General features: G+C 54.5%; 54 protein-coding genes (1 of these 54 cut by a window edge). 26 read left to right on the top strand and 28 right to left on the bottom strand.

The features are described from left to right. Positions 1 to 648: the 3' portion of a D-xylose utilization transcriptional activator XylR gene (xylR, locus tag M8013_RS06490; RefSeq protein WP_271266983.1), read on the top strand. Its footprint begins 531 nt before the window's first position; only the last 648 of its 1,179 coding nucleotides appear in the window; its start codon lies beyond the left edge, outside the window; the stop codon is at positions 646 to 648. A gap of 56 nt (positions 649 to 704) precedes the next feature. Here xylR and M8013_RS06485 read toward each other — a convergent pair whose 3' ends face one another. Then, positions 705 to 1,532 (bottom strand): protein bax, encoded by an 828-nt coding sequence (locus M8013_RS06485; RefSeq protein ID WP_271266982.1) that lies wholly within the window; start codon positions 1,530 to 1,532, stop codon positions 705 to 707. A gap of 313 nt (positions 1,533 to 1,845) precedes the next feature. Here M8013_RS06485 and M8013_RS06480 point away from each other — a divergent pair, with 313 nt between their 5' ends. Together M8013_RS06480 and avtA are read left to right on the top strand one after the other, a co-directional pair. Further along, positions 1,846 to 3,876, top strand: coding sequence for an alpha-amylase (locus tag M8013_RS06480; protein ID WP_271266981.1), 2,031 nt, complete (start codon positions 1,846 to 1,848; stop codon positions 3,874 to 3,876). 185 nt (positions 3,877 to 4,061) lie between these two features. After that, the gene (gene avtA, locus M8013_RS06475) at positions 4,062 to 5,318 is read left to right on the top strand and encodes a valine--pyruvate transaminase (protein WP_271266980.1); all 1,257 of its coding nucleotides are present in this window, start codon (positions 4,062 to 4,064) and stop codon (positions 5,316 to 5,318) included. Positions 5,319 to 5,322: 4 nt separating this feature from the next. Here the strand turns inward: avtA and M8013_RS06470 are convergent, their stop codons facing one another. Together M8013_RS06470 and M8013_RS06465 are read right to left on the bottom strand one after the other, a co-directional pair. Beyond that, a complete protein-coding gene (locus M8013_RS06470) occupies positions 5,323 to 5,793 on the bottom strand; it encodes a 4Fe-4S dicluster domain-containing protein (protein ID WP_271266979.1) in 471 nt (156 codons plus the stop codon). A 124-nt stretch (positions 5,794 to 5,917) separates the two neighbouring features. Next, positions 5,918 to 6,742: an AraC family transcriptional regulator gene (locus M8013_RS06465; RefSeq protein WP_271266978.1), complete on the bottom strand. Its 825-nt coding sequence runs from the start codon at positions 6,740 to 6,742 to the stop codon at positions 5,918 to 5,920. Between the two features lie 219 nt (positions 6,743 to 6,961). Here M8013_RS06465 and M8013_RS06460 point away from each other — a divergent pair, with 219 nt between their 5' ends. Further along, entirely contained in the window at positions 6,962 to 8,362 is a 1,401-nt protein-coding gene (locus tag M8013_RS06460; RefSeq protein ID WP_271266977.1) for an MFS transporter, read from the top strand. Positions 8,363 to 8,372: 10 nt separating this feature from the next. After that, positions 8,373 to 10,334, top strand: a complete 1,962-nt coding sequence (locus tag M8013_RS06455) for a glycoside hydrolase family 127 protein (RefSeq protein WP_271266976.1) — start codon at positions 8,373 to 8,375, stop codon at positions 10,332 to 10,334. A gap of 77 nt (positions 10,335 to 10,411) precedes the next feature. Here the strand turns inward: M8013_RS06455 and M8013_RS06450 are convergent, their stop codons facing one another. After that, a complete protein-coding gene (locus tag M8013_RS06450) occupies positions 10,412 to 11,152 on the bottom strand; it encodes a MipA/OmpV family protein (protein ID WP_271266975.1) in 741 nt (246 codons plus the stop codon). Positions 11,153 to 11,271: 119 nt separating this feature from the next. On the opposite strand from M8013_RS06450, the gene M8013_RS06445 reads away from it, so the two are divergent. Then, positions 11,272 to 12,234 carry a LysR family transcriptional regulator gene (locus M8013_RS06445; protein ID WP_271266974.1) on the top strand — a complete coding sequence of 321 codons (963 nt, stop codon included), beginning with the start codon at positions 11,272 to 11,274 and terminating at the stop codon, positions 12,232 to 12,234. On the opposite strand, the gene aldB is transcribed toward M8013_RS06445, so the two are convergent. Continuing rightward, on the bottom strand, positions 12,231 to 13,769 hold the full coding sequence (gene aldB / locus M8013_RS06440) for an aldehyde dehydrogenase AldB (protein WP_271266973.1): 1,539 nt from the start codon (positions 13,767 to 13,769) through the stop codon (positions 12,231 to 12,233). The two genes, M8013_RS06445 and aldB, sit on opposite strands and share 4 nt — an antisense overlap. Before the next feature lie 163 nt (positions 13,770 to 13,932). Between aldB and M8013_RS06435 the strand changes: the two genes are divergently transcribed. After that, a complete protein-coding gene (locus tag M8013_RS06435; protein ID WP_271266972.1) occupies positions 13,933 to 14,820 on the top strand; it encodes an ROK family protein in 888 nt (295 codons plus the stop codon). Here the strand turns inward: M8013_RS06435 and selB are convergent. The 5 genes from selB to M8013_RS06410 all read right to left on the bottom strand — a co-directional run bounded on the left by selB (position 14,817) and on the right by M8013_RS06410 (position 20,315). Then, a complete protein-coding gene (selB, locus tag M8013_RS06430) occupies positions 14,817 to 16,661 on the bottom strand; it encodes a selenocysteine-specific translation elongation factor (protein WP_271266971.1) in 1,845 nt (614 codons plus the stop codon). The genes M8013_RS06435 and selB overlap by 4 nt on opposite strands. After that, positions 16,658 to 18,043 (bottom strand): L-seryl-tRNA(Sec) selenium transferase, encoded by a 1,386-nt coding sequence (selA, locus tag M8013_RS06425; protein ID WP_271266970.1) that lies wholly within the window; start codon positions 18,041 to 18,043, stop codon positions 16,658 to 16,660. The genes selB and selA overlap by 4 nt, the downstream gene beginning before the upstream one ends. A 75-nt stretch (positions 18,044 to 18,118) precedes the next feature. Beyond that, on the bottom strand, positions 18,119 to 18,727 hold the full coding sequence (locus M8013_RS06420; RefSeq protein WP_271266969.1) for a glutathione S-transferase: 609 nt from the start codon (positions 18,725 to 18,727) through the stop codon (positions 18,119 to 18,121). 92 nt (positions 18,728 to 18,819) lie between these two features. Then, on the bottom strand, positions 18,820 to 19,956 hold the full coding sequence (locus M8013_RS06415) for an HlyD family secretion protein (RefSeq protein ID WP_271266968.1): 1,137 nt from the start codon (positions 19,954 to 19,956) through the stop codon (positions 18,820 to 18,822). A 2-nt stretch (positions 19,957 to 19,958) separates the two neighbouring features. After that, positions 19,959 to 20,315, bottom strand: a complete 357-nt coding sequence (locus tag M8013_RS06410) for a DUF3302 domain-containing protein (protein ID WP_271266967.1) — start codon at positions 20,313 to 20,315, stop codon at positions 19,959 to 19,961. A 663-nt stretch (positions 20,316 to 20,978) separates the two neighbouring features. On the opposite strand from M8013_RS06410, the gene M8013_RS06405 reads away from it, so the two are divergent. From M8013_RS06405 to trmL, 8 genes are all read left to right on the top strand, one after another. Beyond that, positions 20,979 to 22,895, top strand: coding sequence for a PTS mannitol transporter subunit IICBA (locus M8013_RS06405; RefSeq protein WP_271266966.1), 1,917 nt, complete (start codon positions 20,979 to 20,981; stop codon positions 22,893 to 22,895). Positions 22,896 to 22,993: 98 nt separating this feature from the next. Further along, the gene (gene mtlD / locus M8013_RS06400) at positions 22,994 to 24,142 is read left to right on the top strand and encodes a mannitol-1-phosphate 5-dehydrogenase (RefSeq protein ID WP_472925659.1); all 1,149 of its coding nucleotides are present in this window, start codon (positions 22,994 to 22,996) and stop codon (positions 24,140 to 24,142) included. Continuing rightward, positions 24,142 to 24,729, top strand: coding sequence for a mannitol operon repressor MtlR (mtlR, locus tag M8013_RS06395; RefSeq protein ID WP_271266964.1), 588 nt, complete (start codon positions 24,142 to 24,144; stop codon positions 24,727 to 24,729). Before mtlD ends, mtlR begins: the two co-directional genes overlap by 1 nt. A gap of 62 nt (positions 24,730 to 24,791) precedes the next feature. Continuing rightward, a complete protein-coding gene (locus M8013_RS06390) occupies positions 24,792 to 25,154 on the top strand; it encodes a YibL family ribosome-associated protein (protein WP_271266963.1) in 363 nt (120 codons plus the stop codon). 270 nt (positions 25,155 to 25,424) lie between these two features. Further along, positions 25,425 to 27,080: an L-lactate permease gene (gene lldP / locus M8013_RS06385; RefSeq protein ID WP_271266962.1), complete on the top strand. Its 1,656-nt coding sequence runs from the start codon at positions 25,425 to 25,427 to the stop codon at positions 27,078 to 27,080. Beyond that, positions 27,077 to 27,850, top strand: coding sequence for a transcriptional regulator LldR (lldR, locus tag M8013_RS06380; RefSeq protein WP_271266961.1), 774 nt, complete (start codon positions 27,077 to 27,079; stop codon positions 27,848 to 27,850). The genes lldP and lldR overlap by 4 nt, the downstream gene beginning before the upstream one ends. Beyond that, on the top strand, positions 27,847 to 29,034 hold the full coding sequence (lldD, locus tag M8013_RS06375) for an FMN-dependent L-lactate dehydrogenase LldD (protein WP_271266960.1): 1,188 nt from the start codon (positions 27,847 to 27,849) through the stop codon (positions 29,032 to 29,034). Before lldR ends, lldD begins: the two co-directional genes overlap by 4 nt. A 38-nt stretch (positions 29,035 to 29,072) precedes the next feature. Beyond that, positions 29,073 to 29,546, top strand: a complete 474-nt coding sequence (trmL, locus tag M8013_RS06370) for a tRNA (uridine(34)/cytosine(34)/5-carboxymethylaminomethyluridine(34)-2'-O)-methyltransferase TrmL (protein ID WP_271266959.1) — start codon at positions 29,073 to 29,075, stop codon at positions 29,544 to 29,546. Here trmL and cysE read toward each other — a convergent pair. The 5 genes from cysE to M8013_RS06345 form a co-directional block, all read right to left on the bottom strand. Then, positions 29,543 to 30,361 (bottom strand): serine O-acetyltransferase, encoded by an 819-nt coding sequence (gene cysE, locus M8013_RS06365; RefSeq protein WP_271266958.1) that lies wholly within the window; start codon positions 30,359 to 30,361, stop codon positions 29,543 to 29,545. The two genes, trmL and cysE, sit on opposite strands and share 4 nt — an antisense overlap. Positions 30,362 to 30,440: 79 nt before the next feature. Then, positions 30,441 to 31,460, bottom strand: coding sequence for an NAD(P)H-dependent glycerol-3-phosphate dehydrogenase (gene gpsA / locus M8013_RS06360; RefSeq protein ID WP_271266957.1), 1,020 nt, complete (start codon positions 31,458 to 31,460; stop codon positions 30,441 to 30,443). Then, positions 31,460 to 31,927: a protein-export chaperone SecB gene (gene secB / locus M8013_RS06355; RefSeq protein WP_271266956.1), complete on the bottom strand. Its 468-nt coding sequence runs from the start codon at positions 31,925 to 31,927 to the stop codon at positions 31,460 to 31,462. The genes gpsA and secB overlap by 1 nt, the downstream gene beginning before the upstream one ends. A gap of 32 nt (positions 31,928 to 31,959) precedes the next feature. Beyond that, complete coding sequence (gene grxC, locus M8013_RS06350; protein WP_271266955.1) at positions 31,960 to 32,211, bottom strand: glutaredoxin 3; 252 nt, start codon at positions 32,209 to 32,211, stop codon at positions 31,960 to 31,962. Positions 32,212 to 32,225: 14 nt separating this feature from the next. Further along, positions 32,226 to 32,657 carry a rhodanese-like domain-containing protein gene (locus tag M8013_RS06345; RefSeq protein WP_271266954.1) on the bottom strand — a complete coding sequence of 144 codons (432 nt, stop codon included), beginning with the start codon at positions 32,655 to 32,657 and terminating at the stop codon, positions 32,226 to 32,228. Between the two features lie 248 nt (positions 32,658 to 32,905). On the opposite strand from M8013_RS06345, the gene gpmM reads away from it, so the two are divergent. Genes gpmM through M8013_RS06330 form a run of 3 tightly spaced genes read left to right on the top strand, consistent with a single transcriptional unit; the run spans position 32,906 to position 36,712 of the window. After that, entirely contained in the window at positions 32,906 to 34,450 is a 1,545-nt protein-coding gene (gpmM, locus tag M8013_RS06340) for a 2,3-bisphosphoglycerate-independent phosphoglycerate mutase (protein ID WP_271266953.1), read from the top strand. A 33-nt stretch (positions 34,451 to 34,483) separates the two neighbouring features. Further along, positions 34,484 to 35,743 carry a murein hydrolase activator EnvC gene (gene envC / locus M8013_RS06335; RefSeq protein ID WP_271267044.1) on the top strand — a complete coding sequence of 420 codons (1,260 nt, stop codon included), beginning with the start codon at positions 34,484 to 34,486 and terminating at the stop codon, positions 35,741 to 35,743. A 3-nt stretch (positions 35,744 to 35,746) separates the two neighbouring features. After that, the gene (locus tag M8013_RS06330) at positions 35,747 to 36,712 is read left to right on the top strand and encodes a divergent polysaccharide deacetylase family protein (protein ID WP_271266952.1); all 966 of its coding nucleotides are present in this window, start codon (positions 35,747 to 35,749) and stop codon (positions 36,710 to 36,712) included. Here M8013_RS06330 and M8013_RS06325 read toward each other — a convergent pair. The 3 genes from M8013_RS06325 to kbl form a co-directional block, all read right to left on the bottom strand. After that, entirely contained in the window at positions 36,699 to 37,733 is a 1,035-nt protein-coding gene (locus tag M8013_RS06325) for a glycosyltransferase (protein WP_271266951.1), read from the bottom strand. The genes M8013_RS06330 and M8013_RS06325 overlap by 14 nt on opposite strands. 227 nt (positions 37,734 to 37,960) lie before the next feature. Beyond that, positions 37,961 to 38,986, bottom strand: coding sequence for an L-threonine 3-dehydrogenase (tdh, locus tag M8013_RS06320; protein WP_271267043.1), 1,026 nt, complete (start codon positions 38,984 to 38,986; stop codon positions 37,961 to 37,963). Positions 38,987 to 38,995: 9 nt separating this feature from the next. Then, positions 38,996 to 40,192, bottom strand: a complete 1,197-nt coding sequence (kbl, locus tag M8013_RS06315) for a glycine C-acetyltransferase (protein ID WP_271266950.1) — start codon at positions 40,190 to 40,192, stop codon at positions 38,996 to 38,998. A gap of 216 nt (positions 40,193 to 40,408) precedes the next feature. Between kbl and rfaD the strand changes: the two genes are divergently transcribed. Genes rfaD through rfaL form a run of 4 tightly spaced genes read left to right on the top strand, consistent with a single transcriptional unit; the run spans position 40,409 to position 44,599 of the window. Continuing rightward, entirely contained in the window at positions 40,409 to 41,341 is a 933-nt protein-coding gene (gene rfaD / locus M8013_RS06310) for an ADP-glyceromanno-heptose 6-epimerase (RefSeq protein ID WP_271266949.1), read from the top strand. Positions 41,342 to 41,343: 2 nt separating this feature from the next. Next, on the top strand, positions 41,344 to 42,390 hold the full coding sequence (rfaF, locus tag M8013_RS06305) for an ADP-heptose--LPS heptosyltransferase RfaF (protein WP_271266948.1): 1,047 nt from the start codon (positions 41,344 to 41,346) through the stop codon (positions 42,388 to 42,390). 3 nt (positions 42,391 to 42,393) lie between these two features. Next, a complete protein-coding gene (gene rfaC, locus M8013_RS06300) occupies positions 42,394 to 43,356 on the top strand; it encodes a lipopolysaccharide heptosyltransferase RfaC (RefSeq protein ID WP_271266947.1) in 963 nt (320 codons plus the stop codon). 28 nt (positions 43,357 to 43,384) lie between these two features. Continuing rightward, complete coding sequence (gene rfaL / locus M8013_RS06295) at positions 43,385 to 44,599, top strand: O-antigen ligase RfaL (RefSeq protein ID WP_271267042.1); 1,215 nt, start codon at positions 43,385 to 43,387, stop codon at positions 44,597 to 44,599. Between the two features lie 30 nt (positions 44,600 to 44,629). On the opposite strand, the gene M8013_RS06290 is transcribed toward rfaL, so the two are convergent. From M8013_RS06290 to rfaQ, 6 genes are all read right to left on the bottom strand, one after another. Further along, positions 44,630 to 45,772, bottom strand: coding sequence for a lipopolysaccharide N-acetylglucosaminyltransferase (locus M8013_RS06290; protein ID WP_271266946.1), 1,143 nt, complete (start codon positions 45,770 to 45,772; stop codon positions 44,630 to 44,632). A gap of 6 nt (positions 45,773 to 45,778) precedes the next feature. Next, positions 45,779 to 46,798, bottom strand: coding sequence for a glycosyltransferase family 8 protein (locus M8013_RS06285; RefSeq protein ID WP_271266945.1), 1,020 nt, complete (start codon positions 46,796 to 46,798; stop codon positions 45,779 to 45,781). 111 nt (positions 46,799 to 46,909) lie between these two features. Then, entirely contained in the window at positions 46,910 to 47,923 is a 1,014-nt protein-coding gene (gene waaO / locus M8013_RS06280) for a lipopolysaccharide 3-alpha-galactosyltransferase (RefSeq protein WP_271267041.1), read from the bottom strand. An 80-nt stretch (positions 47,924 to 48,003) separates the two neighbouring features. After that, positions 48,004 to 48,801: a lipopolysaccharide core heptose(I) kinase RfaP gene (gene rfaP / locus M8013_RS06275; RefSeq protein WP_271266944.1), complete on the bottom strand. Its 798-nt coding sequence runs from the start codon at positions 48,799 to 48,801 to the stop codon at positions 48,004 to 48,006. Next, a complete protein-coding gene (locus M8013_RS06270; protein WP_271266943.1) occupies positions 48,794 to 49,918 on the bottom strand; it encodes a glycosyltransferase family 4 protein in 1,125 nt (374 codons plus the stop codon). The genes rfaP and M8013_RS06270 overlap by 8 nt, the downstream gene beginning before the upstream one ends. Then, on the bottom strand, positions 49,915 to 50,985 hold the full coding sequence (gene rfaQ / locus M8013_RS06265; protein ID WP_271266942.1) for a lipopolysaccharide core heptosyltransferase RfaQ: 1,071 nt from the start codon (positions 50,983 to 50,985) through the stop codon (positions 49,915 to 49,917). Before rfaQ ends, M8013_RS06270 begins: the two co-directional genes overlap by 4 nt. Positions 50,986 to 51,394: 409 nt before the next feature. Here rfaQ and waaA point away from each other — a divergent pair, with 409 nt between their 5' ends. Continuing rightward, entirely contained in the window at positions 51,395 to 52,672 is a 1,278-nt protein-coding gene (waaA, locus tag M8013_RS06260) for a lipid IV(A) 3-deoxy-D-manno-octulosonic acid transferase (RefSeq protein ID WP_271266941.1), read from the top strand. Positions 52,673 to 52,680: 8 nt separating this feature from the next. Next, positions 52,681 to 53,160 (top strand): pantetheine-phosphate adenylyltransferase, encoded by a 480-nt coding sequence (coaD, locus tag M8013_RS06255; protein WP_271266940.1) that lies wholly within the window; start codon positions 52,681 to 52,683, stop codon positions 53,158 to 53,160. Positions 53,161 to 53,212: 52 nt separating this feature from the next. Here the strand turns inward: coaD and mutM are convergent, their stop codons facing one another. The 4 genes from mutM to radC form a co-directional block, all read right to left on the bottom strand. Next, complete coding sequence (gene mutM, locus M8013_RS06250) at positions 53,213 to 54,022, bottom strand: bifunctional DNA-formamidopyrimidine glycosylase/DNA-(apurinic or apyrimidinic site) lyase (RefSeq protein ID WP_271266939.1); 810 nt, start codon at positions 54,020 to 54,022, stop codon at positions 53,213 to 53,215. A gap of 74 nt (positions 54,023 to 54,096) precedes the next feature. Continuing rightward, positions 54,097 to 54,264: a 50S ribosomal protein L33 gene (rpmG, locus tag M8013_RS06245; RefSeq protein ID WP_003024094.1), complete on the bottom strand. Its 168-nt coding sequence runs from the start codon at positions 54,262 to 54,264 to the stop codon at positions 54,097 to 54,099. Positions 54,265 to 54,284: 20 nt separating this feature from the next. After that, positions 54,285 to 54,521 carry a 50S ribosomal protein L28 gene (rpmB, locus tag M8013_RS06240; RefSeq protein ID WP_002436699.1) on the bottom strand — a complete coding sequence of 79 codons (237 nt, stop codon included), beginning with the start codon at positions 54,519 to 54,521 and terminating at the stop codon, positions 54,285 to 54,287. Positions 54,522 to 54,739: 218 nt separating this feature from the next. After that, positions 54,740 to 55,405: a RadC family protein gene (radC, locus tag M8013_RS06235; protein ID WP_271266938.1), complete on the bottom strand. Its 666-nt coding sequence runs from the start codon at positions 55,403 to 55,405 to the stop codon at positions 54,740 to 54,742. 174 nt (positions 55,406 to 55,579) lie between these two features. On the opposite strand from radC, the gene coaBC reads away from it, so the two are divergent. Next, the gene (gene coaBC, locus M8013_RS06230) at positions 55,580 to 56,791 is read left to right on the top strand and encodes a bifunctional phosphopantothenoylcysteine decarboxylase/phosphopantothenate--cysteine ligase CoaBC (RefSeq protein WP_271267040.1); all 1,212 of its coding nucleotides are present in this window, start codon (positions 55,580 to 55,582) and stop codon (positions 56,789 to 56,791) included. Further along, on the top strand, positions 56,769 to 57,227 hold the full coding sequence (gene dut / locus M8013_RS06225; protein WP_139563925.1) for a dUTP diphosphatase: 459 nt from the start codon (positions 56,769 to 56,771) through the stop codon (positions 57,225 to 57,227). The genes coaBC and dut overlap by 23 nt, the downstream gene beginning before the upstream one ends. Positions 57,228 to 57,246: the final 19 nt, after the last annotated feature.

Raw genomic sequence — 57,246 nt, 5'->3', positions numbered from 1 at the left:
CTGCAAACCCTGCCGCCGCAGACCGGCATTATTGCCGTTACCGATGCCCGGGCCCGCCACGTGCTGCAGGTGTGCGAACATCTGCATATCCCGGTGCCTGAAAAGCTGTGTGTGATTGGCATTGATAACGAAGAGCTCACGCGGTACCTGTCACGGGTGGCGCTGTCGTCTGTGGCGCAGGGCACCCGTCAGATGGGCTATCAGGCTGCCAAACTGCTGCATCGTCTGCTGGATAATGAAAACCTGCCTCTGCAGCGTTTGCTGGTGCCGCCAGTACGCGTCGTGGAGCGGCGCTCAACGGACTATCGCTCGTTGAACGATCCGGCAGTGATTCAGGCGATGCACTACATCCGTAATCACGCCTGTAAAGGCATTAAAGTGGATCAAGTGCTGGATGCGGTTGGGATCTCGCGTTCAAATCTGGAGAAGCGCTTTAAAGAAGAGGTGGGAGAGACGATCCACGCGGTGATTCACGCGGAGAAACTGGAAAAAGCCCGCAGCCTGCTGATCTCCACGTCGCTTTCTATCAACGAAATTTCGCAGATGTGCGGCTATCCGTCGCTGCAGTATTTCTATTCGGTGTTCAAGAAAGAGTATGACAATACGCCGAAAGAGTATCGCGACCGCTACAGTGAAGTACTGATTTAACGACTCGCTTTCACAAACAAAAATGCCTTCCGTAGGGAAGGCATTTTTTTTAGTCATTACATATGAGAGGCGATCAAGCGCTGGTTATCCTGGTACATCGCAAACAGGTAGTTGTTATAGCTCTGGCCCTGGGTTGAGTAACCTTTCAGCTTGTGGATCATGGTGCTCGCCGTCACTTCCTGGTCCGCTTTACGCAGCTGCGCGCGGGACTTACGGAATGACTTATACGCCGGGTGGGTGTTCAGGTTCACCGCGTAGGCATTCACCGAATCTTTGACGGATTCAAAGTTCGAATAGCCTTTCACCTTGCCAGGCGCATTGTTACAACGCCCTTTCACGCATTTCATGCCGAACAGGTTGTTGTTGTTACGGGCCAGCTTAGACGTACCCCAACCGCTCTCGGCGGCTGCCATGGTCGCAACCATACTGCCTGGAATAATATCCACACGCTCAAGCAGTGTGTTCCACGGAACACGACGCGTGTTGCCAGCCCAGCTGATTTTATAGCTTTTGGCGATCTCTTTCAGGCGCGTACGCTCTGAAGGCGACCAGCGACTGTCGTACTGCTTAGAGATAAGCCAGTTACGATCTGCGGTAATCGTTGCGTTTTGACTGTTGATATAAGGCATTACCGTCCGGAGAAACGCTTTTTTTCGCGGTGTTCCGGAAGGGTATTTTCGCAAATCAGGAAGTGGACTACTCTTTACACTATTGCGAGAATACTCTTGTTTACTGCTTACCTTGGTACTAACAATCTTCTTTGCTGCTGGGGCTGTGTGACTCGCTGTTTTTTCGTGCGTCTTTGCAAGCACCTCACCAGAAATAGCCATGGTGAGTAACATGAGTATCGCAGCCCCATATCGTCGAATGGGATTCGATATCATTAGATCTCCTGGTCGGATTGATGCATTCCAACACCTTATTTTTTTCTCAAAATGAGACGTTAATCTCAGATCCTAGCAAAAATAGTCGAGAAGAGCACCCAAAGAAATAGTCTAAATCCGAAAGCGTGTCACCTGGTCTTTGTTCACTTACGCATCATTTTCACTAAAATGTGCGCAATATCGCAGTTAAATAGCATACTTAGCGCGCGATCACTCACCCTCAGTGCTCATCCCTGCGCGTTATCGCCTGGGGAGGAGTCAGCAGTGTAAAGGTGATGGCAAACTGAACAAAATGCCGTGACAGGAAAATGGAATGAAACGCTCCACTCTCGCTCTTCTCCTCTTGCCCACTATTGCCAGTGCCGACTGGTCAGCCCCGGGTTTTCCGTCATTCACTGCCGAAGGTTCCGGGATGTTCACGGCACAGGCAACGCTCGCGAAGGGTACCCATCCGCTTACCCTCAGTCTTGACAAGACGTGCTGGCAGCCCTCAGGCGGCATAAAACTCAACGAGATGCTGTCACTCAAGCCGTGCGAAGGGGATCCGGCGTCCTGGCGCGTGTTCCGCGACGGGGAGTACCAGGCCCGGATCGATACCCGCTCCGGCACGCCAACCCTGATGTTGACTCTCAAAACTGCGGCCGAACAGGCAGTGACTAATGTGGTCCGCCAGTGCCCGAAGTGGGACGGAAAACCGCTCACCATTGAGGTCGGCGAGACCTTCCCGGAAGGAAGCGTGGTGCGTGATTTTTACAGCAAACAGACCGCCACCGTGCAGCAGGGTAAAATCACCCTGCAACCCGCCGAGGGCAGCAATGGTCTGCTGTTACTGGAACGAGCAGAAACCGATAAAGCCGCGCCCTTCAGCTGGCAAAACGCCACCGTCTATTTTGTGCTGACCGACCGCTACGTGAATGGCGATCCGGCCAACGACAACAGCTACGGGCGGCATAAAGACGGGATGCAGGAGATTGGCACCTTCCACGGCGGCGACCTGAAAGGGCTCACCGGCAAACTGGATTATCTGCAGCAGCTTGGCGTTAATGCCCTGTGGATCAGCTCCCCGCTGGAACAGATCCACGGCTGGGTCGGTGGCGGCACAAAAGGCGACTTCCCGCATTACGCCTATCACGGCTATTACACCCAGGACTGGACCCGACTCGATGCCAACATGGGCACAGAGGACGATCTGCGTCAGCTGGTCGACGAAGCACATCGCCGGGGCATTCGCATCCTGTTTGACGTGGTGATGAACCATACAGGCTACGCCACGCTGGCAGATATGCAGGAATACCAGTTTGGTGCACTGTATCTCAAAGGGGATGAGCTGAAAAAGACGCTCGGGGAACGCTGGACCGACTGGAAGCCCGCCGCCGGACAAAGCTGGCACAGCTTTAACGACTACATTAACTTCAGCGATAAAGCCGCGTGGGAAAAATGGTGGGGCAAGCAGTGGATCCGCACCGATATTGGCGATTACGACAATCCCGGCTTTGACGACCTGACCATGTCGCTGGCGTTCCTGCCGGATCTGAAAACCGAATCCACAACCCCGTCCGGTCTGCCCAACTTTTATCGTCACAAGCCGGACACTCGCGCGCAGGCGATCGACGGTTACACGCCGCGGGACTATCTCACCCACTGGCTGAGTCAGTGGGTACGTGAATATGGGATCGATGGTTTTCGCGTGGATACCGCCAAGCATGTCGAAATGGCGGGTTGGCAGCAGCTGAAAACCCAGGCCACTGAGGCGCTCAACGCCTGGAAGCAGGCGAACCCGGATAAAAAGCTCGACGATGCGCCGTTCTGGATGACCGGCGAAGCCTGGGGCCACGGGGTGATGCAGAGCGACTACTACCGCCACGGCTTCGATGCGATGATCAACTTTGACTATCAGGAGCAGGCGGCCAAAGCGGTAGATTGTCTGGCGAACATCGATCTGACCTGGCAGCAGATGGCGGAGAAGCTGCAGGACTTTAACGTCCTGAGCTACCTCTCTTCTCACGACACGCGCCTGTTCCGCGAAGGCGACCAGCGGGCGGCGGAGCTACTGCTGCTGGCACCGGGTTCAGTACAGATCTTCTATGGTGATGAATCCGCGCGGCCGTTTGGTCCAACCGGCTCAGACCCGCTGCAGGGGACGCGTTCAGAGATGAACTGGCAGGATGTGAGCGGTGCTCAGGCGCAGACTGTCGCCCACTGGCAGCGGCTCGGGCAGTTCCGCGCCCGCCATCCGGCGGTGGGTGAAGGGAAGCAGACCACGCTGACGATGGCTCAGGGCTACGGTTTTGTTCGCGAGCACAACGGCGATAAGGTGATGGTGGTATGGGCGGGGAATCCGTAGTGCCCGTCTGACACACAACGGTCCTCTCTCACCGGGAGAGGACCCGCAATAACAGCGTAATCCGCTGGATAATTGACATTTTGCAACATAAAACCACACCCCCGGGCTTCCGCTCCGATTTGCACCTGCGCAGTTGTAGCGTTAAGGTGAGCCACACTTAGAACAAGCCCGACAGATCACCTGCTATGACCTTTTCACTTTTCGGCGACAAATTCACCCGCCATTCAGGCATTACCCGCCTGATGGAGGATCTCAACGACGGGCTACGCACACCAGGCGCTATCATGCTCGGTGGCGGTAACCCGGCACAAATTCCTGAGATGAACGATTATTTCCAGGCGCTCCTCGCGGACATGCTGGAAAACGGCAAAGCCGCGGAGGCCCTGTGCAATTACGACGGTCCGCAGGGTAAAACCGAGCTACTCACGGCCCTGGCAGATATGCTGCGTGAAAACCTGGGCTGGGAGATTGAACCACAGAATATTGCACTGACTAACGGCAGTCAGAGCGCGTTTTTCTACTTATTTAACCTCTTCGCCGGGCGATGCGCCGACGGCACCAGCAAAAAGGTGCTGTTCCCGCTCACGCCAGAGTACATCGGCTACGCCGACTCCGGCCTCGAGGAAGATCTTTTCGTCTCGGCGCGCCCGAATATCGAGCTGTTGCCAGAGGGACAGTTCAAATATCACGTTGATTTTGAACACCTGCATATTGGCGAAGAGACCGGCATGATTTGCGTCTCGCGGCCCACCAACCCCACCGGCAACGTTATTACTGACGAAGAGCTGATGAAGCTGGACGCGCTGGCCAATCAGCACGGCATTCCGCTGGTGATTGATAACGCCTATGGCGTGCCGTTCCCGGGCATTATCTTTAGCGAAGCGCGACCGCTGTGGAACCCGAACATCGTGCTGTGCATGAGCCTGTCCAAGCTTGGGCTGCCGGGCAGCCGCTGCGGGATCATCATTGCCAATGAAAAAATCATCACCGCCATTACCAACATGAACGGCATTATCAGCCTGTCGCCTGGCGGCATTGGCCCGGCCATGATGTGCGAGATGATTAAGCGCAACGATCTGCTGCGCCTGTCGAATGAGGTGATCAAGCCGTTCTACTACCAGCGTGTTCACGAGACGATTGCGACAATTCGCCGCTATTTACCGGAAGATCGCTGTTTAATCCACAAACCGGAAGGGGCGATTTTCCTCTGGCTGTGGTTTAAAGACCTGCCGATCACCACCGAGCTGCTGTACCAGCGTCTGAAAAAACGCGGCGTGCTAATGGTGCCGGGGGATTACTTCTTCCCGGGGCTGGATAAACCGTGGCCGCACACCCACCAGTGCATGCGCATGAACTACGTCCCGGACCCGGACAAAATCGAAGCCGGCGTCAAAATCCTTGCCGAAGAGGTGGAACGCGCCTGGCAGGAAAACGCTCAGTAGCGCGTTACGCCCGAAAGCGCAGCCGGTCTGCGCGGATGCGGGCGGGGTCAACGCAGCTTAGCGCGTAAGTTGGGCAGGCCGCCACACAGGCAGGCCCAGCTTCGCGGTGCCAACAGCGGTCGCATTTCAGCGCCTGCACCTCTTCACCTTCGCCTGTCACCTGCATTGCACCAAACGGACAGGCGATCATGCAGCTTTTACAGCCGATACAGCGCGACTGATCCACCCGCCAGACACCCGCCTGACGCTGGATCGCCTGCGTCGGACAGACGTTAGCGCACGGGGCATCTTCACACTGATGGCAGGTGACTGCCGTGGTAAACGTTCCGCCTTTCATCACCCGAATGCGGGACGTAAACGTTCTGGCCGTCACCGCCGCACAGTTTTCATCATCCTGATGCGCGACCACGCAGGCCACTTCGCAGGTGCGACAGCCAATACATTTTGCCGGGTCTGCCACAATAAACGGGTTCATCGCCTGCTCCTTCCTTGCTGAAAAATTCAGGTTGCCAGAGTGTTCAGGTACAGCGCTTTGATCCGACAAGGGAAAAGGCCCGATTTGTGCGCCCTGCCGGGAAAACTGGCCGTCTGCCCAGGCGTCAGGCGGAGTTGATGTGCTCCTTGCAGTAGCGCCGTTTCCAGACCCCAGGCGTTAACCCCGTATGCTTGCGAAAAATCTGACGGAAATAGCCCGCGTCGTTAAAACCGCAGCGAATTGCCACCTCTTTTAGCGAGGCGGCATCGTTGAGCAGCAGCTTTTCGGCGGCCCTGACGCGCTGGCGGTGAATCGCCTCGGTCAGGGTTAAATGAAACACCCGACGAAACACGCGTCCGAGGTAGTCCGCATTGCAGTGCAGCTCTTTTGCCAGCAAAGAAGAAGAAAGCGGCAGATGAAAGTGAGTGCTGATACGCTGCCGGGCTTTCCAGGCGAGACTCACCCCTGCATCATCCGGCGGCAGCGCCTGTCCGGCGGTAAGGGAGATTTGCTGCAGGATCAGCAGCAGAATAAGTTCCAGCGCCGGGCTGCGCTGCAGCTTTTCCTGTTCAGTCAGGAACTGGCGGAACAGCGCAATCATCGCCTGCGGCTCAGGGTTTTTTCCATGCTGGGGCACGGCCAGCAGCGTACTGAAAGGCGCTGTCATCGCCTGCTCCTGTACCTCGAAGTGCAGCCAGTAAAAGCGCAAGTCGGCGGGAAAATCCTCGATCCCCCGGTGCCGACGGTCGGGCCAGAGCAGCAAACTCTCGCCGGGATGCACCTCGAAAACCGTCGCATCCTCCTGAATCGTTAATGTCCCCTTTTCGACCAGGATGACCTCCCAGGAGTCCAGCTTGCGCGCCGGATGTCGGCCCACGCCCCGGGAGATGAAATACCCGCCATTCTGTACCTGAATCGGAAGTGTTATGGATAATTCGAGCGTAGCCATTCATTTTCTCGCTATTTAAGCCGCGTTAAATTCGCCTTATTACTGATTATTAACAGGTAATTGGCATTCTTCTCGATCAAAATCACATTTTGCGCACAAGGTCGGAATCCTCACCTTTTTATACTTTTCCCTTCCCTTGTTGAGAGTGAAAATCGGTGCAGAATGAATCAGGTACCCAACAAAACTACATAAAAAATTCAATAACCGAGGAGTTACCTCATGACTTCCACTCCGATTACGCAAACAGACATCACCCGACAGGCTGTCGACGACCGCCTGTCGGTGCGAGAAAAAATAGGCTATGGCCTGGGCGATGCTGGCGGGACGGTGATTACCTGTCTGATCATGAACTTCCTGACCTTTTTCTATACCGATATCTTTGGCTTGACCCCGGCACTGGTCGGCACGCTGTTTATTGCTCTGCGCGTGTTCGATGCCATCTCCGACCCGGTGATGGGGATCATTGCCGATCGCACCCAAAGCCGCTGGGGGCGTTTTCGCCCGTGGCAGCTGTGGGTCGCCGTACCGATTGGGATCATTGGTGTCCTGACTTTCACCGTGCCGGACGCCGGGATGGGGGTAAAAATTGCCTGGGCCTTCGGCACTTATCTGCTGCTCTCAGTGGGCTATACCGCCATTAACGTGCCGTACTGCGCGCTGATCAACACCATGACCACCCGCCACAGCGAAGTACTGTCATGTCAGTCCTGGCGTTTTGTGCTGTGCGGCGTGGCCGGTTTCCTGGTCTCCGTCGGCCTGCCGTGGCTGGTGTCGGCGCTCGGACAAGGTAACGTGGCGCAGGGCTATCAGCTGGGCGTCGGGGTGCTGTGCGCCGTCGCGGTGGTGATGTTCCTGTGCTGCTTCTTCTGGGTGCGTGAGCGTGTACCGCTGGCGCTGATGGGCAAATTCACCCTCAAAGAACACATCGGCGGTCTGCGAAAAAACGACCAGCTGCTGCTGATGCTGGTGATGTCGTTCCTGCTGATCAACGTCTTTAACATTCGCGGCGGCGGCTATATGTATTTCATCACTTACGTGCTGGAAGGCAGTACCGCTTACACCTCGCTGTTTTTCACTATGGTGACCTTTGCCTCTATTCTTGGGGCGGTGGTGGTGAACCTGCTGTCGCGCCGTCACGATGCCGTCCGACTCTACTACTACACCAACCTGGTGCTGGCGGTGCTGGCGGCGGGGATGTGGTTTCTGCCCAGCGGCCCGGCGAATCAAACGCTGTGGCTGGTGGTGATTCTGGCCAACGGGGTGATCCTCGGCTTTACCCTGCCGCTGCACTTCTCGTTAATGGCCTTTGCCGATGATTACGGCGAGTGGAAAACCGGCGTGCGCTCCTCAGGGATGAACTTCGCCTTTAACCTGTTTTTCATCAAGCTGGCGTGGGCCTCCAGCGCCGGGATCATCAGCGTGATGTTCATTTTTGTCGCCTACCAGCCGGGCGCTGGCAACCAGACAGCCGCCTCGCTGCAGGGCATCACCACCATGGAAACCCTGCTTCCTGCCCTTTTCCATCTGCTGCTGGCGATCGCTATTCGCAAATGCAGACTCAATAATCCGATGATGGCGCGCATTGCCACCGACCTGCGCCAGCGTCACGCTCAGTCCTGAGGAGAATACGATGTCCATAATGGAACCCGACCTGCATAAACTGAAAATCAGCGACCCGTTTTTGGGCCACTATCAACAGCTGGTGCGCGATGTGGTGATCCCCTATCAGTGGGATGCCCTGAACGATCGCATCGCCGAGGCCGAGCCAAGCCACGCGATCACCAACTTCCGCATTGCGGCGGGACAAGAGCACGGTGAATTCTACGGCATGGTTTTTCAGGACAGCGATGTGGCGAAATGGCTGGAGGCGGTCGCCTGGTCCCTGTGCCAGAAGCCCGATGCCGAACTCGAAAAAACCGCCGACGAGGTGATCGAGCTGGTGGCCGCGGCCCAGTGCGACGATGGCTATCTCAACACGTATTTCACGGTGAAAGCCCCCGGCGAGCGCTGGACGAACCTGGCAGAATGCCATGAGCTTTACTGCGCCGGGCACATGATTGAAGCGGGCGTGGCGTACTTCCAGGGCACCGGCAAACGGCCTCTGCTGGAGGTGGTCTGCAAGCTGGCCGACCATATCGACAGCGTCTTTGGGCCGGGCGAGCAGCAGTTGCACGGTTATCCTGGCCACCCGGAGATCGAGTTGGCGCTAATGCGCCTGTTTGATGTCACCCAGCAGCCGCGCTATCTGGCGCTGGCGAAGTATTTCGTTGAAGAACGCGGAACCCAGCCGCACTTCTACGACATCGAATATGAAAAGCGCGGCAAAACCTCTCACTGGAACACCTACGGCCCGGCGTGGATGGTGCAGGATAAAGCCTACAGCCAGGCGCATCAGCCGCTGGCGGAACAACAAACGGCAATCGGCCACGCGGTGCGTTTCGTCTACCTGATGACCGGCGTCGCGCACCTCGCCCGCCTGAGCCAGGATGAAGGCAAACGCCAGGACTGCCTGCGCCTGTGGGACAACATGGCCCAACGCCAGCTGTATATCACCGGTGGGCTCGGCTCCCAGAGCAGCGGCGAAGCCTTCAGCAGCGATTACGATCTGCCGAACGACACCGTGTATGCCGAAAGCTGCGCCTCCATCGGCCTGATGATGTTTGCCCGCCGGATGCTGGAGATGGAAGCCAACAGCCATTACGCCGACGTGATGGAGCGCGCGCTGTTCAACACCGTGCTCGGCGGGATGGCGCTGGACGGAAAACACTTCTTCTACGTTAACCCACTGGAAGTGCATCCAAAGACGCTGAAATTTAACCATATCTACGATCACGTTAGGCCGGTGCGCCAGCGCTGGTTCGGCTGCGCCTGCTGCCCGCCGAATATCGCCCGCGTGCTGACCTCGCTGGGTCACTACATCTATACCGCCCGCGAAGATGTGCTGTTTATCAACCTCTATATCGGCAACAGCATGGCCTTTCCGGTGGGCGAGCAGGAGCTGCAGCTGCGGATCAGCGGCAATTATCCGTGGCAGGAGCAGATCAAAATCGACATCACCTCCCCGGTCGCCGTCGAGCATACGCTGGCGCTGCGTCTGCCAGACTGGTGCGATGCCCCGCACCTGACGCTGAATGGCGAAACGGTGACCGGCGAAGTGCGTCAGGGCTATCTGTACCTGAACCGCCGCTGGCAGGAGGGCGATACACTGTTACTCACCCTGCCGATGCCGGTGCGTCGGGTATATGGCAATCCGCAGGTGCGCCAGCAGGCAGGTAAAGTGGCGATTCAGCGTGGGCCGCTGGTCTATTGTCTGGAAGAAGCTGATAACGGTGCCGGGCTGCATAATCTGACTTTGCCCGCTGATAGCGACTTTACGGTCTTTGAGGGCAAAGGCATTTTTGCCCACAAGATGCTGATTCAGGCCGAGGGTTACAGCCGACAGGCCGCCGATGCCGGGCATCAGCCGCTGTGGCAGTACGATCGCCCGCCGACTGCGCGACAGGCGCAAACCCTGACCTTTATTCCGTGGTTTAGCTGGGCCAACCGCGGCGAAGGAGAGATGCGGATCTGGGTTGATGAGGTGAAAGCCTAAAACGGATCCCGGGCGACGCTGGACATACCCCGCCATTCAGGCCAGGTATGGGCAGCGCCGCCCGGTTTTTTAACGTATCAGAATGTCCAGGAGAGGCCGGTCATCAGCGCGAAGCTGTCGTCACGGTCGATCATCGGGCTGTTTTTCACTTCGTCAGGCAGCACGGTATAAACGGCGCTGGCGTTCAGGTACAGGTTCTTTGTCAGTTGGTATTTTGCCGCCAGGCCCACGTAAGGGGTGACGCTTTCGTCTGCGCTGTACTGCTGCAGGCCGCTACGGCGTGACTCCTGATCCGACACACCGTAGTAATAATCGTTGAAGCTGGCGTCGTAGTAGAACACCCCTACCGCCGGGGTCAGGGTCAGGCGTTCCATACGGATAGGACGGAAGTAAGACAGTTCGCCTGCCACGCCACCGCTCTCATCCATCGCATCGGCGCCAACGGCAAATTTCAGGCTACCCCAGCTCTCGTGGTGGTAGTACGCGCCGCCGAGCATCGCTGACGCTTTACGTTCATCGAGCTGACTCATGGCCGCGTCGTCATTGTCATCCGGGTCAAAGTGCAACGGCATCCAGGAGGCGGTGAGGCTGAGTTCGTTTTTTGCATCTTTCCACACAATCCATCCGGCAGTGGCCTGACGCACATAGAAATGCTCACCTTCATAGCTTATTAACGGAACAGCGGAGACATTCTCGTTATAGCCTTTGTACGCCGATTCATTAAACACGGCACCCGCGCCAACGGAAAAGTCACCGGCCATTGCGGACGTCGCCGTAAATAACGCGGTGGCGATGAATACATTCTTTTTAAACGTCATTGTTTTGCAATCCATTAAATGTCATACGACCCGGCGCATAATAATGGTTACAAAATTCGCAATGCAACGTGGTTATTTGTATAATATTATATCCAAAATTATATAAATGAGCGTGCGCAATGAACAAGCTGCAAATTAAACCGCGTGAATTAAAAATTATTTCCGTCATTGCCGCCACGCACAGCATTGGTGATGCCGCCGCCCTGCTGGGGATGGCGCAGGCGAATGTCAGTAAATACCTGTCTGATTTTGAAATGCGCGTCGGCCTCAAGGTTTTTGAGCGCACCACCCGCCATCTGGCATTGACCCAGTTTGGCGAGGCCTTACTGCCTTACATTAATAGTTCGCTGGAAAAAAATAGCCAACTCATTAATTTCATTGATGATTACAAACATGAAAAACGCGGCAAGGTGACCCTCTATGCCCCCACAGGGATCATCACCTATCTGGCTCGCCACGTGATCCACGAAATTGACGATACCGGCGATATTAGCATCAGTTTAAAAACTTATAATCTGAGTGCCAATGAATTTTACGAGGGCGTTGCCTTTCCCGACGACTGCGATATTTTAATTACCTACGCACAACCTAAAGATGAAAGTCTGGTCGCCAGCATTTTAACCAAATATTCCGTCACCGCGTTTGCGTCCCCGGAATATATAATTAAACACCCAATTAGCCACCCGGAAGAGTTAATTAATCACTCCTGTATTCTTATCGACTCGATGATCATCGACGATGCCAATATCTGGCGTTTCCGCTCACATAACGGCGAGAAGATACTGGATTACAAAGTCTCGGGGAATTATATCTGCGATAACACCCAGACGGCGCTGGAGCTGGCTCGTAATCATCTTGGAATTGTGTTTGCGCCAAAAGAGAGCCTGCAAAAAGAGATTAACCAGGGTGCGCTGGTCCCCTGCTTTTCACATCAGGAAGAGTGGTGGCTGGATCTGGTGGCCATTTTCCGCAAGCGCGACTATCAGCCGTGGCGCGTGCAGTTTATCCTCGACGGGGTGCTGAATAATCTGCGCAGTAAAGTTGAGCAGGCCACCCTCGGGCGACCTGCTCTGGGTGATTAGAACAGGCCGAGCGGCTTATCGGAATAGCTCACCAGCAGGCATTTGGTCTGTTGATAATGGTTGAGCATCATCTTGTGAGTTTCACGCCCGATACCGGACTGTTTGTAGCCACCAAACGCGGCATGCGCCGGATAGGCATGATAGCAGTTGGTCCACACGCGCCCTGCCTGGATCCCGCGCCCCATCTTGTACGCCAGGTTGCCGTTGCGGCTCCAGACCCCCGCCCCGAGCCCATACTGCGTATCGTTCGCCAGCTCCAGCGCCTCCTCCATGGTTTTGAAGGTGGTCACTGCCAGCACCGGGCCAAAGATCTCCTCCTGGAAGACGCGCATGTTGTTTTTACCCGACAGGATGGTCGGCTCGAGGTAGTAACCCTCTTTCAACTCGCCGTCCAGCCGCTTACGCCGCCCGCCGGTTAAGATGTCTGCCCCTTCCTTCTTACCGATATCGATGTAGTTGAGGATTGTCTCCAGCTGACCGTGCGACACCTGGGCGCCCATCTGGGTCGCGCTGTCCAGCGGGTTGCCGCTGCGAATGGACTCCACCCGGCGGATCGCACGTTCCATAAAGCGTTCATAAATGGACTCCTGCACCAGCGCGCGGCTTGGACAGGTACAGACTTCGCCCTGGTTAAAGGCAAACAGCGCAAATCCTTCCAGCGCTTTATCGAAGAAGGCATCTTCTTCATCCATCACATCGGCAAAGAAAATATTCGGCGATTTGCCGCCCAGCTCCAGCGTGACCGGAATGATGTTCTGGGTGGCGTACTGCATGATCTGCTGGCCCACTTCGGTGGAGCCGGTAAACGCCACTTTGGCGATCCGTTTTGAGGTCGCCAGATACTCGCCGATTTCGCCCCCGGCACCGTTAACCACGTTCACCACGCCCGGCGGAAGCAGATCGCCCACCACTTCCATCAGCAGCAGCACCGACAGCGGGGTTAAGCGTGCCGGTTTGAGTACCACGCAGTTGCCAGCGGCCAGCGCGGGCGCCATTTTCCAGGCGGCCATCAGCAGCGGGAAGTTCCACGGGATGATCTGCCCGACCACGCCCAGCGGCTCCTGGAAGTGATACGCCACAGTGTCGTTATCCACTTCACTGATGCCGCCTTCCTGGGCACGAATGCAGGAGGCAAAATAGCGGAAATGGTCGATCGCCAGCGGCACGTCTGCCGCCATGGTCTCGCGGATTGGCTTCCCGTTGTCCCAGGTCTCTGCCGTAGCCAGTAGCTCCAGGTTCTGCTCCATCCGATCGGCGATTTTAAACAGAACTGCCGCGCGATCCTGCACCGAGGTGTGGGCCCATTTCTCTTTGATTTTGTGGGCGGCATCCAGCGCCAGGTCGATATCGCGGGGCCCGGAGCTGGCGATCTCGCACAGCGGCAGGCCGGTCACCGGGGTTAAATTTTGATAATAGTCGCCGTCGACGGGAGCTACCCAGTCGCCGCCGATAAAGTTGTCATAACGGGCTTTTAGCTTGAGAGGAAAACCATATTCGCCGGGCAGGATACGTGCTGATGGAGGGTTATTCGTCATGACTGTCTCCTTGCGTGTGTGTCCAGTAAGGGTAGTCCGGGGTGGTGAAAATTCAGCCAACGGTCACCGGCTTTGCGAGCCTCTTCACGCATTACCTTACTTTACGTTTCGTTTCCCGCCCTGAGCCATACTTAAAACGCACAAACTGGCGAGGTAAGGATAAATGCAGCTTTTTATCGGCTTTGACGTGGGTGGAACCCACATTAAACACGGCGTGATCGACGCAGACGGCAACGAGTTAACTACCGATCAATTTGATACGCCGGACGATGAAGACAGCTTTAAACAGCAATGGCGCGAGGTGGTACAAGCCTATCAGCAGGCGCATCAGATTGCAGCGATCGGGGTGAGCATCCCGGGCCACATTAATACCCATACCGGCGAAGCAGCCAAAGCCGGGGCGCTGGCGTACCTCGATAACGTCAATCTGTACGACCTGTTTTCGGAGCTAACCGATCTGCCCGTCGTTGTTGATAATGACGCCAGCTGCGCCGCGCTGGGCGAGCTCTGGCGCGGGGCCGGTCGCGAGTACGAGAATTTTGTCTGTATCACGGTGGGCACCGGGATCGGCGGCGGTATCGTGGTCGAGGGCGATCTCTGGCGCGGGGCGCACCACCGCGCCGGGGAGTTCGGGGTCATCCCGGTGGGCAACAAGGGCGAAGGGATGCACGTGGTTGCCTCGGCCAAAGGGCTGATGGAAGCCTGCCGTCGGGCGCTGGCGGTCTCAGAAGAGGAGATGCCAACAGGCGAAGAGCTGTTTGAACGAATGGAGAACGATCTGCATCTGCGCGAAGCCGTCGAACAATGGGCGCTGTTTCTCGCCCGAGGCGTCTACAGCGTGATCTCGATGTTCGACCCGCAGGTGGTGTTGATTGGCGGCGGCATCAGCGAGCAGGAGAAAATCTATCGCCTGCTCGACAAGCACCTGCAAACCTTTGAGGAGTGGGAGGCGCTACAGGTGCCAATCCTGCCCTGTGAACTGGGTAACCAGGCGGGCAGGCTGGGTGCGGTCTGGCTGGCGAAGCAGAAACTGGCCCGGGATGAAACCTAGTCCGCGGCAAACAGCAGCGCGTCGCGCAGCAGGTGATCGTTACCCCGGCGACGGGTAAAGCCAATCCGGTTGAAATACTCAAGGATTTGGATCGCCAGCTTGCGCCCCACGTTGAGCTGGTCGCGGAAGTCTGCCGCGCAAGTCGATCCGCGTTGCTGATCCAGCGCCCGGATCAGATTGGCAAAAATCACGATCCGATCGTTACGGTAATAGCGATCCTTGACGATCGCGGTAATCAGGCCCTGCTGCGCCGCATGGCGCAGCACCTGGCGCATCGTCCCTTCGTCCGTCGCGGTTTCGCGCGCTAAATCCCGCACCCACCAGGGCTCGTCGCCAAACAGCGGCTCGGCTTGTTGCCAGATTGCCTGCTGCTCTGGGGTGAAACCGGCTTTGTGGTCCGGCAGGTGCAACCAGCCGTGATAGCTCTGCAGATCGCCACTCTCGCGCATCCGCTCAATCAGCAGCAGCACCAGGGCTTCATCTTCCATCGGCAGCGCCATGCGCCGCAGACGCTCGCGTCCCGGGCCGGGTTCGTCCTGATGCTGCAGATGATAGGTCGCCAGGGTGTCGAGAATTTTACGCTGCCAGCGGGCGGCAACCTCCATATTCAGCAGGCTCGATCCGGCCTGGATAAACGACGGTTGCTGCGTCAGGGCCTGCAGCCCTTCCCCGTTCAGCTGGCGTGCCCAGGCAAATGCTTCCAGATCCACCGCCCCGCGATCCAGGTGCGCCAGCAGCGCCTCCCGGTCATCACCCGCCCGTGCCAGGGTGGCCAGCCAGTGTAGATATTCCGGCTTGCGCTTGCCGCGACGCGGCGGATCGAGCGTCACCACTCGCGCCCCGGCGAGGGTGACCCGCGCGGAGATATCCCGCAATACCAGCCGGTCGTTATCGGCCAGCCACAGCGGAGAGTCAAAGACCAGCTCCGCCAGCGCGCCTTCCAGCAGCGAGACGCGGCCGGTGACATGGCTGGCAGCGTGATGAATGTGCAGCGGTTGCCACTGAGTGAGCGCGACATCGCCCTGCAGCGTGACAATCACGCGCGTGGCCGGTTCCGGCGGGGCATCGGCCAGCAGCCAGTCGCCCCGGTTAAGCTGATCTTTTTGCGCATCGCCGACCAGATTAAGGGCAATACGCTGCCCGGCCTGCGCCTGGTCGACAGGCTGGTTCTGCGCATGCAGCCCGCGAATACGCACCGGTTTATTGACTCCGGTCAGCCACAGGCTATCGCCAACACGCACCTCGCCAGACAACGCCGTGCCGGTGACCACCAGCCCGGCCCCTTTAACGGTAAAGGCCCGGTCGATCGCCAGACGAAAGCGCTGATGCTCCGCGTGCGTGCGAGTAGTCAGCTGCTGCAGATGGTCGCTTAACGCGTCGATTCCACGCCCCTCAGTGGCGACGGTGACAAACAGGTCGGCATCGGCAAAGCCGTATTCCTGCAGGGTGTCCTGCACCTGCTCGCGCACCGCCTCTACCTGCGCCTCGTCAACGCGGTCGGCCTTGGTTAGGGCCACCGTCAGCTGCGGATTACCGGTCAGCTGGAGGATTTGCAGATGTTCACGCGTCTGCGCCATCACCCCGTCATCGCAGGCCACCACCAGCAGGGCGTGATCGATACCGCCCACCCCCGCCAGCATATTGGACAGGAATTTTTCGTGTCCGGGGACATCGATAAACCCCAGCACCCGACCATCCGGCTGGGGCCAGTAGGCATAACCCAGATCGATGGTCATACCGCGTTGTTTTTCTTCCGGCAAACGATCGGCATTTACGCCAGTGATCGCCTGCAGCAACGTTGTTTTGCCATGGTCAACGTGACCGGCAGTGGCAATAATCATTTCAGCAACACCTCCAGAAACTGTGCTTCATCTTCCAGACAGCGTAAGTCCAGCCACAGACGCCCGTCTTTTATCCGTCCGAGCACCGGCACGGACAGCGCGCGCCAGCGCAGGGCCAACGCCTCCAGCTGGCTGCCGCGTCCGTCGCGCGGAGTAAAGGTCAACGCCGCGCCGGGCAGACGATCCACCGGCAGCGAGCCGCTTCCCGGCTGCGACAGGCAGGCTTCAACCCGAACCTCAAAGTCAGGATAGTGCGATGCGACCTGCTCCAGCAGCCGTTCGCCCTGCGTGTGGATGGCAGCGGCATCGCGACTCAGCAGGCGCAGGGTCGGTAATTTTTCGGCTAATGTCTCCGGGTGGAGGTAGAGCCTTAAGGTGGCGTCCAGCGCGGCGAGCGTCATTTTATCCGCGCGCAGGGCGCGTTTTAGCGGGTGCTGTTGCAACCGGGCGATCAGATCGCGTTTGCCGACGATAATCCCGGCCTGCGGCCCGCCCAATAATTTATCGCCCGAGAAGCTCACCAGACTGACCCCGGCGGCAATCAGCGCCTGGGGCATCGGCTCTTTCGGTAATCCGTATTGACTGAGATCCACCAGCGAACCGCTGCCCAGATCGGCAATCACCGGGACGTTCATCGCCTGGCCAATCTGCGCCAGTTCCGCCTCGTCAACCGCATGAGTGAACCCTTCAATCTGGTAATTGCTGGTATGCACTTTCATCAGCAGGGCGGTGTTTTCATTAATGGCCGCCTGATAATCCCTGGCATGTGTGCGGTTGGTGGTGCCCACTTCATGCAGTCGGCACCCGGCCTGGGTCATCACGTCCGGGATGCGAAACGCGCCGCCAATCTCTACCAGCTCGCCGCGCGAGACCACCACTTCCTTACCGTTTGCCGTCGCCGCCAGCATCAGTAATACCGCCGCCGCGTTGTTATTCACAATGCAGGCATCTTCTGCACCGGTAAGCTGACAGAGCATCGCCGCCAGGGCACGGTCACGGTGGCCGCGCCCAGCACCGTCGAGATCGTATTCCAGCGTCACCGGGGCGCGCATCGCCTGGGTCACTGCCTCAACCGCCTCTTCTGCCAGCAAAGCTCGCCCCAGATTGGTATGCAGCACCGTGCCGGTGAGGTTGAAAACCGGACGCAAGCCCTGCGGCGCACCCGCTGTCAGGCGTTTTTCTGCTTCCCGCACCCAGTCGTCGCACCATGCCGGCAGGCCGTTTTGGCTGCGGATATGGGCGCGCGCCTCATCCTGCAGCAGGCGTAAGGTATCGACGGTTCGGGTATGACCAAACTGCGCAATAATCGGGATGATTTGGGCATGGCGAAGCAGACGATCGGTCGCGGGGAGTTGGCTGTAGAGCGTGTTCTGAGTAGTCATGAAAGCGCCTGACGGTTGGGAGTCAATGTCAGGCACAATTGTATCGCGTCCGGCAGGGAAGTGTTATCGACGACATCAAGCCTTTGGCGGTTCGGTGCGGGCAAAACTTTCGCGCTGGAACAGGGTTTCGGCCAGCTTGACCAGTAAAGGGCGATCGACACACCAGCCAGGCGACACGCGGCGGAAGTTAAGGTAACCAATGGCGCAGGCAATGGCGATGGTCGCCAGGTTGACGCTATCGGGGGCGATTGTGCCCTCGCGGATTAACTGTTCACAGCGGTCCAGGCTGCGGCTGATTTTCTCGCGCTGGCGCAGCAGTTCGGTTTCTGACTGCTGGGCCGCCGGGCGGGCCTGCTCGCGTACCGAGGCGAGTGCAGCATCCATGATCCCATCCGCCAGCGCTTCTGTCTGGCGAACAAGTAACGCGGCTTTGGCTTCACGCGGCACCATCGCTGGGGCAATGTCCAGCAGCTCGATATAGCTGGCAATGATTGGGGAGTCGAACCAGTATTCGCCATCATCGGTGACCAGCGCCGGGACTTTGCCCAGCGGGTTGTACTGGGCGACGCCGTGTTCAGCCTGATAGGGCTGCTCGTTAACAAATTCAAAGGTAATCCCTTTCTCCAGCAGGAGAACGGAGATTTTACGCACGAAGGGACTGGTATAACTGCCGATAAGTTTCATTGCCTGCTCCTTTACGCCAACAAAAAGGTAAGTATGGCCCAGGCAATAAAAAAAGGCAGGTCATGCGTCGCGCATGCCTGCCTCAGGCGGGATTAGTGATCGAGATAGAGGTAGTGCATCCAGCTGGTCATGCGCAGCAGCACTTTACGCATCACCGACACGTGCGAGAAGTGATCTGAGTAGACCGCCACCTGGGCGTAGATACCGTCAGGCAGCGCTTCCACATCGGCATTCGGTGCCAGTTCAATGGTGCCTATCACTCCGTCGGTGCCGGGAATAACGGTCAGTGCCTGCAGCGCACCCTGTGCCTGGTAAGAGCCACCCGGCACCACTGGCAGAATACTGGTGAGCTTACCGGAGAACACCTGCCCCGGCAGCGCGTTAAACACCACTTCCGCTTCATCGCCAGGCTTCAGGCGCAGCAACGAGTTCTGGCGGAACTGGGCCACAATCAGCCGTTTCTGATCCGGAATAAATACCATTACCGGGCGCAGCGGCAGCGACGCGGCATAGGTTCCCGGGCGAATCAGCACCTGGGTCACATAGCCGTTGCTTGGGGCGCGGACTACCGTCTGATCGAGGTTGTAGGTCGCTTCCGTCAGCTGGGCGCGCAGAGAGGCAATCTGTGACTGCTCCCCGTTGGACATGCTGTCTAACTGGCTCTGGATCTGGGTTTGTTCCGCCACCGACGCTTTCACCATCGCATCCTGTGCCAGATAGTTTTGCCGCGCGTTATCAATATCGCTTTCAGAGAACGGGTTGACCTTCGCCTGGCTGCCCTTCAGATAGCGCTGGTAGTCTTTGTACAGCCGGTCACGCTCCGCCGACACGCGGGTGGTGTTCGACTGGGCTTCTGACAGCTGGGCCTTTAATACCTCTATATTGTGCGTCGCGGTGACCAGATCGGCCTTCAGACGATCGACCCGCGCCTGATACCTGACCGGATCAATTTTAAATAACACTTCGCCTTTTTTAATGAGCTGGTTATTTTTATCGGTGACTTCGCTAACTACTCCCGTCACCTGCGGAGTGATCGGGATAGAAATAACTGCTTTCTGCGCCGTAAAGGTATACGGATGGTTATAGTTCATTAATAAAATAAGGCCGGCAACAATGAAAATGCCCCCCAGTGATGCTGTCGCCAGCGTCCACTGGTTGACCGGGATACGGAATATTTTAAAGATCGCCCAAGCAAAGGCGACATAGGTCAATATAATCAACAGGTCCATGATTATTGCTCCGGCGTGTTCTTAACGGCCGTGGGTTGCACCGCAGCCAGTTTCTTTTCCAGCTCGGCTACGCGCTTAGCCAGCGCATCAACGTCGGGGTTGCCTTCGGGCGACTGCATATGGTTTTGCATCCCCCAGCCGCGCTCTGGCTGATAAAGCGTTGCCCAGATCCACAGAAACGGCCAAATGGCGTGGAGGGTAAACAAGCTAATCCACCCGGCAGTATGGATAGCATCGGCATGGGGATGGTTGCGTTTTTTTGCCATGTTATAAGGAATGTCATGAATAGCGATGATTCCATAAAAAAGAACCAGGAATACAAACACCAACACTCCCAGCGCAAAATAGTTGAGAAACATATTTGCCTCACTAAATAAATCGTAAACTCATTAATACAATTAAAGGGTAAGCCACCACATTAATTCACCGTTAAGTACATAGAGTGAAATTCTTAATACAAATTGGCCGAGGAGTATGGTTTTTTATTATATCTCCGTGCAAGTTTAGAAGCGTGACAAAATATATCCTGAATAATAATAGACTTAAGTTTACAGTATGAGCGTAAACCAGTTTTTTACTTTGCGCCATAACACATGCTGGGTGGTGATTTTTAGCTATCTGTGTTGTATGCCTACATCCTGGCGTCTAAGGTCAAAACAGAGTTTGCCGCCGATCACATCCGGAGAAATCCGACTAAAAATACTTTGTGAAACTGATCACATTTCAGAAACAAACACATGCGACAGTAATGTGATCATGTTCACATTAATTGGCTAAACTCGCTTATTTTGTGGGCGTTGATTTTTTACAGACCACAGTTTTGTGACTCAGATCACCTCGACATACCCCATACACATTACATTTACGTGATTGAGATCACACAAAATTTCACTGTCTGGACAGTTAAACAATTAAGTGCCAGATTTCACATTATCAGAACAGGGCTCGGCTACCTCTGCCGCCGCGCATTAACAATAAACCTCGGGCTCAAGCCTAAGCGTAAACAGAAGAAGGGGTGTTTTATGTCATCCGATTTCAAGATCAAAGTACAAAGCTTTGGTCGTTTCCTCAGCAACATGGTGATGCCAAATATCGGCGCGTTTATCGCGTGGGGTATCATCACTGCTTTGTTCATTCCGACAGGGTGGTTGCCGAACGAGACGCTGGCAAAACTTGTTGGCCCAATGATTACCTATCTGCTGCCGCTGCTCATCGGTTATACCGGTGGTCGTCTGGTTGGCGGTGATCGCGGCGGTGTGGTCGGTGCTATCACCACCATGGGCGTGATCGTCGGTGCGGATATGCCGATGTTCCTCGGCGCAATGATTGCAGGCCCGCTGGGCGGCTGGGCGATTAAGAAATTCGACGTCTGGGTTGATGGCAAAATCAAATCCGGCTTCGAAATGCTGGTGAACAACTTCTCCGCTGGCATCATCGGGATGATCCTGGCGATTCTGGCGTTCCTCGGCATTGGTCCGGCAGTTGAAGTGCTCTCCAAAGTTCTGGCGGCGGGCGTTAACTTCATGGTTGCCCACGACATGCTGCCGCTGGCGTCCATCTTTGTTGAACCGGCGAAAATCCTGTTCCTCAACAACGCCATCAACCACGGTATCTTCTCACCGCTGGGTATTCAGCAGTCCCACGACCTCGGCAAGTCTATCTTCTTCCTGATTGAAGCTAACCCAGGTCCGGGTATGGGCGTGCTGCTGGCGTACATGTTCTTTGGTCGCGGCAGTGCCAAGCAGTCTGCTGGCGGTGCGGCAATCATCCACTTCCTCGGTGGTATCCACGAAATTTACTTCCCGTACGTGCTGATGAACCCGCGTCTGATCCTTGCCGTTATCCTCGGCGGTATGACTGGCGTGTTCACCCTGAGTGTGCTGGGCGGCGGTCTGGTTTCTCCGGCGTCTCCAGGTTCTATCCTGGCGGTACTGGCGATGACCCCGAAAGGTGCTTACTTCGCCAACATTGCGGCAATCTGTGCGGCAATGGCGGTCTCCTTCGTGGTCTCCGCAATCCTGCTGAAAACCAGCAAAGTGAAAGAAGAAGACGATATCGAAGCTGCGACCCGTCGCATGCAGGATATGAAATCCCAGTCTAAAGGTGCTGCGACTGCAACGCCGCTGGCTGCGGGTAACGTCTCTAACGACCTGAGCCACGTGCGTAAAATCATCGTTGCCTGCGACGCCGGTATGGGTTCCAGCGCCATGGGTGCAGGGGTACTGCGTAAGAAAGTCGCCGATGCGGGACTGAGCAATATCTCCGTCACCAACAGCGCCATTAACAGCCTGCCGTCGGACGTTGACCTGGTGATCACCCACCGCGATCTGACCGAACGCGCGATGCGCCAGGTGCCACAGGCACAGCACATTTCGTTGACCAACTTCCTCGACAGCGGCCTGTACACCAGCCTGACCGAGCGTCTGGTCGCCGCGCAGCGTCACGAAGACAACGAAGTCAAAGTGCGCAGCAGCCTGCAGGACAGCTTCGACGAGAGCAACAGCCACCTGTTTAAACTGGGTGCGGAGAACATCTTCCTCGGCCTTACCGCGAGCCACAAAGAAGATGCGATTCGCTTTGCCGGTGAGCAGCTGGTGAAAGGCGGCTACGTTGAGCCTGAATATGTTGCTGCCATGCTGGAACGTGAAAAACTGACGCCAACCTACCTGGGCGAATCCATTGCGGTGCCGCACGGTACGGTTGAAGCGAAAGATCGCGTGCTGAAAACCGGCGTGGTGTTCTGCCAGTACCCGGCAGGCGTTCGCTTCGGCGAAGAAGAAGATGACATCGCCCGCCTGGTGATTGGTATCGCCGCGCGCAACAACGAGCATATCCAGGTGATCACCAGCCTGACCAACGCGCTGGACGATGAGACCGTCATCGAGCGCCTGGCCAACACCACCAGCGTTGAAGAAGTGCTGGCGCTGCTGAACAAGTAAGTTCCCTACTATCCCCTCTCCCATTGGGAGAGGGTTAGGGTGAGGGAAATGCCTCACCCCAGTCCTCTCGGGTAAAAACATTGATGAAGGTGAATACGATGAAAGCATTACATTTTGGCGCAGGTAACATTGGCCGTGGTTTTATCGGCAAGCTGCTGGCAGACGCGGGCATTACGCTGACTTTCGCCGATGTGAATCAGACGGTGCTGGATGCCCTGAATGCACGTCATAGCTATCAAGTGCACGTGGTCGGTGAAAACGAGCAGATTGATACCGTGAGCGGCGTAAACGCGGTCAGCAGCATCGGTGACGAGGTTATCGATCTGATCGCCGAGGTGGACCTGGTGACGACCGCCGTCGGCCCGGTCGTGCTGGAGCGCATCGCCCCGGCCGTGGCTAAAGGCCTGGCAAAACGTAAAGCCCAGGGTAACGACGCTCCGCTGAACATCATCGCCTGTGAGAACATGGTGCGTGGCACCACCCAGCTGAAAGGTCATGTGCTGGCCGCCGTCGCTGACGAAGATAAAGCCTGGGTTGAAGCGCACGTCGGCTTTGTCGACTCCGCCGTTGACCGTATCGTTCCGCCGTCGGCCTCTGCCACTCACGATCCGCTGGAAGTGACCGTCGAAACCTTTAGCGAGTGGATCGTCGATAAAACCCAGTTTAAAGGCCCACTGCCTGAGATCCCGGGTATGGAATTAACGGACAACCTGATGGCATTTGTCGAGCGTAAGCTCTTCACGCTGAACACCGGGCATGCTATAACCGCCTACCTCGGGAAATTAGCCGGTCATCAGACCATTCGTGACGCGATCCTCGATGAGAAAATTCGCGCCGTGGTAAAAGGCGCGATGGATGAGAGCGGCGCGGTTCTGATTAAACGCTACGGTTTTGATGCTGATAAACATGCGGCATATATTCAGAAAATCCTCGGTCGTTTTGAAAACCCGTATCTGAAAGATGACGTTGAGCGCGTTGGCCGTCAGCCGCTGCGTAAGCTGAGTGCGGGTGACCGTCTGATCAAGCCGCTGCTCGGCACCCTGGAGTATGGCCTGCCGCACGCTAACCTGGTTACCGGTATCGCCGCCGCCATGCACTACCGCAGCGAAGAAGATCCGCAGGCGCAGGAGCTGGCGCAATTAATTAACGAGAATGGCCCACAGGCTGCGCTGGCGCAGGTATCCACGCTGGATGCCAACAGCGAAGTGGTGGTGGAGGCCGTTAACGTTTACAACGCAACCAAATAATGCAGGACCGGGCGCCGGTCATCCTGCGCCCGGATGATAGATTGTCAGATATGCAGGCAACAATGGAACAAACCCAGGCCTTTGAAAACCGTGTGCTGGAGCGTCTGAATGCTGGCAAAACCGTTCGAAGTTTCCTGATATCCGCCGTCGAGTTGTTAACCGAAGCGGTGAATATTCTGGTGCTTCAGGTGTTTCGCAAAGACGACTACGCGGTGAAATACGCGGTTGAACCGTTGCTCGACGGCGACGGACCGCTGGGCGATTTATCCGTTCGTCTGAAGCTGATCTATGGGCTGGGTGTCATCAGTCGTCTCGAGTATGAAGATGCCGAGCTGCTTATGGCGCTGCGAGAAGAGCTGAATTACGACGGTAACGACTATGCGTTTACCGATGATGAGATCCTCGGTCCGCTTGGCGAACTGCACTGCGTCACCGCCCTTCCGCCCACGCCGCACTTTGATACCAGCGACGCTGAGCTGTATGCGATGCAAAAGCAGCGCTATCAGCAGGTCGTTCGCTCGACGATGGTCCTATCCCTGACTGAGCTGATTTCCCGAATCAGCTTAAAAAAAGCGTTTCAGAAGTAAGCCTGCGCACCACATTGGTGTATCCTTCCCTGTAATCTCCCCCGTATTTAGAGCTATATGTGATGAAAGAAGTCGAAAAGAACGAAATTAAACGCCTGAGCGACCGCCTTGATCTTATCCGTCACCAGCAGGCCGACCTGTCTCTGGTTGATGATGCCGAGAAGAATGTCGAGCTGGAAAAAGAGATGGCAACGCTGGAAACCGAAATCGAGCGCCTGCGTGGCGTTAAAAGCCAGAAGCTGAGCAAAGAAGCGCAGAAGCTGGCCGACCTGCCGTTCCGTCGTGCGATCACCAAGAAAGAACAGGCCGACATGGGCAAGCTGAAAAAAAGCGTGCGCGGCCTGGTGATTGTCCACCCGATGACCGAGCTGGGTCGCGAAATGGACCTGAAAGAGATGACGGGTTTCAGCAAGACAGCATTCTGATTGTTAGCCGGGTGACGCTACGCTCACCCGGCCTATCGCTTTCCCCCCTTTAAAATTGGCCCAACCAATTCTCTGACCAACCCCTCCAGAGTTCACACTTCCATAATCTTTGCTCACAACCCCATTGCCGATTAATAACATTTGGTTAACCATTTGTTGTCATTAACCCTACATCACACAATTGGCAGGGCCACTTTTACACAGAATGTGACGCCGAGATGAGCACAGACTCACCGCGAAGCAGACCGTGTGGCCCTCGGGAGATCTGCAATGAGCCTCTGGCAACAAAACTACGATCCGGCAGGAAATATCTGGCTGTCGAGCCTGATAGCTTCGCTACCCATTCTGTTCTTCTTCTTCGCGTTGATTAAACTCAAGCTGAAGGGCTACATCGCCGCAACCTGGACCGTGGTTATCGCGCTGACGGTGGCGCTATTGTTCTACAAAATGCCGGTCGACCGCGCGTTGGCCTCCGTGGTGTATGGCTTCTTCTACGGCCTGTGGCCGATTGCGTGGATCATTATCGCGGCAGTGTTTGTCTACAAAATCTCGGTCAAAACCGGGCAGTTCGATATTATTCGCTCGTCGATCCTCTCGATTACGCCGGACCAGCGTCTGCAGATGCTGATTGTCGGCTTCTGCTTTGGCGCATTCCTTGAAGGTGCTGCGGGCTTTGGCGCCCCGGTGGCGATTACCGCCGCGCTGCTGGTCGGGCTGGGCTTTAACCCGCTGTATGCCGCCGGGCTGTGTTTGATCGTGAATACCGCGCCGGTTGCCTTTGGCGCGATGGGTATTCCGATTCTGGTTGCCGGACAGGTCACCGGGCTGGATAGCTTTGAAATCGGCCAGATGGTGGGCCGCCAACTGCCGTTCCTGACCATCATCGTGCTGTTCTGGATCATGGCGATTATGGACGGCTGGCGCGGGGTGAAAGAGACCTGGCCTGCGGTGATGGTGGCGGGCGGCTCTTTCGCCATCGCTCAGTATCTGAGCTCGAACTTCATCGGCCCGGAACTGCCGGACATTATCTCCTCGCTGGTGTCGCTGGTCTGTCTGACCCTGTTCCTGAAACGCTGGCAGCCGGTACGTGTCTTCCGCTTTGGCGACATGGGCGCGTCGCAGGTCGATATGACGCTGGCGCGCACCCGTTACACACCGGGCCAGATTGTCCGCGCCTGGTCACCGTTCCTGTTCCTGACTGCCACGGTTACCCTGTGGAGCGTGCCGCCGTTTAAAGCCCTGTTTGCCCCGAACGGTGCGCTGTACGACATGGTGGTGAATATCTCCGTGCCATTCCTCGACAAAATGGTGGCCCGCATGCCGCCGGTCGTGCATGACGCCACGCCGTATGCCGCGGTCTACAAATTCGACTGGTTCTCCGCAACCGGCACGGCGATCCTGTTTGCCGCTATCCTTTCTATCGTATGGCTGCGGATGAAGCCAGCCGCGGCGATACAGACCTTTGCCAGTACGCTGAAGGAGCTGGCGCTGCCGATTTACTCTATTGGGATGGTGCTGGCCTTCGCCTTTATCTCTAATTACTCCGGGCTGTCATCAACGCTGGCACTGGCACTGGCGCATACCGGCTCCGCGTTCACCTTCTTCTCGCCGTTCCTCGGCTGGCTGGGGGTGTTCCTGACCGGATCGGATACCTCATCTAACGCGCTGTTCGCTGCACTGCAGGCCACAGCAGCCCAACAGATCGGCGTCTCGGACGTGCTGTTGGTCGCGGCCAACACCACCGGCGGCGTCACCGGGAAGATGATCTCTCCGCAGTCCATCGCCATTGCCTGTGCGGCAGTCGGCCTGGTGGGTAAAGAGTCGGACCTGTTCCGCTTTACCGTGAAACACAGCCTGATATTCACCTGCATGGTGGGGGTGATCACCACCCTGCAGGCCTATGTCTTAACCTGGATGATCCCATGATAGTGATGCCCAGACGCCTGTCAGACGAGATAGCCTCTCGCGTGCGGGCGCTGATTGAAGAACAGCAGCTGGAGGCGGGCATGAAGTTGCCCGCCGAGCGTCAGCTTGCCAGCCTGCTTGGTGTGTCGCGTAACTCGCTGCGCGAAGCGCTGGCGACGCTTATCAGCGAAGGGGTGCTGCTGAGCCGTCGCGGCGGCGGAACCTTTGTTCGCTGGCAGCATGAGGACTGGTCCGGGCAGAACATCGTTCAGCCGTTAAAAACGCTTATGGAGAACGACCCGGACTACAGCTTTGATATCCTCGAAGCCCGTCACGCCATCGAAACCAGTACCGCCTGGCATGCCGCCATGCGCGCCACGCCGGCCGATAAAGAGAAGCTGAAGGCCTGCTTTGAGGCCACCCACAGCAGCGATCCGGATATCGCCTCGCAGGCTGACGTGCGCTTTCATCTGGCAATTGCCGAAGCCTCGCACAACGTCGTACTACTGCAGACCATGCGCGGCTTTTTCGACCTGCTGCAATCCTCCGTAAAGCAGAGTCGCCAGCGTATGTATCTGGTGCCTCCCGTTTTTGCACAGCTAACCGAACAGCACGAGGCGGTGCTAAACGCCATTCTTGCCGGTGATGCCGAAGCCGCGCGCACGGCGATGATGGCGCATCTGGGCTTCGTCCACACCACCATTAAACGATTCGATGAAGATCAGGCTCGTCAGGCACGCATTACCCGCCTGCCCGGCGAGTCCGCCGATCCCAGGGAGAACAACGCATGATTATTTCCGCAGCCAGTGACTACCGCGCCGCAGCGCAGCGCATCCTGCCGCCATTCCTGTTCCACTACATTGACGGTGGGGCTTACTCTGAATACACCCTGCGCCGCAATGTGGAAGACTTATCGCAAGTCGCCCTGCGCCAGCGCGTGCTGAAGAATATGTCTGACCTGAGCCTCGAAACGACGCTCTTCAACGAAAAACTGTCGATGCCGGTGGCCCTCGCCCCGGTGGGACTGTGCGGCATGTATGCCCGTCGCGGCGAAGTGCAGGCCGCTGCGGCCGCCGATGCCAAAGGCATTCCTTTTACCCTGTCGACCGTCTCGGTCTGCCCGATTGAAGAAGTGGCCCCGACCATCACGCGCCCGATGTGGTTCCAGCTGTACGTCCTGCGCGATCGCGGGTTTATGCGCAATGCGCTGGAGCGTGCCAAAGCGGCAGGCTGTTCGACGCTGGTCTTTACCGTTGATATGCCCACGCCGGGCGCGCGCTATCGCGATGCCCACTCGGGGATGAGCGGTGCCAATGCCGCAATGCGCCGCTACTGGCAGGCGGTGACCCATCCGCAATGGGCGTGGGATGTGGGAATCAATGGTCGCCCGCACGATCTGGGGAATATCTCGACTTATCTTGGTAAACCCACCGGGCTGGAAGATTACATCGGCTGGCTGGCGAATAACTTCGATCCGTCGATCTCCTGGAAAGACCTGGAGTGGATCCGCGAATTCTGGGATGGCCCGATGGTGATCAAAGGGATCCTGGATGCGGAAGATGCCCGCGATGCGGTGCGCTTTGGCGCAGACGGCATCGTGGTGTCGAACCACGGTGGCCGCCAACTGGACGGGGTACTCTCTTCTGCCCGCGCCCTGCCCGCCATTGCTGATGCGGTGAAGGGCGATATTGCGATCCTCGCCGACAGCGGTATTCGCAACGGGCTGGACGTGGTGCGCATGATAGCGCTGGGTGCGGACACGGTCCTGCTGGGTCGTGCGTATCTTTATGCGCTGGCAACGCACGGCCAGGCGGGGGTCGCCAATCTGCTGAATCTGATCGAAAAAGAGATGAAAGTGGCGATGACACTGACCGGAGCGAAGACCATCCGCGAGATCAGTAAAGACATGCTGGTCCAGGAGCTGGGCAATATTCCGGCCGGGCTGGCCCCGCTGGCGCAGGGGAATGCGGCCTAGTTCTGTGCTATCCTGCCCCCGCTATTTAAGGGGGCAGTATGCTTAACATCGTTCTATTCGAACCAGAAATTCCACCTAATACCGGCAACATCATCCGTCTGTGCGCCAACACCGGTTTTCGTCTGCATATCATCGAGCCAATGGGCTTTACCTGGGACGATAAACGCCTGCGCCGCGCCGGGCTGGACTACCACGAATTTACCGCCGTGGTGCGTCATGCCGATTACGCCGCGTTTGCAGAAATGGAAAAGCCGGAACGGATCTTCGCCCTGACAACCAAAGGGACGCCCGCACACAGCGCGGTAAGTTATCAGGAAGGTGACTATCTGCTGTTTGGCCCGGAGACACGCGGACTGCCCGCAACCATCCTCGATGCCCTACCTGCAGAGCAAAAAATTCGTATTCCGATGATGCCGGACAGCCGCAGCATGAACCTGTCAAATGCAGTGTCGGTAGTGGTGTATGAAGCCTGGCGCCAGCTGGGATATGCCGGCGCCGTTCTCAGAAGCTAAATCCCGTCGCCATACTCAAAGGTATTGTGGCCGTTGAAGAACTGATCCATATCCATCGACGGTTTATCGCTGTCTGGCTTGCCGACGATACGCGCCGGGACGCCAGCGGCGGTGGTGTGAGGGGGGACAGGCTGCAGGACCACGGAACCGGCACCGATTTTAGCACCGCGTCCGACTTCAATATTGCCAAGGATTTTTGCGCCCGCGCCAATCATTACGCCTTCACGAATTTTTGGATGGCGATCGCCGCTGGTTTTGCCAGTACCGCCCAGGGTCACGGACTGCAAGATCGAGACGTCGTTTTCAATCACCGCCGTTTCGCCCACCACAATGCCGGTGGCGTGGTCGAGCATAATCCCGTGGCCAATCTTCGCCGCCGGGTGGATGTCGACCTGGAAGGTCACAGAGACCTGATTTTGCAGGAAGATAGCCAGCGCACGCCGACCTTCGTTCCACAGCCAGTGTCCAATGCGGTAGGACTGCAGCGCGTGGAAACCTTTCAGATACAGCAGCGGCGTGGAATATTTATCCACCGCCGGGTCACGATTGCGCACTGCCTGAATATCACAGGCAGCGGAGGCGATCATTTCCGGGTCAGCGGCATAGGCCTCTTCCACTATTTCACGAATAGCGATGGCGGGCATGATCGGTGACGCCAGTTTGTTAGCCAGCATATAGCTTAGAGCGCTGCCGAGATTTTCGTGCTTGAGAAGCGTCGCGTGGTAAAAGCTGGCCAGCATAGGCTCGCAGTCAGCCAAAGCCCGGGCTTCGGCTTTTATATTGTTCCAGATGGTATCCAGTTCTTCACACGGCATGGCTTGCTCCAGACGAAATAATAATGACCGGCCAGTTCTTCGCTAGCCGGGTCATTCAGGTGATAACGGTTCCCTGCGGTTAATTGCTGCTACGCTCGTCCTTGCGTGCACGACCTAATAAGGTCAATGCTGCCTCGCGCGCATTTTTTCCGCAATACAATACCTGATAAATTTCCTCGGTTATTGGCATTTCCACCCCAAAACGGTGTGCCAGTTCGCGAACTTCTTTGGTATTGCGATAACCTTCGACCACCTGACCAATCTTTTCCTGCGCGCCGATAACATCCATGCCCTGACCGAGCATCATGCCAAAACGGCGGTTACGGGACTGGTTGTCGGTACAGGTCAGCACCAGATCGCCTAATCCTGCCATCCCCATAAAAGTGGCGGGATCGGCACCCAGCGCCGCGCCCAGACGGCTCATTTCGGTTAAGCCGCGGGTGATCAGCGCCGTGCGCGCGTTCGCGCCAAAGCCGATACCGTCAGACATACCCGCGCCGATGGCGATAACGTTCTTCACCGCGCCGCCGAGCTGCACGCCGATAAAATCGGGGTTGCTGTAAACGCGGAAGCTTTTACCGCAGTGCAGCAGCTGCTGGAGATCGTCAGCAAAGACCTCATCGGTCGATGCCAGCGAGATCGCCGTTGGCAGCCCTGCCGCCAGCTCTTTCGCAAACGTCGGGCCGGAGATCACCGCCAGCGGGATGTCATCGCCCAGCGCTTCGCGGGCGACATCCTGCAGCAGGCGTCCGGTCTCGGCTTCCAGCCCTTTCGTCGCCCATACCACGCGCGCATCAGCCCGCATCAGCGGTCTGATCTGTCGCAGCACATCGCCAAAGACATGGCTTGGAACAACAATCAGGATATTGCGGCTGGCGGCCAGCGCCGTCGCAAGGGAGCTTTCGAGATGCAGGGAGTCAGGGAATGTGACATCAGGAAGAAACGCCACGTTGCAGCGGTCCGCTTGCAGCGTAGCGATATGTTTAGGATCGTGGCCCCAAAGAACCACTTCGTGACCATTTCTTGCCAGAGTAATGGCAAGAGCGGTGCCGTATGAACCGGCACCGATCACAGTCATTGACGCATTAACAGTACTCATCAGGCATCCTGATGTTGTTCAGTACCTTCGCCAGCTTGCTGCTGCAGATAGTTCATGAACAGCGCATCGAAGTTCACTGGCGCAAGGTTCAGTTGCGGGAACGTACCACGGGAAACCAGGCTGGTGATGCATTCGCGAGCATACGGGAACAGAATGTTCGGGCAGTATGCACCCAGGCAATGCGCCATCTGATTACCGTCGATACCTTCGATGGAGAAGATGCCGCCCTGCTGTACTTCACACAGGAATGCAGTTTCTTCGCCCAGAGAGGCGGTCACGGTTACACGCAGTACGACTTCATACACACCTTCCGCCAGTTGGGTGGAAGCGGTATCCAGATCAAGTTTAACTTCTGGCTGCCAATCTTTCTGGAAAACATGCGGCGCATTAGGTGCTTCGTAGGAGACGTCTTTAGTATAAATGCGCTGGATCTGGAAAGTCATTTCGGTGTTGTTTTGTTCTGACATGGAAAAACCCTTTTTAATTGTCCTAAAACGCCTTAGCGCAGCAGGGGATCAAGTCCACCACGCGCCTCTAGCGCATACAAGTCATCACAGCCGCCAATGTGCTGCGCATCAATAAAAATCTGCGGAACCGTCGTACGGCCACTACGTTTAATCATCTCTTCGCGCTTTGCAGCGTCGCCATCAATCGGCAGTTCCTGGAAGGTGACGCCTTTGCTGTCCAGCAGCGCTTTTGCACGATGGCAGAACGGGCAGGTCGCTTTGGTGTAGATTTCGATATTGGCCATGACTTGACTCCTGTTTACTTACCGCGAACCAGAGGCAGATTCTCGCCGCTCCAGCCAGAAATACCGTCTTTCAGGACAGTGACTTTCTCAAAGCCGGCTTTAACCAGCGTATTTGCCGGCTCCTGGGCCTGCACTCCGCCACCGTCAACAACAATAATGGGTTTGTCTTTATGCTTGTCCAGCTCGCCCAAGTTATTGGCTTTGATTTCAGCTGGCAGCAGGTTAATGGCGCCTGCAATATGGCCTTTACGGAAATCGTCACGCTGACGCAGGTCAACAACCACCGCCTCTTCTTTATTGATAAGACGCGTTGCTTCGCCACGGGTGATCACTTTCACTTTTGAGGTAATACCTTTGAAAGTGGTGAACAGCACTGCTGCCAGTAAACCAATCCACGCGACACAAAGTATGGGGTGGCGACTAACAAATTGCATAATTTCTTGCATGGGGGGTAACAACTCCCGACTGAGTGAATAAAAAACCAGGACAGGAGTATACCTGTGCGCTGTGGCAAATACAGCCAGCGACAATAAGCTAATCCATTTTCTGCGGCCTGCCACGAAAAAAAAGACCCAAAATGACCTATCCTTACGCTTGCCCCTGCGGTTTCTTTGATCTTCTGCGGCTATTTTATCGATTCAGCTGTAGTAAAATTACGCAAATTTTTCGTCTTTTGAGCAAAGAGGTTGTCGCAATGTCGGTTTCTAAAAAACCTGTGGTACTGATGATTCTGGATGGCTATGGCTACCGTGAGGATCAGCAGGATAACGCCATTTTCAGTGCTAAAACCCCGGTCATGGATGCACTGTGGGCCACACGTCCCCACACGCTGATCGATGCTTCCGGCCTGGAAGTGGGTCTGCCGGATCGCCAGATGGGCAACTCTGAAGTCGGACACGTCAACATCGGCGCAGGCCGCATTGTGTATCAGGACCTGACCCGTCTGGACGTTGAAATCAAAGAACAGACTTTCTTTGCCAACCCGGTTCTGACCGGTGCGGTGGATAAAGCCGTTGCCGCAGGCAAAGCGGTGCACATTATGGGTCTGCTCTCCGCCGGTGGCGTACATAGCCACGAAGACCACATCATGGCGATGGTTGAGCTGGCCGCGAAACAGGGTGCCGACAAAATCTATCTGCACGCCTTCCTCGATGGCCGTGATACCCCACCGCGCAGCGCTGAGTCATCTCTGAAAGCGTTCGAAGACAAATTTGCCGCGCTGGGCAAAGGCCGCGTAGCCTCCGTGATTGGCCGCTACTACGCCATGGACCGCGACAACCGCTGGGATCGCGTTGAGCAGGCCTACAATCTGCTGGTTGAAGCCAAAGGCGAGTTCCAGGCAGACACGGCAGTAGCTGCGCTGCAGGCCGCTTACGCTCGCGATGAAAACGACGAATTCGTGAAAGCGACTGTGATCCGCGCCGCAGGCCAGGCTGATGCGGCAATGGAAGACGGCGATGCGCTGATTTTCATGAACTTCCGTGCTGACCGTGCTCGCGAAATCACCCGCGCCTTCGTTAATGCCGATTTCGACGGCTTTACCCGTAAGAAGGTAGTGAAGCTCGATTTCATCATGCTGACCGAATATGCAGCCGACATCAAAGTGCCATGCGCTTATCCACCTTCATCGCTGGCGAACACCTTCGGCGAATGGGTCGCGAAGCATGACAAAACTCAGCTTCGTATCTCCGAAACCGAGAAATATGCGCACGTTACTTTCTTCTTTAACGGCGGCGTTGAAGAGTCGTTCAAAGGCGAAGATCGCATTCTTATTAACTCACCGAAAGTCGCGACCTACGATCTGCAGCCTGAGATGAGCTCTGCCGAGCTGACTGAGAAGCTGATTGCGGCCATCGAAAGCGGCAAATACGACACCATCATCTGTAACTACCCGAACGGCGACATGGTCGGCCACACGGGCGTAATGGAAGCCGCGATCAAAGCCATCGAAGCCCTGGATGCGTGCATCGATCAGGTGACGAAAGCAGTAGAAGCCGTTGGCGGCCAGATGTTGATTACTGCCGACCACGGCAACGCAGAACAGATGCGCGATCCGGCCACCGGCCAGGCGCACACCGCCCATACCAACCTGCCGGTACCGCTGATTTACATCGGCGATAAAACCGTTAAAGCGGTTGATGGCGGCAAGCTTTCAGACATCGCGCCAACCATGCTGACCCTGATGGGCATGGAAATCCCGCAAGAGATGACTGGCAAGCAGCTGTTCATCGTGGAATAATCCGTCCCCATGAGGGGAAAGGCGATTGTTTCAATAACATGGGTCGTGAAGCCGTTACGGTTATCAGTCAGGCCCCTGCTCTACGCCAGCGCACTCAGCGCTGGCGTATTGCTGTGCGTGGCATCCGCTCAGGCGGATGAGCGCGATCAGCTCAAATCGATTCAGGCCGATATCGCCGTCAAAGAACGCGCGGTACGCCAGCAACAGCAGCAGCGTTCCTCTCTGCTTGCCCAGCTCAAGAAGCAGGAAGAAGCGATTTCCGCCGCCGCCCGGCAGCTGCGCGAAACCCAGAACACCCTCGCCCAACTCAATAAGCAGATCGATGAGATGAACGCGTCGATTGCGAAACTTGAGCGTCAGCGGGCTGCGCAGGAGAAAAACCTGGCCGCGCAGCTCGATGCGGCTTTTCGCCAGGGCGAACACACCGGCGTTCAGCTGATCCTCAGCGGCGAAGAGAGCCAGCGCGGACAGCGTCTGCAAGCCTACTTCGGCTATCTTAACCAGTCCCGCCAGGAGACCATCGCGCAGCTTAAACAGACGCGCGAAGAGGTCACGACCCAAAAAGCAGAGCTGGAAGAGAAACAAAGTCAGCAGCAAACCCTGCTCTACGATCAGCAGGCTCAGCAGGCCAAACTGGAGCAGGCGCGCAACGAGCGTAAGAAAACCCTCTCCGGACTGGAGTCCTCTATTCAGGAGAGCCAGGCGCAACTGGGTGAAATGCGCGCCAACGAATCCCGCTTACGTAACAGCCTTGCCCGTGCAGAAGCGGCAGCCAAAGCACGCGCCGAACGCGAAGCCCGCGAAGCACAGGCCGTGCGCGATCGCCAGCAGGAAGCGTCCCGCAAAGGCACCACCTACAAACCTACCGAAAACGAGCGCTCATTGATGTCGCGTACCGGCGGCCTGGGCTCGCCACGCGGCCAGGCCTTCTGGCCGGTTCGCGGTACAATTCTGCATCGCTATGGCGAACAGCTGCAGGGTGAGCTACGTTGGAAGGGGATTGTGATCGGTGCATCGGAAGGTAGCGAAGTCAAAGCTGTCGCCGATGGCCGGGTGATCCTCGCCGACTGGCTTCAGGGCTACGGACTGGTGGTGGTGGTTGAGCACGGTAAAGGCGACATGAGTCTTTATGGCTACAACCAGAGCGCCCTGGTCAGCGTCGGTACGCAGGTGCGCGCCGGTCAGGCTATCGCCCTGGTGGGCAGCAGTGGCGGTCAGGGCCGCCCGTCACTCTATTTCGAAATTCGTCGCCAGGGTCAGGCGGTCAATCCACAGCCGTGGTTGGGAAGATAAGTTTTGCTTCAATTTCGTCGTACGGTTCTCTCCGTTGTCAGCACACTGATGCTGGCGACGCCGGTTTACGCAGGTAAACTCGCAATTGTCATCGATGACTTCGGTTATCGCCCTCATACAGAAAATCAGGTTCTGGCGATGCCAGCCGCCCTCTCCGTCGCCGTATTACCCAACGCACCTCACGCCCGTGAAATGGCCACCAAAGCCTACAACAGCGGGCATGAAGTGCTGATTCATCTGCCGATGGCGCCGCTCAGTAAGCAGCCGCTGGAAAAAGACACGCTGCGCCCGGAGATGAGCAGCAGCGAGATCGAGCGAATTATTCGTGAGGCATATGGCAAGGTTCCCTATGCCGTGGGGCTGAATAACCATATGGGCAGCGCCATGACCTCCAGCCTGTTCGGCATGCAGAAGGTGATGCAGTCGCTGGCGCGCTACAATCTGTACTTCCTCGATAGCATGACCATCGGCAACAGCCAGGCGATGCGCGCGGCACAAGGCACCGGCGTGAAGGTGATTAAGCGCAAAGTGTTCCTGGATGATTCACAGAAAGAAGCGGATATCCGCTTCCAGTTTAACCGCGCTGTGCAGCTGGCGCGCCGGACGGGCTCGGCAATCGCCATTGGCCACCCGCATCCGTCAACCGTTCGCGTATTACAGCAGATGCTGCCGACCCTGCCGGCGGATATTACCCTGGTCCATGCCAGCAGCTTGTTGAATGAACCGCAGGTGGATACTTCTACGCCTCAAAATACATCGCCTAAAAACGCCGCACCTGTCGCACCGCGTAATCCGTTCTCTGGCGTGAAACTGTGTCAGCCGAAGCGAGTGTTAGAACCTGTCGACGCCCGGCGTTTCTTCAGCGTGTTAAGTGAAAGTATTGCGCAGAGCATGCTGATCAAGTACATGCAGCATCAGTGGCAAGGTTGGGGTAAAGCCCCCAACAACACCCCTGTTAATACAGATTAAGCGCCTTACGCGCGACTCGACGCTGGGACTGCGTCTTGTCGCGCCAATGCCAGAGTCGGAATGACCATAGCAGTACCTGGTAAGCCAGCTTCACGCCGCGCACGTTGGCCACCATCCGCTTGTACATACCGGAAGTATAAATCTCGGCAATCATCCTTTTTCGCGTCGCGGCATCCGGCTCTTTACGCACACAGTGGCAAACACGCAGCGCTTCGTAAATAACCTGGTCGTGGAATTCCGGATAAATCGTAATACGTCCAGCATATTCACGATTGAGCTTATCTAATAAACGGGTAATTTTAATATAGTGCCGCTGATAATTGAGATTCTTATCGCCTTGTCGTTTTAAACGACTGACAGAATTATCATGCAGGAAATATTTATATAATGATTGTTCGGTATAACGGGCGCGCTCGGCATTAAACATAAACTCCGTCGTCCACACAATATCCTGGTGGTGTAATCCAGGAATAAAGGTGATGTTATTTTTAACAATCACCTCGCGGCGATAAATCCCCATCCATACCACGTGCGTCCAGCGACGTGACTTGAGTGCCATCCTCAACCACTCTGGCCCGGTTAATACACCGGTTGAGCGCACACGCTCGGGGGGGATTGACTGCCAGCTGCGGCCGGTTTCGCGGTAGCTCCAGTCGGAGTTGCACTGTGCGACGTCCAGATTATCGTCCAGCATCATCTTCATTAGCGTGGCGTACATGTCTGGATAGACCAGATCGTCCGCATCAACAAAGGCAATATACTCTCCGGTCGCGGCGGCTAAACCACGATTGCGGGCTACGGAAGCACCCGCATTAGCCTGATGCAGCAAGCGAACGTGGGGATAAGCGTCGACATAGTATTGAGCGATTTCAACTGAGCCATCCGTTGAGCCATCATTAACAATGATGATTTCCAGGTCATTCCATGTTTGCGCGATTAAGGATTCCATGCAGGCCTTGAAATCATGCCCTGCGTTATACAATGGAATAATAACGCTAAGTTTATTTGCATTATTCTTCATACATTTACCGAATGCCTTTGAGGATACCCCGCCATTGTATGAACAAATGATTATGGCTTACAAATACTATTTTTACGAAACAGACGAGATAAATGCGTGAAGGATCGGATAAATGAAACGTTCAATGCAAAAACACATTACCCCTTCTTATATCGGAAATAACATTACTTTACATATTTTCCGATTTTCCTGAGGAACAGGCCGGATAATCCGGCCTGTTTTTGCGATTAATCCCAGCTAAGGATCACTTTTCCTGACTGACCTGAACGCATCGCGTCAAAGCCCTGCTGGAAATCATCGATGGAGAAATGATGGGTAATGATTGGGGTCAGATCCAGACCCGACTGAATCAGCGCGGCCATCTTGTACCAGGTTTCGAACATCTCACGGCCATAAATGCCCTTGATGAACAGCCCTTTAAAGATGACTTTGTTCCAGTCGATGGACATGTCCGATGGCGGAATACCCAGCATCGCAATGCGCCCGCCGTGGTTCATGGTGTCGAGCATGGTGCGGAACGCCGGCGGTGCACCGGACATCTCGAGACCCACGTCAAAGCCTTCGGTCATTCCCAGCTCAGCCATTACGTCGTTGAGGTTCTCGTTCGAGACATTCACCGCACGGGTGACGCCCATTTTGCGCGCCAGCGACAGACGGTATTCATTTACGTCAGTAATAACAACGTTACGCGCGCCGACGTGTTTTGCGACCGCCGCGGCCATAATGCCAATCGGGCCTGCGCCGGAAACCAGTACGTCTTCACCGACCAAATCAAACGACAGCGCGGTGTGAACCGCGTTGCCAAACGGGTCGAAGATGGAGGCCAGATCGTCAGAAATGTTATCCGGAATTTTGAAGGCGTTGAAGGCCGGGATCACCAGATATTCGGCGAAGCAGCCTGGGCGGTTAACGCCCACACCGACGGTGTTGCGGCACAAATGCGTACGACCGCCACGACAGTTACGGCAGTGACCGCAGGTAATGTGGCCTTCACCAGAAACGCGATCGCCAATGCTAAAACCCTTCACTTCCTGACCAATGCCGACCACTTCGCCGACATATTCGTGCCCCACGACCATCGGAACCGGAATGGTTTTCTGCGACCACTCGTCCCAGTTGTAGATATGAACGTCGGTGCCGCAAATGGCGGTTTTACGAATTTTGATCAGCAGATCGTTATGACCGACTTCCGGTTCCGGTACGTCGGTCATCCAGATGCCTTCTTCTGCTTTCAGTTTGGATAACGCTTTCATCATTCGTCCTCAGGCAATCACGCCCAGTTGTTTGCCGATGCGGGTAAAGGCTTCGACCGCACGTTCAATTTGCTCAGGGGAATGCGCCGCAGACATCTGGGTGCGGATACGCGCCTGACCTTTTGGCACCACCGGGAAGAAGAAACCGGTGACGTAAATGCCCTCTTTCTGCAGCTCACGCGCAAAATTCTGTGCGATAACGGCATCACCCAGCATGACCGGGATAATGGCGTGATCGGCACCGGCCAGCGTAAAGCCGGCAGCGCTCATTTTCTCGCGGAACAGACGGGCGTTGGACCACAGGCGGTCGCGCAGCGCGCTGCCGGTTTCTACCATCTCGAGCACTTTGATGGAGGCCGAGACAATCGCCGGGGCCAGCGAGTTAGAGAACAGGTACGGGCGTGAGCGCTGACGCAGCCACTCCACCACCTCTTTACGTGCTGCGGTGTAACCCCCGGACGCGCCGCCAAGCGCTTTGCCCAGCGTACCCGTGATGATGTCTACACGGCCCATCACGTCACAGTATTCATGCGAGCCGCGACCGTTTTCACCGACAAAACCCACCGCGTGAGAGTCATCAACCATCACCAGCGCGTCGTATTTATCTGCCAGATCGCAGACGCCCTTCAGGTTGGCGATCACGCCATCCATTGAGAACACGCCGTCGGTGGCGATCAGTACATGACGCGCACCGGCTTCACGGGCCTCTTTAAGACGTGCTTCCAACTCTTGCATGTCGTTGTTGGCGTAGCGAAAACGCTTCGCTTTGCACAGGCGTACGCCGTCGATGATCGACGCATGGTTTAACGCATCGGAAATAATGGCGTCTTCCGCGCCGAGCAGCGTCTCGAACAGACCGCCGTTGGCGTCGAAGCAGGATGAGTAAAGGATGGCATCTTCCATACCGAGGAACGCGGCCAGCTTGCCTTCCAGTGCCTTATGGCTGTCCTGAGTACCGCAGATGAAACGCACCGAGGCCATCCCAAAACCGTGGGAGTCCATACCCGCTTTCGCTGCAGCGATAAGCGCCGGGTGATTCGCCAGGCCTAAATAGTTGTTGGCGCAAAAGTTGATCACATGGCTGCCATCGGCAACGGTGATATCCGCCTGCTGAGCAGAAGTGATGATCCGCTCTTCTTTGAACAACCCTTCCGCACGTGCGGTTTCCAGGTCACTGTTTAATTGTTTGTAAAAATCACCACGCATTGCAATTCTCCAGACTCGGCAAATTTCGGAACATATTACCCAAAGCTATACGTTGATACGAGATTACACATTAACTGTTACCAATTTTGCAGCATAAATCACGTGTACCCCTGCGCAATGTCGGTGAATGGCTGAATGGGTCGTCATACTAATGTTATGATATGAATATTAGTGCCTGGGATTGTCCCCAGGCGCCACACTTCAAAGGTTACAGTTATGATCATCGTTACCGGCGGCGCGGGCCTCATTGGCAGCAACATTATTAAGGCCCTCAATGACAAAGGCATCACCGACATTCTGGTGGTGGATAACCTGAAAGACGGCACCAAGTTCATTAACCTGGTGGATCTGAACATCGCTGACTACATGGATAAAGAAGACTTTCTGATCCAGATTATGGCGGGTGAAGAGTTTGGCGATATCGAGGCCATCTTCCATGAAGGCGCATGCTCATCTACCACCGAGTGGGATGGCAAGTACATGATGGATAACAACTATCAGTACTCCAAAGAGCTGCTGCACTACTGCCTGGAGCACGAAATTCCGTTCCTGTACGCCTCTTCCGCAGCGACCTACGGCGGCCGTACTTCTGACTTTATTGAATCCCGCGAATTTGAGCAGCCGCTGAACGTCTATGGCTACTCCAAATTCCTGTTCGACGAATACGTACGCCAGATCTTGCCAGAGGCGAACTCGCAGATTGTCGGTTTCCGCTACTTTAACGTCTACGGACCGCGTGAAGGCCACAAAGGCAGCATGGCGAGCGTCGCATTCCATCTGAACACCCAACTGAACAACGGTGAAACGCCGAAACTGTTCGAAGGCAGTGACGGCTTCAAGCGCGACTTTGTCTATGTGGGCGATGTGGCTGCAGTGAACCTGTGGTTCCTGGAAAATGGCGTCTCTGGCATCTTCAACCTGGGTACCGGTCGCGCAGAATCCTTCCAGGCAGTAGCCGATGCGGCGCTGGCGTATCATCAGAAAGGCAACCTTGAGTACATTCCATTCCCGGAAAAACTGAAAGGCCGTTACCAGGCATTTACCCAGGCGGATCTGACTAACCTGCGCGCCGCAGGCTACGATAAGCCGTTCAAGACCGTCGCCGAAGGCGTGACGGAGTATATGGCCTGGCTCAACCGCGACGCATAAGCATGAAGATACTGGTGATTGGCCCGTCATGGGTGGGCGACATGATGATGTCGCAAAGTCTCTATCGCACGCTCAAGGCGCGCTATCCCCAGGCGATAATCGATGTGATGGCACCCGCGTGGTGCCGTCCGCTGTTATCGCGAATGCCCGAAGTGAACGAGGCGATCCCGATGCCGCTCGGCCACGGGGCGCTGGAACTTGCTCAACGCCGCAAGCTTGGCCATGACCTGCGCGACAAGCGCTATGACCGCGCTTACGTATTGCCCAATTCGTTCAAATCTGCGCTGGTCCCCTTCTTTGCTGGCGTGCCACACCGCACCGGTTGGCGTGGCGAGATGCGCTATGGCCTGCTGAATGATGCCCGCGTGTTGGACAAAGAGGCCTGGCCGCTGATGGTCGAACGCTATGTCGCACTGGCCTACGACAAAGGCGTAATGCGCAGCGCGAAAGATCTGCCGCAGCCGCTACTGTGGCCGCAGCTGCAGGTCCACGAAGGCGAAAAATCGCAAACCTGCAACGCCTTTGGCCTGCTGGCCGACCGTCCGCTGATTGGCTTTTGTCCTGGCGCCGAATTCGGCCCGGCAAAACGCTGGCCACACTATCACTACGCAGAGCTGGCAAAACAACTGATTGACGAAGGCTATCAGATTGTCCTGTTCGGCTCGGCGAAAGATCATGAGGCAGGGAATGAAATCCTCGCCACGCTGAGCATGGAGCAGCAGGTATGGTGTCGCAATCTGGCGGGTGAAACCCAGCTGGAGCAGGCCGTTATCCTGCTTGCCGCCTGTAAAGCCGTGGTGAGTAACGACTCCGGGCTGATGCACGTTGCCGCCGCGCTGAACCGCCCGCTGGTGGCGCTGTATGGCCCGAGCAGCCCGGACTTTACCCCGCCGCTGTCGCATAAAGCCCGCGTTATTCGCCTGATCACCGGTTACCACAAAGTGCGTAAAGGCGATGCGGCAGAGGGTTATCACCAGAGCCTGATCGACATCACCCCACAGCGTGTCCTTGACGAGCTGAATGAACTGCTATTGAGTGAAGAAGGGTAACAAATGCGTGTGCTGATCGTTAAAACGTCCTCAATGGGCGATGTGCTGCACACTCTGCCCGCGCTGACTGACGCGATGCAGACCATTCCGGGTATTCGATTTGACTGGGTGGTCGAAGAAGGATTCGCACAGATCCCGACCTGGCATGCTGCGGTCGATCGCGTGATCCCCGTAGCTATCCGCCGCTGGCGCAAAGCGTGGTTTTCTGCACCTGTGAAAGCGGAGCGCCTCTCCTTTCGCGAGGCCGTTCGCACCCACCAATACGATGCAATTATCGACGCGCAGGGGTTGGTAAAAAGCGCGGCGTTGGTCACCCGTTTGGCGCATGGCGAAAAACATGGCATGGACTGGCAAACCGCTCGTGAGCCGCTGGCGAGCCTGTTCTATCGTCATCGGCATCATATTGCAAAGCAACAGCACGCCGTAGAGCGTACCCGTGAACTGTTCGCCAAAAGTCTGGGTTATGTAAAACCCACAGCGCAGGGTGACTACGCCATCGCCCGCCATTTCCTGAATCATCTGAATACGGATATGAACCCGTATGTGGTATTTTTACACGCCACGACCCGGGACGATAAGCATTGGCCTGAAGCCCACTGGCGAGAGTTGATTGGGTTTCTGAGCGAAGCAGGAGTACGCATTAAGCTGCCATGGGGGGCGGCTCATGAAGAAGCCAGAGCAAAAAGGCTGGCAGAAGGATTTGATTACGTCGATGTCTTACCACGAATGAGTCTGGAAGACGTGGCTCACGTGTTGGCGGGTGCTAAAGCTGTCGTCTCCGTCGATACAGGTTTGAGTCATCTGACTGCGGCACTGGATCGGCCAAATATTACATTATATGGGCCAACGGATCCGGGCTTAATTGGTGGTTACGGGAAGAACCAGGAAGAGTGTCGTTCTGCGAGTAGAAGCCTTGAAAATCTGTCCGCTTCTACCGTATTTGATCGTTTACTGTTGAAGCTATAAATACTCGTAAGCAGATGTCGGAGCAATGATGATCCAAACATTATTTTTCTTTAAAGAGAAAAAAAACTGGCAGTTATACTGGAACAGAACTCTTGTATTCTTGTTTATTGCTACTTATTTTTTAGACAATATTACACGCTACAAACATCTTATTGTTATTCTTATGACAGGCACCACAATTGTTTATTTATGTAAACATTTCAGAGATTTCACGCCTGTTTTCAAAACATTTCTTTTTAGCAGTATTGTTTTCCTAACCGTTGCGGTATTACTTTCTTTGTTTCAAACGCCGGACTTTAAAGCCAGTCTGAAATCGATAAACAATTCTGTTATAGAAAACATGTTGTTGTGTACGCTTACCATTCCGGTGTTACTCAAGGATGAAGCAAAAGAGCTAATCTCAAAACTGATTTTTTCATCATTCCTTTGTGCATTAATTCTGTGCAGCCTGGCAGAGCTTTTTTCCTACTATCAGGATTTTAAGAATGACATTATGCCATTTACGGATTACAGGCATCGTAGCATTTCTGACGCATTAGTCTTTCTGTTCCCCGCCTTGTTAAACTTATGGCTCATTAAATCAGCAAAATACCGTATTGCCTTTCTCGTATTGAGCACAGTGTATCTTTTCCTGATGCTTGGAACCCTGTCTCGCGGAGCATGGCTATCAGTACTGATAGTGGGTCTGGTGTGGACCATCATGTACAAGCAGTGGAAATTAGTGATTGCCGGTGGGATCGTTGCAGCCGTTATTGTCACCGCGCTGTTCGCGCATAAAGAGATGTCGGCAAAGTTAGCGTATAAGTTGCAGCAAACCGACAGTTCCTCTCGCTACACTAACGGAACCCAGGGAAGCGCATTTGACCTCATCCTTGAGAATCCGATAAAAGGCTATGGCTTTGGCAATAAAGCCTATGATGAGGTTTATAATAAACGCGTTGTTGATTACCCGGAATGGATCTCCCGTGAGTCTATAGGGCCGCATAATCTGGCACTCTTTGTCTGGTTCGGCACGGGTCTCCTGGGTCTGGCAGGGCTTTTGTTCGTGTATGCAGGCGTAATTAGAGAGTGCCTGTCTAACGCATTTAGAGACAACCGCTATTCGCCATTAAATGCCTATATCATCATCATGTTATCTTTCTTCGGCTATTTCATCATCCGTGGGAACTTTGAGCAGATAGAGCTAGATCTGCTGGGTATTTTGTCAGGCCTTCTGTTAGCGCTTAAAAATAAGAAAGCATGATCAAAAAAGGCTACGTTACGTAGCCTTTTTTTAGTTAAACCATTTATGAATGACCTCTTCAAACCTTTGGGTCACGCCAGTCCAACTGTAATGATTATAAACGTAATTTTGCCCGCGTTTAGCGACGTCGGACAGTTCAGGATTGTGCAAAACAGCCACAATATCCTGAGCAATGGTTTCTGCTGTCATCGGTTCTTGCAGGTGATAGCCGGTATTGTTTTCCTTAACGAATTCAACCATTCCCCCTCGCGTACTGACCAGCACCGGTTTTCCCGCTCCCATCGCCTCTATTGCCACCATGCAGAATGGCTCCTGGAACTGGGACGGAATAACCACTACATCACCCAGCGGGTAATATCGATGCATCTGATCGGGTGGGAGGCTTCCTAACATAATACATCGATCCCCGAGACGTTCTGCAACGACTCTTACCTCGCGCTGGTAGGCCCCACCGTCTGTTTTGCTGACCTCGTTATAGTCACCGACAACAATGAGCTTTAAATTGTTATTGGTCGCAACCAGCTTTTCAAACGCCTGGAGGAGTAACAAAATACCCTTGTCCGGCACAATACGCCCTGCGTAAAAGATGACTTTCTCATCAGGTAAGATATTAATTCCAGGATCTGATATCGGCGTAGCGTTGGACTGATAGCTTTTTAAATCAATCCCATTTGGCACAATCTCAATATCTGCGTCTGGAAGGTAAGCGTGATAATAATTCTTTAAAAATAAGCTTGGCACAATCATTTTTACATCATGCTCGATCCCTTTCGGCTCGAACGCATTATGCATATGTAGGGCAACCTTTGCCTGTGGGGCACGTTGGCGGATTTGCCGATACAACTTCATACTGTTATGCACAACGATCACGCTATTGTCGGTTACGGGAAAATCTTTTGCGATATTCAGTATCCGTTGCGAGTAGGGGAGAGGGTCGAGTCGCGTCCATTTCTGAAAAAGACGTTTATACACACGACTAAACCCCACGCGGTGGATGCTACAGTTTTCATTCACACGTGAGTAATCGTCGTAACCCTCATTCCTGATACACACAATCCGGTTCGGTATCGTGGTTCGTTGTGCAACCTGGTACATCCAGGTCTCTACCGCTGCTGCGCCACGAGGGGGAATGGAAAAGATAGGTGTAACCGTAAATATAATTTTATCAACCATCCAGGATCAACCTTTCATTAAATTATATTTAACTGCAGCCAAAATACCGTCAATAAATTTATTTTGATAAAGCAGGTGTTTATACTTTTCCCGGTACTCATGCTTTCGCACAGCGCCTTGATACGGAATATCTTTCCACGGGGATAACGCATAGACTCTACGGAAAAAGAGTGCGGATGGGTAATCAGCCCAGCTATGCCAGGGTTTGGTTACGCCCGTATAGTGGATAAAGACAGTACGATCGTTGATAGTAGACTTGTAATGGTTAATGTCTTTTGTCTCAAATTCAGATTTCAGAGAATATATCGCATTGTACTCTCTGGGTAGTAGTTTAACGTGATGGAGGAACATGACATTCAAAATATCCTGATCAGGATATTTTAAATTTTTAACAAGTTCATCATCTGCCAGCAACGCGAAAAACCGTTCAGTAAGATTTGAGCGTAGCCACTGTTGTAAATTGATATACATCACACCAGAGTTAAAATAATTGCCTTTGAATTCTGCATTATTTAAACGATTCGCACTTTTATTTTGCATAGAATCTACATCTATTACCACGGCACCGTATTCATCGGTAAATTCAAGTGCGGCGAGATCGTGCAAAGATCCCTTGCAGGTAATATCTGCATCAAGATAAAGGAGCTTATCCAGGCGTTCAGAAAAATAATCAAAGGAGATTAAACGGTAATAAATTGAGACGGGCCAGATGTTGGTTTTAGGCAGAGAAGACAACGGTTCAGCATCAATATGATACAGTTTTATAACAGTACGATATTGCTCAGCCAATTGAGTGAGAAGTGCAACATACTCACTGTCAATATAATCGGAAATGATATGAAAGGTAAAGTCTATTGCCTGCTGTTTATTGTTCTCCAGGATCGATGCAATTGAAATTGCAGCGCCTGTCTGGTAGTTTTTATCGATACCCCAGGAGATATTAAACGTGTCACGATCGTCGCGCACTTCAACACGCCTGTCCAGCACAATGATATCTTTAAACTGAGTGAGTTGTTTAAAATCCAATTTTGATTACCTTTCACCATCATTAACGTTGCGTAATAATCTAATTTACGGACGCTATGGCCAACATGTTTAGTGAGTTACTCTACTCTTCTGTAAGGCAGTCTCGCATCACTATTTCATAATTTTAAGCTTGTAATAGTGAAGGTAATTTAAGATACCTTGCATGTACAATTTTTGATTGAACTTGTGTTTAGCCGAGTATCTGAATTGGTTACTGTTCGTTGGCTTCAGGAGGTCAAAATTATGCCAGGGTGAGGCATCTTTGGCAATCAAAAAGCTTTTTGACACCGGGTAACTGGCCCATTCATGCCAGGGCTTAGTTGGGCCAATATAATGAATAAACACCGTTTCATCATTAACTGGATTTTCGACAACGTCCTTTAACTCATAATTAAGGCTAAAGCGCGTATTGTATTTACCATTGATAAACCTGACTTTTCCTGCCAACAGCACATTCAGTACATCCTGATCCAAATGGGTTATTTTTTCTACCCACTCAGGCACACGCAACATTTCAATCGCTTTACTCGAAATATCGTTCTTATGCCATTCATTGATATTGATCAGCAAGAAACCTGCATTGAAATAGCCTGCGACCAGCGCCGGAGTCGTCAGCGTCACAGAACGGTTTGTCCACCACTCGACATCTCTTTCAGAAACGACGGCAGCAACTTCATGCTCTGCAAATTGATAATCAACTAACTCCTGAATGTCCCCTTTACAGGCAATATCAGCATCCAGATATAGTAGTTTATCGATCTTATGATAAAAATAGTCTGCTATGACGAAACGAAAATATGTTGCATAACTCCAGTTTTTGGTACTTGGCAATGACTTCAGTTTTTCACAGTTAATTAAATAAACTTTTATACAGCTATGATATTGCTTAGCCAAAGCCGAAAACCGTGCCTTATCTTCTTCACTAAAATAGTCAGTAAAGACATGGAATTCAAAGTTAATTGTTTTGTTGTTTAACAATATCGATGAAATGGCAACGCCGCAACCGAAAAGGAAGTGTTTATCGATGCCAAAGGCTATATTAAAACTTTCTTCAGAGGGATTACTTTTAAAGTTATATTCGTGTACTGAAAGAATAACGTCTTTGTCGCTGAATTGAGACATAATTAACTCTTATCTATTATAGGTGAATAGACGATTCATAAACACCTGACCCGCGGTAACAATCCAATCGGTCTACTGGACGATCATAATGATTTACGGATTGTTCTTTCGCGAATTTTATTGGCTCTGATATTTGCCTGTTGAATGAGTTCACCCTCACTGGCAAGAATATCTTTAAGGGGTTGCTCAAAATATATTTTTAAAAACCGCCAGACATCGCGCTGCGTCAATCCGATATTTAATGAGGAAAAATACAATCCAATCAGATCTTTATCACGCCAGCGACGCGGCACTTTATTGCGGATCTGCGCCCGGTGCAGGTCAATAACTGAGATTTTTAAATCGTCTTTCAGGCCCGAGAAAGGCAAATGCAGCAGGAAGTGGCAAATATAGCAGTCACGATGATTAATCCCGCCGGCATGCATCTTACGCACCATCGTCGCGACACGCTCAATAAGCATGCGCTTCACTTTTATGTCCGGAGGATTGGTCGCCCAATCCGCACAGTAGTCTTCAAGGCTTATTGTGGGGGTCAGATCTTCAGTAATGATGAACGATGTCCGGGTCAGCGGGTTAACCCCTTTCTCTCCGAATCCAACGCCGTACATGGTATCTACACCCAGGCCCTGCAAGCGATGAATCGCATTCCACTCCCTGTCAGCACCCAAAACGGGCGTGCGCAATGAGAGCAGGTTTTTTACGATCTCTTTCAGGGTCGTGCCCCGGTGCCATTTGAGGAAATAACTTTTTCCTGCCAGTTCAAAGCGTAGTGTACGTCGGGTCTCGAGCTCTCTGAAGACCTCGCCCTGCAACGCTTTGACTTGCTCAAAAGCATCTTTACCACGCCATAACGTGGCTAACGGCTCTTTCAGCTCAACCATCCAAACCACCTGTTATGATATCCGCTGCTTTCTCAGGCAGACTGTACAAATCTTGTGTATCCGCATAATGCCGTGCATTTTCTGCCCAGGCGGATCGTAGTGAAGGCTCTGTCAGCGCTTTACGTACTATGTCGTTGAAGGCCTGCTGGCGGAAAGGTTCTTCAAGCACCGCGCCGCCGTTTGCATCCGCAATATAATGCGCGTAGCCGCACACCGCCGTGGTCACCACCGGCAACCCCGCAGTGATGGCCTCCAGCAGGACTATGCCTGCCGCTTCCTGATAGGCTGGATGCAATAATAAATCCGCTGCAGCCATTAATTCAGCAACATCGTTGCGCCCGGAGAAGAAACTGACATTTTCCCGTACCCCAAGCTTGTCGGCCAGCGCTTCAAACTTGCGCGGCTTATCCTGCCCGACAATAAAGAGACGCGTATTGAGCCGAATGCTCTGCGGCAATGAGGCCAGCGCTTCGATGGAGCGATCGACGCCTTTACGGCTAAAGTCAGAGCCGACCTGCAGCAATAGATGTTGCTGCTCGCCAATGCCATTTTTCTGACGATAGACTTCCCGACTATTGGGGATCTGCTGGCTGTATTTTCTGTCCGGATAAATCCCCGGCGGGAGGATACGAAAACGCTCGCTTTCGGTCTGATAATGCTTTTGAAAATCAGCGATCTGTTTATCGGTCAGCATCAAAAGCTGAGTGGGTTTCCCCTGTTCAAACGTCGCCCGTTCAAAAGCAGCATAATGGCGATAACGAGATGTCAGACGATAGAAAAAGCCTTTCTCCTGCGCCACTTTCTCGGCATAACAGACATCGGCCGCGTAATAAACGTCCAGCCCCGGCATTTTATTAAAACCGACAATGCGATCGACCGGATGCTCGAGTAAGTGTGCTTGTACCCACGCATAATATTCAGCATTACGTCCATGATTCGTTCGGGATTTGACCGGCACACGGATTAATTCAAAAACGTCAGGGCAATCACCCTCCCAAAACTGGGTATAGATGCGCACATGGTGGCCACGCGCGGCGATGGTCTGAGCAATACGCATAAAATCACGCTGCAAACCGCCAAACGGAAAGTATTTATATAAGCAAAAGGCAATGATCATAAGGGGGCATCTTCCACTGATGGGATCACTCTTTCAGGCAGTAACCTGTCAATGGCAGCAATAACATCCTCTGCCGGTATAGCTGAAAGATACATTTCGTTGCGGTCGCGCTGCTCACGTGGCGGCATGGGTCGATAATCACCCGCCCAAAATTGGATCATGTTGTTTGACCATGGTCGCCAGAAGATATGATCCGTCGCACCAAATAAACAGACCAGTGGCGTTCCTACAGCAGCAGCAATATGTCCAGGGGCAGAATCAACGCCGATAAAGAGTCGGGCATGAGCAATCAATGCACCCAGTTCTGGAAACGTCACTTTGCCTGCCAGCGTAGTCACAGGCGCTGTTTTGCATCCGCCTGCAATGGCATTCACGCAGGCAAGATCGTCGGCACCCGGCCCGGATGTGAGTACCACTTGATAACCACGGTCATGCAGAGCATCAATAACTTGCGAAAACTTCTCGTTATTCCAGCACTTGAATATTTGACGCGCCGTTGGCTGAATAACGATGTAATGCTCCCCGACGCCCGCCTGATCTAATTCACTGCGTACACGTTCCCAGCAGGAGGGGTGATAGCTCATCGTCGTGTGCGTCACCCGGGATTTTATGCCCAGCGGCGCCAGCACGGACAGATTACTCTCTACCACATTATCCCCCACCAGCGGCGCCAGATGGGTGAAGCTGCTGCGCCAGAATGCAGACTGACGGTGGCTATAATCTTGAGAAATGCGCACCGGCGCACCTAATAACCGGACCAGCAGTGCAACCATCCACTGATCCGTCAGGTTGATAATCAGGTCGTACTGATTAGCACGTAAATCTCTAATCAAACTGATGAAATTGGTAAGTTTTTCAACCGCTTTAGCCTTTTTATTCTTAATGCCATACAGCGCATTAATTTCAGGATTTTCAGACAAAATGGGGAACGTGTCCTGGTAAAGAAGCACATCGATTTTTGCGTCAGGATAATTCTGCTTTAACGTACTAATGACCGGAGTCGTTAATAACATATCTCCGTGAAACCGCATTTTTATGAGCAGAATTTTTCGAAATGGCTTTTCCACAGGCGACTCTTTTGTTGTGATTATCCGATAAAGGTAAGCAGAAAAAGCACGCTACCGCCCCAGGCTCAACAGCTACCCGATTACTGATATCGCACTCATTTGTGTGCGCTAGTGTACCATTTCTTTTGGCACGATCCGATACGAATAAACCTTGTACAGTCAAGCGATTTTTATCTCTCAAATCAATGAAATGTAACATCAAGAATGGCTTGCTATGCGAGTGATTTGTCCGTGTCATGGATGAGGCTATGCATACACAGTAAAAATGTACTTTAAATGGCTAAAAACGTTATCTCATGAGTCCCTTAGGCCTCACCGGGGCTATTTAATTTAAAATCGGGAAAAGTAATGGTAAAGCCCCAGCTAAATACATAGAATTCCCAGCACATCCCTAAGTCAGCGATTTACTATGCTCGAATTGCTTTACACCGCCCTTCTCTACCTTATCCAGCCACTGATTTGGATACGTTTGTGGGTGCGCGGACGTAAGGCCCCTGCCTACCGTAAACGCTGGGCTGAACGCTACGGTTTTTATCGTCGCCCTCTCAAACCGGGCGGGATCATGCTGCATTCTGTCTCCGTGGGTGAAACATTAGCCGCGATCCCTCTAGTTCGCGCTCTACGTCATCGCTACCCGGATCTCCCGATCACGGTAACCACGATGACCCCGACCGGTTCCGAGCGCGTTCAGTCTGCTTTCGGGAGCGATGTTCAGCACGTCTACCTGCCTTATGATTTACCGGATGCCCTCTCTCGTTTTCTGAATAAGGTCGACCCCAAACTGGTGTTGATAATGGAAACAGAGCTCTGGCCGAACCTGATTGCTGCCCTGAAAAAACGCAACATCCCCTTAGTTATTGCTAACGCACGCCTCTCTGCCCGTTCGGCAGCCGGCTACGAAAAGCTGGGTAAATTTGTCCTCAAACTGCTGCGCCGCATTACGCTGATTGCTGCGCAAAACGAAGAAGATGCACAGCGTTTTGTAAAACTGGGGGCAAAGAACAATCAAGTTACCGTCACCGGTAGTCTTAAATTCGATATTTCAGTGACACCTCAGTTGGCAGCAAAGGCCATCACCTTACGTCGTCAGTGGGCACCGCATCGACCGGTGTGGATTGCCACCAGTACGCATGATGGTGAAGAGAGTATTATCATTGCCGCGCATCAGTCACTGTTGCAGCAGTTCCCTGATCTGCTGCTGATTCTGGTGCCGCGCCATCCGGAACGTTTCCCGGATGCGACTAACCTCGTGCGCGAGGCTGGGCTAAGCTTTAGCACACGCTCATCGGGTGACGTGCCGTCTGCCAGCACTCAGGTTGTGATTGGCGACACTATGGGCGAATTAATGCTGTTGTACGGTATTGCCGATCTCGCATTTGTGGGCGGGTCTTTGGTCGAACGGGGTGGACATAATCCTCTGGAAGCTGCGGCACACGCCATCCCGGTGCTGATGGGGCCACACACGCTAAATTTCAAAGATATTTGCGCCCGTCTTGAGCAGGCTAGCGGGTTGATTACGGTCACCGATGCCGCAACCCTGACGAAAGAAGTCTCCTCATTACTGACTGATGCGGATTATCGCAATTTCTACGGCCGTCACGCAGTTGAAGTGTTATATCAAAACCAGGGAGCGCTGCAGCGCCTGCTGCAACTGCTGGAACCGTACCTGCCACCGAAAACACATTGAGGACCGTGATGCAAAAACGAGCGATCTATCCGGGTACCTTCGATCCTGTTACTAACGGTCATCTTGATATCGTCACGCGCGCAGCCTGCATGTTTGACACGGTGGTGCTAGCGATAGCCGCCAGTCCCAGTAAAAAGCCGATGTTTGACCTGGAAGAGCGCGTTGCGCTGGCGCGCGCCGCTACTGCTCATCTGTCTAACGTTGAGGTGGTCGGTTTTAGCGATCTGATGGCACATTTTGCCCGCGCACAACAGGCGAACATTTTGATTCGCGGTCTGCGTGCCGTCGCTGATTTTGAATATGAAATGCAGCTGGCGCATATGAATCGCCATTTGATGCCAGAACTGGAAAGCGTCTTCCTGATGCCATCCAAAGAGTGGTCGTTTATCTCCTCTTCGCTGGTGAAAGAGGTCGCACGCCATGCGGGTGATGTGACCCATTTCCTGCCAGCAAACGTCCATCAAGCGTTAATGGGTAAGCTAAAGTAGTTTCTTGCCTTTTTACCGGATATCGCGCTCGCGTACCCGGTCTACAAATCGATCACTTCTGACACTGGCGGCAATAAAACGTCGCCCGTTGCGCATGCTTAGAAGCCACAATCGGCGAACCACATACCCGGCACGGCTCCCCTTTGCGACCATAAACCTGCAGCTCCTGTGCAAAATAGCCCGGCTTACCGTCGCTTTGCAGGAAATCTTTCAGGGTGGTACCGCCCTGCTCAATCGAACGCTGTAGCACCGCTTTAATGACCTTAACCAGCACCGTACACTCATCGGCAGAAAGCGAAGAAGCCAGTCGATCGGGATGGATCCCAGCGGCAAACAGGGATTCACTGGCATAGATGTTACCGACGCCGACCACCAGCTTGTTATCCATCAGCCAGGGTTTGATCGGGGTCTTCTTCTTCGCGCACTTCGCCTGCAGGTAAGCTGCGTTAAATGCCTCGCTCAACGGCTCCGGCCCCAGATGCGCCAGTACGTTATGCCCTTCAAGTTCTTTAGTCCACAGCCAGGCGCCAAAGCGCCGTGGATCGGTGTAACGCAGGACTTTGCCGTTGCTCATTACCAGGTCAACATGGTCATGCTTCTGCGGCGGAAGTTCCTCCGACAGAATACGCAGGCTACCCGACATCCCCAGATGGATGATGATCCAGCCGTCCGGCAGCTCCAGCAGCAGATATTTGGCCCGGCGCTGTACGCTGATAACCGGCTTATCGCTCAGGGTGTGGATCTCAGTGGATACCGGCCAGCGCAGGCGACCGTTGCGCACGATAGCATGCAGAATGGTTTCACCCACCAGATGCGGCTCAATACCCCGGCGGCTGGTCTCTACCTCTGGTAATTCAGGCATGTTTCCTCCATTGAGATTCACAGAATGCAAAAAACCCCGCAGATGCGGGGTTTTTCAATACAAGGATTCTAAAATTATTTAATTTTAGCTTCTTTGTACAGTACGTGCTGACGGACAACTGGATCGAACTTTTTCAGTTCCAGTTTTTCCGGCTTAGTACGCTTGTTCTTCGTGGTGGTGTAGAAGTGACCTGTACCAGCAGAAGAAACCAGCTTGATTTTCTCACGAATACCTTTAGCCATGATTTAATTCCTCTAAGTACTTAGTACTTTTCGCCACGGGCACGCAGTTCGGACAGAACTGTATCGATGCCTTTCTTATCAATAACACGCATACCTTTAGCAGATACACGCAGGGTGACAAAACGCTTCTCGCTCTCAACCCAGAAACGGTGAGAGTGCAGGTTCGGCAGGAAACGGCGTTTAGTCGCGTTCAGTGCGTGGGAACGGTTGTTACCGGTCACCGGACGCTTGCCAGTAACTTGGCAGACTCGGGACATGTCTATTCTCCAAAAATCAAATTAGCTCGAGCTTCGTATGGGGTATCGGCGCCTCGTCAGGCTTTACAGCCCGGTCATCGCGTAGTTCTTAGTGAACCATCGATTGCCAGGCCCAATTGCCAAACCCGAGATTCTCAAAGGTGGCGTAGTATACGCTGACTCGATGATGTGCTCAAGTCCCGAACAGACAAAGATCCCGATGGATCGCGAGAAACGGCTTAAATCCATCCACGTTCGGCAAAAGAAACGTACTCTCCACGGCCAATGACCAGATGGTCAATCACGCGAATGTCCATGAATTTACAGCATTTCACGATACGTTCGGTCACGTCTTTGTCGGCTTTGCTCGGTTCAGCGCGCCCCGAGGGGTGATTATGCGCGAGGATCACGCCGGCAGCATTCACTTTTATCGCTTCGCGCACAATTTCGCGCGGATGTACCTCAACGTGACTCAGGGTACCAGAAAACAGCCGACAATGTTTCAGCACCCGGTTTTGATTATCCAGGAAAATAACCATAAAAATTTCACGTTCTTCTTCTGCCAGCTGGCTGTGAACAAAATCCCGAGCTACATCCGGGTTTTCCAGTGGATTCACTTCCTGCACTCCCGAGCAGTAGTAACGACGGGAAAGCTCCGCAATGCCTCTAAGCTGGGCAAACGTCGCAATGCCGATCCCTTCAACCTGCCTGAATGCCTCCAGCTCGGCCGTCAGCAAGCCATACAGGGAACCAAAATGCTGCAGTAAATCCTTTGAAAGCGTAAAAACATCTTTACCCCGCGTTCCGGTGCGTAAAAACAGCGCCAGCAGTTCTTCATCCGTCAGCGATGTCACGCCATCGCGTAGCATTTTTTCCCGCGGTAACAGCGGGGACAGTGTTTCCATACCCAACCCTCCTCCATAGCCCCGCTATGCTGCCACAGAGATCGGCCCCCCACGATGACGTCTTGCGTATATTGCGTAACGCCTCGCAAAGTGACGGGCGGACAAAATCACGATACTTTTCGGATTGTGATAAAATGCCCGCCTCTCAGGTGAACCCAACAGGAAAGAATCATGATGAGCCTGGCCGGTAAAAAAATCGTACTCGGCGTCAGCGGCGGCATTGCAGCCTATAAAGCGCCCGATCTGGTGCGTCGTTTACGCGAGCGCGGGGCAGAAGTGCGGGTGGCAATTACCGAGGGGGGTAAAGCCTTCATTACGCCAATGAGCCTGCAGGCCGTCTCTGGCTACCCGGTATCAGACAGCCTGCTCGACCCGGCGGCCGAGGCAGCAATGGGCCATATCGAGCTGGGTAAGTGGGCAGATTTAGTCATCCTCGCCCCGGCCACCGCCGATCTGATCGCCCGCGTCGCAGCCGGTATGGCTAACGATCTGGTGTCCACCATCTGCCTCGCAACACCGGCTCCGGTTGCCGTCGTCCCGGCGATGAACCAACAGATGTATCGTAACGCGGCAACCCAGCATAACCTTGCAACGTTAGCCTCTCGCGGACTGCTGGTATGGGGGCCGGACAGCGGCAGCCAGGCCTGCGGCGATGTGGGCCCGGGCCGCATGCTGGATCCGCTTGCGATTGTCGATCTGGCCGCCAGCCATTTTTCGCCTGTCAACGATCTGCAACATCTCAGCATCATGATTACCGCGGGGCCGACGCGTGAGCCGTTGGATCCGGTGCGCTACATCACCAATCAGAGCTCAGGCAAGATGGGCTTTGCGATCGCCGCCGCCGCCGCCCAGCGCGGGGCACACGTCACGCTCATCAGCGGGCCCGTTTCGCTGCCTACGCCACCACGGGTGCAGCGCATTGATGTCACCACCGCCCTGGAGATGGAAGCCGCCGTGCAGGCACATGCGCAACAGCAGCAGATTTTTATCGGCTGCGCCGCCGTGGCCGATTACCGTGCAGCAGCCATCGCCGATGAAAAAATTAAGAAGCAAGGCGATGAAATTACGATAACTATGGTGAAAAACCCGGATATCGTCGCGGGCGTCGCCGCACTAAAAAACGCACGACCTTACGTCGTTGGATTTGCCGCCGAAACGAATAATGTGGAAGAATACGCCCGGCAAAAACGTACCCGCAAAAACCTCGATTTGATTTGCGCGAACGACGTATCGCTGGCCACACAAGGATTTAACAGCGACAGCAACGCACTGCACCTATTCTGGCAGGATGGAGATAAAGTCCTACCGCTTGAGCGCAAGGAACTCCTGGGCCAACAATTACTGGACGAGATCGTTACCCGTTATGATGAAAAAAATCGACGTTAAGATTCTGGACCCGCGTGTTGGCCAGCAATTTCCATTGCCGACCTATGCCACCTCCGGCTCTGCCGGTCTTGACCTGCGTGCCTGTCTCGACGACGCCGTAGAACTGGCCCCCGGCGCAACCACGCTTCTGCCGACCGGCCTGGCAATTCACATTGCCGATGCCTCTCTGGCAGCGGTGATCCTGCCGCGCTCTGGCCTGGGCCATAAACATGGCATCGTGCTGGGCAACCTGGTGGGACTCATTGACTCTGACTATCAGGGTCAGTTGATGGTGTCGGTCTGGAACCGTGGCCAGGACAGCTTCACAATCCAACCCGGTGAACGTGTTGCCCAGATGGTGTTTGTACCGGTGGTACAGGCTGAATTCAATCTGGTAGAAGACTTTGACGCGACCGATCGCGGCGAAGGCGGCTTCGGCCATTCCGGGCGTAAATAAACCCGGCTATACGCATTCC

This window comes from Silvania confinis (genome assembly GCF_025564085.1).
Classification (GTDB): Bacteria; Pseudomonadota; Gammaproteobacteria; order Enterobacterales; family Enterobacteriaceae; genus Enterobacter; species Enterobacter confinis.
The sequence above is the reverse complement of the archived record's forward strand: the minus strand, read 5'-3'. Positions and strand labels throughout refer to the sequence as shown.

What these genes read in the sequence shown, in the direction of transcription:
- waaA (WP_271266941.1), top strand. Translation starts at nt 51,395, where the DNA reads ATGCTCGAATTGCTTTACACCGCCCTTCTCTACCTTATCCAGCCACTG.
- rfaP (WP_271266944.1), bottom strand. Translation starts at nt 48,801, where the DNA reads ATGGTTGAGCTGAAAGAGCCGTTAGCCACGTTATGGCGTGGTAAAGAT.
- lldD (WP_271266960.1), top strand. Translation starts at nt 27,847, where the DNA reads ATGATTATTTCCGCAGCCAGTGACTACCGCGCCGCAGCGCAGCGCATC.
- radC (WP_271266938.1), bottom strand. Translation starts at nt 55,405, where the DNA reads ATGGAAACACTGTCCCCGCTGTTACCGCGGGAAAAAATGCTACGCGAT.
- mtlR (WP_271266964.1), top strand. Translation starts at nt 24,142, where the DNA reads ATGCAGGACCGGGCGCCGGTCATCCTGCGCCCGGATGATAGATTGTCA.
- rfaC (WP_271266947.1), top strand. Translation starts at nt 42,394, where the DNA reads ATGCGTGTGCTGATCGTTAAAACGTCCTCAATGGGCGATGTGCTGCAC.
- coaBC (WP_271267040.1), top strand. Translation starts at nt 55,580, where the DNA reads ATGAGCCTGGCCGGTAAAAAAATCGTACTCGGCGTCAGCGGCGGCATT.
- selB (WP_271266971.1), bottom strand. Translation starts at nt 16,661, where the DNA reads ATGATTATTGCCACTGCCGGTCACGTTGACCATGGCAAAACAACGTTG.
- cysE (WP_271266958.1), bottom strand. Translation starts at nt 30,361, where the DNA reads ATGCCGTGTGAAGAACTGGATACCATCTGGAACAATATAAAAGCCGAA.
- M8013_RS06405 (WP_271266966.1), top strand. Translation starts at nt 20,979, where the DNA reads ATGTCATCCGATTTCAAGATCAAAGTACAAAGCTTTGGTCGTTTCCTC.
- gpmM (WP_271266953.1), top strand. Translation starts at nt 32,906, where the DNA reads ATGTCGGTTTCTAAAAAACCTGTGGTACTGATGATTCTGGATGGCTAT.
- M8013_RS06270 (WP_271266943.1), bottom strand. Translation starts at nt 49,918, where the DNA reads ATGATCATTGCCTTTTGCTTATATAAATACTTTCCGTTTGGCGGTTTG.
- rpmB (WP_002436699.1), bottom strand. Translation starts at nt 54,521, where the DNA reads ATGTCCCGAGTCTGCCAAGTTACTGGCAAGCGTCCGGTGACCGGTAAC.
- rpmG (WP_003024094.1), bottom strand. Translation starts at nt 54,264, where the DNA reads ATGGCTAAAGGTATTCGTGAGAAAATCAAGCTGGTTTCTTCTGCTGGT.
- M8013_RS06445 (WP_271266974.1), top strand. Translation starts at nt 11,272, where the DNA reads ATGAACAAGCTGCAAATTAAACCGCGTGAATTAAAAATTATTTCCGTC.
- dut (WP_139563925.1), top strand. Translation starts at nt 56,769, where the DNA reads ATGATGAAAAAAATCGACGTTAAGATTCTGGACCCGCGTGTTGGCCAG.
- rfaD (WP_271266949.1), top strand. Translation starts at nt 40,409, where the DNA reads ATGATCATCGTTACCGGCGGCGCGGGCCTCATTGGCAGCAACATTATT.
- trmL (WP_271266959.1), top strand. Translation starts at nt 29,073, where the DNA reads ATGCTTAACATCGTTCTATTCGAACCAGAAATTCCACCTAATACCGGC.
- M8013_RS06460 (WP_271266977.1), top strand. Translation starts at nt 6,962, where the DNA reads ATGACTTCCACTCCGATTACGCAAACAGACATCACCCGACAGGCTGTC.
- selA (WP_271266970.1), bottom strand. Translation starts at nt 18,043, where the DNA reads ATGACTACTCAGAACACGCTCTACAGCCAACTCCCCGCGACCGATCGT.
- gpsA (WP_271266957.1), bottom strand. Translation starts at nt 31,460, where the DNA reads ATGAGTACTGTTAATGCGTCAATGACTGTGATCGGTGCCGGTTCATAC.
- rfaL (WP_271267042.1), top strand. Translation starts at nt 43,385, where the DNA reads ATGATCCAAACATTATTTTTCTTTAAAGAGAAAAAAAACTGGCAGTTA.
- tdh (WP_271267043.1), bottom strand. Translation starts at nt 38,986, where the DNA reads ATGAAAGCGTTATCCAAACTGAAAGCAGAAGAAGGCATCTGGATGACC.
- kbl (WP_271266950.1), bottom strand. Translation starts at nt 40,192, where the DNA reads ATGCGTGGTGATTTTTACAAACAATTAAACAGTGACCTGGAAACCGCA.
- lldP (WP_271266962.1), top strand. Translation starts at nt 25,425, where the DNA reads ATGAGCCTCTGGCAACAAAACTACGATCCGGCAGGAAATATCTGGCTG.
- aldB (WP_271266973.1), bottom strand. Translation starts at nt 13,769, where the DNA reads ATGACGAATAACCCTCCATCAGCACGTATCCTGCCCGGCGAATATGGT.
- M8013_RS06480 (WP_271266981.1), top strand. Translation starts at nt 1,846, where the DNA reads ATGAAACGCTCCACTCTCGCTCTTCTCCTCTTGCCCACTATTGCCAGT.
- avtA (WP_271266980.1), top strand. Translation starts at nt 4,062, where the DNA reads ATGACCTTTTCACTTTTCGGCGACAAATTCACCCGCCATTCAGGCATT.
- M8013_RS06485 (WP_271266982.1), bottom strand. Translation starts at nt 1,532, where the DNA reads ATGATATCGAATCCCATTCGACGATATGGGGCTGCGATACTCATGTTA.
- mtlD (WP_472925659.1), top strand. Translation starts at nt 22,994, where the DNA reads ATGAAAGCATTACATTTTGGCGCAGGTAACATTGGCCGTGGTTTTATC.
- M8013_RS06410 (WP_271266967.1), bottom strand. Translation starts at nt 20,315, where the DNA reads ATGTTTCTCAACTATTTTGCGCTGGGAGTGTTGGTGTTTGTATTCCTG.
- rfaF (WP_271266948.1), top strand. Translation starts at nt 41,344, where the DNA reads ATGAAGATACTGGTGATTGGCCCGTCATGGGTGGGCGACATGATGATG.
- M8013_RS06420 (WP_271266969.1), bottom strand. Translation starts at nt 18,727, where the DNA reads ATGAAACTTATCGGCAGTTATACCAGTCCCTTCGTGCGTAAAATCTCC.
- M8013_RS06450 (WP_271266975.1), bottom strand. Translation starts at nt 11,152, where the DNA reads ATGACGTTTAAAAAGAATGTATTCATCGCCACCGCGTTATTTACGGCG.
- M8013_RS06455 (WP_271266976.1), top strand. Translation starts at nt 8,373, where the DNA reads ATGTCCATAATGGAACCCGACCTGCATAAACTGAAAATCAGCGACCCG.
- M8013_RS06325 (WP_271266951.1), bottom strand. Translation starts at nt 37,733, where the DNA reads ATGAAGAATAATGCAAATAAACTTAGCGTTATTATTCCATTGTATAAC.
- M8013_RS06435 (WP_271266972.1), top strand. Translation starts at nt 13,933, where the DNA reads ATGCAGCTTTTTATCGGCTTTGACGTGGGTGGAACCCACATTAAACAC.
- M8013_RS06470 (WP_271266979.1), bottom strand. Translation starts at nt 5,793, where the DNA reads ATGAACCCGTTTATTGTGGCAGACCCGGCAAAATGTATTGGCTGTCGC.
- M8013_RS06290 (WP_271266946.1), bottom strand. Translation starts at nt 45,772, where the DNA reads ATGGTTGATAAAATTATATTTACGGTTACACCTATCTTTTCCATTCCC.
- mutM (WP_271266939.1), bottom strand. Translation starts at nt 54,022, where the DNA reads ATGCCTGAATTACCAGAGGTAGAGACCAGCCGCCGGGGTATTGAGCCG.
- coaD (WP_271266940.1), top strand. Translation starts at nt 52,681, where the DNA reads ATGCAAAAACGAGCGATCTATCCGGGTACCTTCGATCCTGTTACTAAC.
- M8013_RS06465 (WP_271266978.1), bottom strand. Translation starts at nt 6,742, where the DNA reads ATGGCTACGCTCGAATTATCCATAACACTTCCGATTCAGGTACAGAAT.
- M8013_RS06415 (WP_271266968.1), bottom strand. Translation starts at nt 19,956, where the DNA reads ATGGACCTGTTGATTATATTGACCTATGTCGCCTTTGCTTGGGCGATC.
- grxC (WP_271266955.1), bottom strand. Translation starts at nt 32,211, where the DNA reads ATGGCCAATATCGAAATCTACACCAAAGCGACCTGCCCGTTCTGCCAT.
- M8013_RS06390 (WP_271266963.1), top strand. Translation starts at nt 24,792, where the DNA reads ATGAAAGAAGTCGAAAAGAACGAAATTAAACGCCTGAGCGACCGCCTT.
- secB (WP_271266956.1), bottom strand. Translation starts at nt 31,927, where the DNA reads ATGTCAGAACAAAACAACACCGAAATGACTTTCCAGATCCAGCGCATT.
- M8013_RS06345 (WP_271266954.1), bottom strand. Translation starts at nt 32,657, where the DNA reads ATGCAAGAAATTATGCAATTTGTTAGTCGCCACCCCATACTTTGTGTC.
- lldR (WP_271266961.1), top strand. Translation starts at nt 27,077, where the DNA reads ATGATAGTGATGCCCAGACGCCTGTCAGACGAGATAGCCTCTCGCGTG.